The organism is Cyanobacteria bacterium FACHB-DQ100 (assembly GCA_014695195.1).
In the GTDB taxonomy this organism is placed as follows: domain Bacteria; phylum Cyanobacteriota; class Cyanobacteriia; order Leptolyngbyales; family Leptolyngbyaceae; genus Leptolyngbya.
In genome coordinates, this window is sequence record JACJNW010000026.1 from 57,672 (window position 1) to 115,342 (window position 57,671).

General features: G+C 46.5%; 33 protein-coding genes and 3 pseudogenes (1 of these 36 only partly in view). 13 read left to right on the top strand and 23 right to left on the bottom strand.

Annotated elements, in window-relative coordinates:
• The 8 genes from H6F51_10670 to H6F51_10705 all read right to left on the bottom strand — a co-directional run.
• Positions 1-155 carry the start of a hypothetical protein gene (locus H6F51_10670; GenBank protein ID MBD1822950.1) on the bottom strand. Its footprint begins 496 nt before the window's first position, so 155 of the gene's 651 nt are visible here — the first part of the coding sequence; its start codon is at positions 153-155; its stop codon lies beyond the left edge, outside the window.
• A gap of 81 nt (positions 156-236) precedes the next feature.
• A complete protein-coding gene (locus tag H6F51_10675; protein ID MBD1822951.1) occupies positions 237-1,934 on the bottom strand; it encodes a TrbI/VirB10 family protein in 1,698 nt (565 codons plus the stop codon).
• On the bottom strand, positions 1,931-2,701 hold the full coding sequence (locus tag H6F51_10680; protein MBD1822952.1) for a hypothetical protein: 771 nt from the start codon (positions 2,699-2,701) through the stop codon (positions 1,931-1,933). The genes H6F51_10675 and H6F51_10680 overlap by 4 nt, the downstream gene beginning before the upstream one ends.
• A gap of 24 nt (positions 2,702-2,725) precedes the next feature.
• Positions 2,726-3,826 (bottom strand): hypothetical protein, encoded by a 1,101-nt coding sequence (locus H6F51_10685; GenBank protein ID MBD1822953.1) that lies wholly within the window; start codon positions 3,824-3,826, stop codon positions 2,726-2,728.
• 2 nt (positions 3,827-3,828) lie between these two features.
• Positions 3,829-4,632 (bottom strand): hypothetical protein, encoded by an 804-nt coding sequence (locus H6F51_10690; GenBank protein MBD1822954.1) that lies wholly within the window; start codon positions 4,630-4,632, stop codon positions 3,829-3,831.
• Positions 4,633-4,649: 17 nt separating this feature from the next.
• A complete protein-coding gene (locus tag H6F51_10695) occupies positions 4,650-7,472 on the bottom strand; it encodes a hypothetical protein (protein ID MBD1822955.1) in 2,823 nt (940 codons plus the stop codon).
• The gene (locus H6F51_10700) at positions 7,447-7,773 is read right to left on the bottom strand and encodes a hypothetical protein (protein MBD1822956.1); all 327 of its coding nucleotides are present in this window, start codon (positions 7,771-7,773) and stop codon (positions 7,447-7,449) included. The genes H6F51_10695 and H6F51_10700 overlap by 26 nt, the downstream gene beginning before the upstream one ends.
• 6 nt (positions 7,774-7,779) lie before the next feature.
• Positions 7,780-8,382 (bottom strand): hypothetical protein, encoded by a 603-nt coding sequence (locus H6F51_10705; protein MBD1822957.1) that lies wholly within the window; start codon positions 8,380-8,382, stop codon positions 7,780-7,782.
• A gap of 726 nt (positions 8,383-9,108) precedes the next feature.
• Here H6F51_10705 and H6F51_10710 point away from each other — a divergent pair.
• Positions 9,109-9,672 (top strand): recombinase family protein, encoded by a 564-nt coding sequence (locus H6F51_10710; protein MBD1822958.1) that lies wholly within the window; start codon positions 9,109-9,111, stop codon positions 9,670-9,672.
• Between the two features lie 18 nt (positions 9,673-9,690).
• On the opposite strand, the gene H6F51_10715 is transcribed toward H6F51_10710, so the two are convergent.
• The 4 genes from H6F51_10715 to H6F51_10730 all read right to left on the bottom strand — a co-directional run bounded on the left by H6F51_10715 (position 9,691) and on the right by H6F51_10730 (position 13,851).
• Positions 9,691-9,984 carry a hypothetical protein gene (locus tag H6F51_10715; protein MBD1822959.1) on the bottom strand — a complete coding sequence of 98 codons (294 nt, stop codon included), beginning with the start codon at positions 9,982-9,984 and terminating at the stop codon, positions 9,691-9,693.
• A gap of 292 nt (positions 9,985-10,276) precedes the next feature.
• Positions 10,277-12,493, bottom strand: a complete 2,217-nt coding sequence (locus H6F51_10720) for an ATP-dependent RecD-like DNA helicase (GenBank protein ID MBD1822960.1) — start codon at positions 12,491-12,493, stop codon at positions 10,277-10,279.
• A gap of 301 nt (positions 12,494-12,794) precedes the next feature.
• A complete protein-coding gene (locus H6F51_10725; GenBank protein MBD1822961.1) occupies positions 12,795-13,421 on the bottom strand; it encodes a hypothetical protein in 627 nt (208 codons plus the stop codon).
• Between the two features lie 295 nt (positions 13,422-13,716).
• Complete coding sequence (locus tag H6F51_10730) at positions 13,717-13,851, bottom strand: ribbon-helix-helix protein, CopG family (protein ID MBD1822962.1); 135 nt, start codon at positions 13,849-13,851, stop codon at positions 13,717-13,719.
• A 55-nt stretch (positions 13,852-13,906) separates the two neighbouring features.
• On the opposite strand from H6F51_10730, the gene H6F51_10735 reads away from it, so the two are divergent.
• Positions 13,907-15,142: a transposase gene (locus tag H6F51_10735; protein ID MBD1822963.1), complete on the top strand. Its 1,236-nt coding sequence runs from the start codon at positions 13,907-13,909 to the stop codon at positions 15,140-15,142.
• A gap of 32 nt (positions 15,143-15,174) precedes the next feature.
• Here H6F51_10735 and H6F51_10740 read toward each other — a convergent pair whose 3' ends face one another.
• Both H6F51_10740 and H6F51_10745 read right to left on the bottom strand, forming a co-directional pair.
• Positions 15,175-15,537, bottom strand: a complete 363-nt coding sequence (locus H6F51_10740) for a hypothetical protein (GenBank protein MBD1822964.1) — start codon at positions 15,535-15,537, stop codon at positions 15,175-15,177.
• A 124-nt stretch (positions 15,538-15,661) separates the two neighbouring features.
• Positions 15,662-17,479: a hypothetical protein gene (locus H6F51_10745; protein MBD1822965.1), complete on the bottom strand. Its 1,818-nt coding sequence runs from the start codon at positions 17,477-17,479 to the stop codon at positions 15,662-15,664.
• An 882-nt stretch (positions 17,480-18,361) separates the two neighbouring features.
• Here H6F51_10745 and H6F51_10750 point away from each other — a divergent pair.
• From H6F51_10750 to H6F51_10770, 5 genes and pseudogenes are all read left to right on the top strand, one after another.
• Entirely contained in the window at positions 18,362-20,404 is a 2,043-nt protein-coding gene (locus H6F51_10750) for a helix-turn-helix transcriptional regulator (GenBank protein MBD1822966.1), read from the top strand.
• 858 nt (positions 20,405-21,262) lie between these two features.
• Positions 21,263-22,471, top strand: coding sequence for an IS200/IS605 family element transposase accessory protein TnpB (gene tnpB / locus H6F51_10755; protein MBD1822967.1), 1,209 nt, complete (start codon positions 21,263-21,265; stop codon positions 22,469-22,471).
• 165 nt (positions 22,472-22,636) lie between these two features.
• The gene (locus H6F51_10760; GenBank protein MBD1822968.1) at positions 22,637-23,317 is read left to right on the top strand and encodes a hypothetical protein; all 681 of its coding nucleotides are present in this window, start codon (positions 22,637-22,639) and stop codon (positions 23,315-23,317) included.
• Positions 23,318-24,015: 698 nt separating this feature from the next.
• Positions 24,016-24,198 (top strand): hypothetical protein, encoded by a 183-nt coding sequence (locus H6F51_10765; GenBank protein ID MBD1822969.1) that lies wholly within the window; start codon positions 24,016-24,018, stop codon positions 24,196-24,198.
• 145 nt (positions 24,199-24,343) lie between these two features.
• Positions 24,344-24,853 (top strand): annotated as a pseudogene (locus H6F51_10770) (N-6 DNA methylase).
• Positions 24,854-24,923: 70 nt separating this feature from the next.
• Here the strand turns inward: H6F51_10770 and H6F51_10775 are convergent.
• From H6F51_10775 to H6F51_10800, 6 genes and pseudogenes are all read right to left on the bottom strand, one after another.
• Positions 24,924-25,112, bottom strand: coding sequence for an IS6 family transposase (locus tag H6F51_10775; protein ID MBD1822970.1), 189 nt, complete (start codon positions 25,110-25,112; stop codon positions 24,924-24,926).
• 65 nt (positions 25,113-25,177) lie between these two features.
• Entirely contained in the window at positions 25,178-25,696 is a 519-nt protein-coding gene (locus tag H6F51_10780; protein ID MBD1822971.1) for a metallophosphoesterase family protein, read from the bottom strand.
• A gap of 107 nt (positions 25,697-25,803) precedes the next feature.
• Entirely contained in the window at positions 25,804-26,793 is a 990-nt protein-coding gene (locus tag H6F51_10785) for a ParB N-terminal domain-containing protein (GenBank protein ID MBD1822972.1), read from the bottom strand.
• Positions 26,786-27,478 (bottom strand): ParA family protein, encoded by a 693-nt coding sequence (locus H6F51_10790; protein MBD1822973.1) that lies wholly within the window; start codon positions 27,476-27,478, stop codon positions 26,786-26,788. The genes H6F51_10785 and H6F51_10790 overlap by 8 nt, the downstream gene beginning before the upstream one ends.
• A 287-nt stretch (positions 27,479-27,765) precedes the next feature.
• Positions 27,766-30,120, bottom strand: a pseudogene (locus tag H6F51_10795) (S9 family peptidase).
• Positions 30,121-30,485: 365 nt separating this feature from the next.
• On the bottom strand, positions 30,486-31,451 hold the full coding sequence (locus H6F51_10800; protein MBD1822974.1) for a tyrosine-type recombinase/integrase: 966 nt from the start codon (positions 31,449-31,451) through the stop codon (positions 30,486-30,488).
• 154 nt (positions 31,452-31,605) lie between these two features.
• Between H6F51_10800 and H6F51_10805 the strand changes: the two genes are divergently transcribed.
• Positions 31,606-32,304 carry a DUF4058 family protein gene (locus H6F51_10805; protein MBD1822975.1) on the top strand — a complete coding sequence of 233 codons (699 nt, stop codon included), beginning with the start codon at positions 31,606-31,608 and terminating at the stop codon, positions 32,302-32,304.
• 840 nt (positions 32,305-33,144) lie between these two features.
• On the opposite strand, the gene H6F51_10810 is transcribed toward H6F51_10805, so the two are convergent.
• On the bottom strand, positions 33,145-33,738 hold the full coding sequence (locus H6F51_10810) for a hypothetical protein (protein MBD1822976.1): 594 nt from the start codon (positions 33,736-33,738) through the stop codon (positions 33,145-33,147).
• Between the two features lie 402 nt (positions 33,739-34,140).
• Positions 34,141-34,845, bottom strand: coding sequence for a hypothetical protein (locus H6F51_10815; GenBank protein MBD1822977.1), 705 nt, complete (start codon positions 34,843-34,845; stop codon positions 34,141-34,143).
• A gap of 560 nt (positions 34,846-35,405) precedes the next feature.
• Between H6F51_10815 and H6F51_10820 the strand changes: the two genes are divergently transcribed.
• The gene (locus H6F51_10820) at positions 35,406-36,152 is read left to right on the top strand and encodes a helix-turn-helix transcriptional regulator (protein ID MBD1822978.1); all 747 of its coding nucleotides are present in this window, start codon (positions 35,406-35,408) and stop codon (positions 36,150-36,152) included.
• Here H6F51_10820 and H6F51_10825 read toward each other — a convergent pair.
• Positions 36,149-37,318 carry a helix-turn-helix transcriptional regulator gene (locus H6F51_10825; GenBank protein ID MBD1822979.1) on the bottom strand — a complete coding sequence of 390 codons (1,170 nt, stop codon included), beginning with the start codon at positions 37,316-37,318 and terminating at the stop codon, positions 36,149-36,151. The genes H6F51_10820 and H6F51_10825 overlap by 4 nt on opposite strands.
• A 289-nt stretch (positions 37,319-37,607) precedes the next feature.
• On the opposite strand from H6F51_10825, the gene H6F51_10830 reads away from it, so the two are divergent.
• From H6F51_10830 to H6F51_10845, 4 genes and pseudogenes are all read left to right on the top strand, one after another.
• Complete coding sequence (locus tag H6F51_10830; protein MBD1822980.1) at positions 37,608-38,843, top strand: hypothetical protein; 1,236 nt, start codon at positions 37,608-37,610, stop codon at positions 38,841-38,843.
• A 416-nt stretch (positions 38,844-39,259) separates the two neighbouring features.
• Positions 39,260-45,892: pseudogene (locus H6F51_10835) on the top strand (VCBS repeat-containing protein).
• A gap of 1,166 nt (positions 45,893-47,058) precedes the next feature.
• Entirely contained in the window at positions 47,059-57,126 is a 10,068-nt protein-coding gene (locus H6F51_10840) for a peptidoglycan-binding protein (GenBank protein MBD1822981.1), read from the top strand.
• 179 nt (positions 57,127-57,305) lie between these two features.
• The gene (locus tag H6F51_10845) at positions 57,306-57,464 is read left to right on the top strand and encodes a hypothetical protein (GenBank protein MBD1822982.1); all 159 of its coding nucleotides are present in this window, start codon (positions 57,306-57,308) and stop codon (positions 57,462-57,464) included.
• Positions 57,465-57,671: the final 207 nt, after the last annotated feature.

The following is a 57,671-nucleotide window of genomic DNA, read 5'->3' on the forward strand; positions in this document are numbered from 1 at the left end:
AGCCAAGCCTTGCGAATGGTTTCGCGAGTCGGACGAAAATCTAACGATACTCCATGACCTGCATGAAGCTCGATCGTGGTTAATGAGCTTTGCCGAGTTGTTGAAATAGCAGAATTAGTGCGATCGCTGCGTGTTTGCGCGTGAGCAGGTGACATTGTTCCTATGGCAAACATTGAAATGCCAACAGCTAAAAGTAAATGCTTCATATCGTGACGATAAATTTTGTGAGATGGTGATTAGTTCGGCAGTAGCATCGATTGATTCACAAACACTTGAACTGGGCTACCCGATGCAATAAAGAGAGAGTTGGGACGTTGCTCCATCTCTTTGATCGCTTGTTTATTGCGCTCTTCAATTGAGCCTAAAACGGCATCTGCTCCTCCTTCTAACCCCCCAGCCAGCGCATTTGGTTTAGGATTGCTTTCGGTAATGACCGTTGTACCGTTTCCGGTTTGAATTTGGCTATTAGAACGAGTAAACAACTGTGCCGATCGCCGCACTGCTCCTAGCAGAAATTGTCCTGCGTCCATTGCTGCAATTTCTTTACCTCGGTCTTCCAATTTTGCAATTAGTGGTTTGCCGTTCTCTCCACGTATCCGAATTGCACCAGTGGGTAAGATGAGTTCTTTTTGCAACCCGTTTTCATTCCACACAGCCGTTGTCGCTGAGAGTTGAACTTGACCAGCCCGCGAAAACTGATCGACTTGAGCTAGCAAATGCGCTCCACTGGGAATCGCTACTTGTCCTGTTGAGTCTTTAAGCGGCTGTGCGAGTACGATCGTAAACCGATCGGGGTTAGTCTTTCTAGTCGCTTCTGTGCTTCTAGAATTACTCAAAGTTACAGGAGTCGCTAAGATCCCTGGTGTACTCTCTCCTGCAATCAACGAGTGTTGCCGAACCTGTTCTTGTAGAATTGCTGCCTCAGCATCTTCTAAAATAGGATGCTCTGAGATTGGGTGTTGAGCTGTGACCTGAGATTCTGGTTGTGTTTCTATGATCGTTCTTCTTGGTGCTGTCTGTTCTTTTACTGGTTGGTCAGTTTGTTCAGTGTTGAGTTGATCGGATGTTCCTGCAATTTGATCCGTATCTATTGCCATTTCAGCATTTGCTTGTACGGCTGATGTCGGTGCGATTCGAGCAGTTGGAATCGATTGCAAGGAATCTTCAGAGTTTTCTTGAGCCACTTGTGATCTATCTTCGCTTAGGTTGCTATGAGAACTACTAGCATTCGACCATCTGCTATCAGATGAGTCTGAACGAGAAGAGCCATAGCTGCCTAATTGAGCAAGCTGTTGCCACTGCTGCATTGAATCATCAGGTTGATGGTCAGCTTTAGCCTGAATCGCTGGTTCTTTTGCTGCCATCGATCGCGCAACAGAAGGGTAGTTGCTCGTAGGCAAACTGACCGGAGCAGAAACTAATCTGGGTGGGCTGGCTTGGCTAACGATTCGAGGTGGCGCAGAGGCTATGGTGACGGGTTTGGGGGAATCAGTTGCATTGGCTGGCGGTTTAACCGGAATGCGAGGCAATTTCTCAGGCTTCCCGTTTTTTGCTAAACGATTCTGTAGGTTAGTTTGATCACCGATCGCTGCATTTGCCTTGAGCTTGCCATTTTCTTCCCGCAGTCTTGATAGTTCATCTGAAGGAGTTTCTGGCTGTGATACTGTTTCGCTCGTGGGTTGCGGTAAATTCTTCTGAGCTTGTTTGAATCGCCCGCCGCCTGCTAAAAATAGAGCAGCAAAGCCAAACACAGGGATGAGAAGCAATCCAATGAGGGCGAGTTTCGGAACAGGTTTCGTCCAAACAGGGCGGCTCGATCGTGCTAATTCAACCGGGAACTCCCCCTCATGTACTAATGGTTCTTCGACTGTGGGAGCTTGGGTAATTGCTTTCAAATCTTCAGTCGTAATCTTTTCGTGTGATTGTCCATTCATTTTGCTAAGTCCTCACGCTCTAGGGGGCGAATCTCTTGAATCTGTAAGCCGCTTTCCAACATCGAATACACCAAGCGCTGATAGTCAGTTGTGTTTTGTCCAAGCGGATTCTGTGGCGGTTCAACGGCTTTAACGTAAATCGTGCGATTAAACGGAATGGTTTGCCCTGCGGGATTTGCATCATCGAAAACAATGCGAGTTGCAATCATGTGAATCCGCCATTGTCCTTCTCCGGTTAATTCTGGGGCTGAGAAGTTCTGGGGAACGAGAACGGCGGCAACTTGTCCGCGAAACACGCCTTCAGGCACAATATCGGCTGCAAGTTTCTGTAAAAACGCATCTCGAAAATCAGGGGCTAAAAGAAAGGAAGCTTCCCAAGCACGGGTCGGAATCCGTCTGCGATCGCTACGCCGACTGGCTGAATCTGCCCCAACTTCTTTGCCTGCATCAATTTGTGCTTTGTTTTGTCCCGGTAGCTTGCCCCAAGTGAAGGTCATCGCTGCCCAGTTTGATACTGTACGCCGAATGACTTCGGGTTCACGGTATTGATAATCTGCGGAACGGGCTGTAAAAGCGTGTCCATCGACTTGCTGTACGAGCGTCGGTGGTTTTTGATTCGATAGCTTCGAGAATGAAACCGCTAACCAGAACGTAACGATCGCAAGAATGAAAACACTGATCGAGAGTCCTGCAAATGCCAGCGGCAGGATGTCTGTAGAATCCAGTTTAAATCGCTGACTTTTTCGCTTCAAATCAGAAATTTGCATAACTGTGTTGAATGAATGCGTGAATTATTTGATGGGCAGAGTTGAAGTACCGATCGCAATGATTCGAGAAACCCCACCAGAAACAGCGCGAAATACTGCCATGCCACCGCCACCCGCAAGAGCTAATGCTAAGACAGGCGATAAAACACCGATGAGTAAGAGAAATCCAATATCCGAGGAAGATTGAGCGTCAGCCGCAACAACTACGGTAGCAGCAAGTCCAACCACGACATTGTAGGAAAACTTAGCAAGTCCTAAGCTAAAGAAGCCGATTAACCATGCCCAAAGCGGACGACCTTGGAGCGGAATGACTGAGCCAGCTACAGCAATCGGTCCAATTAGTCCGGTTAATAGCATGGAGAGTTCAATCAAGTTCGCAAATGCCCATTGAAGTCCTTTGAGGACTTGTTGAGCAACCGCTTGACCTGCGGTAGCAATCAGTCCTTCTCGAATGAAATTGGTCAGTAAGCTTGGAGCCGTCAAAACTTTGCCTGCCGCATCTCGATTTTGATACTCTTGACTCAATCGTTCATCGATCGCGCGTAACCGTTCCCAAAGCCTTTGTACTCCGACCGTCATCCAGCCTTTTTGCTGATATTCCTGGGTCAATAGGGTTTCGGCTCGCTTACCCGCCTCGCGAAAGCAATCAATCTGTGCTTGTCCCTCTTTGGCTTCACATTCAGTGTACTGTTGCTGAATCAAAGCTTTTGCTTGTTGAGAAACAACGACATCATTGAGTGCTTCGAGCATTGAAACCTCACCGATTTGTACCTCTAGTACTTTTCGGGTTTGGTCATTGATGATGTTTCGGATTCCTAATGTCATTGATCCTAGCATAGCTCCGTTGTTAAAGAGCAATGCAAAAATAACAAATACCCAAATTACATCCGGTAGTGCTGGAAAGATGCCGCGTTCGATCGCATCTTTAACCCAACCAACAGCAAAAAATACGAAAGCACCGACAAGAATTGTGGCAGCAAAAGCATTAATGCCGTTGTACAGTCCATTCGCTCCATTGAAGATGTCTGTCCACCGAGCATCCCAGGCTCCTTGAACTTTCTCAACTTGGCTGATGCTATCTTCAATGATGGTCTTTGCTCCTGTCACTTGAGCCAAGGTGAACATAACTACCTCTTCGTCGAGTTGCTTTGAGTGCTGTACAGACCAGGAATGTAGAGTTCAGTGCGAGTTGCACCACCAATTTCTAACTGTCGTGCAACCCGCTCACGGCGATTCGATTCGTCGATGCCCTCGCTAGTGTTAGCGGCGAGTTGTGCGATCGCGCTATCAAGCTGCTGAATTTGCAACAATGCAGTGTGATTATCGGCAGTCAGTTGAGCTTGATTGATCACAATTCCTGCCAGTGCTGCATTGATCTCAGCATTGTTCTTCATGATATCTTGAGTCACTGTGAGAGATTTTGCTTGTTGAGCAAGCTTTTGGGTTTCCTGATATCCTTTCTGACTGGTTTCAACAATCTTTGAAATTCGATCGGCTTCTTTTTGAATCGTTGTTTTTCCTGTTTCTCCCAGCATCAACGCCGACATCGATCTCGCTAATTCTTGATCGTAGAGGTTCGCTAAATCTCGTTGACGCACAACTGGATTTGTGGTCAGCACACCAGGATTAATCTCTGTTTGCGTTGTCCGAACTTTGTAGGGATCGGGTGACTTAGAGCCGGTTGCTGATTCTAGCTCGTTCCATGCACCACCCATTGCAACTTTCATCATGGTTTCAAAGATGGGATCAAGCTCGTTGAATTGCTGCTGAATTCGAGCTAGAGGATTGAGATAGTTATTCAGTACCCACTGCTGCACTTCGTCGCCAATGCCTCCCGGCATGAAAGAAGCGGTAGCTACACCAGCGACCAGTAACGGAATGACTGTCCCTGTTCCAATGATGAATCGTCCAATAATTCGCGATTTTTTCATTTTCAATTTCCCTCCTATTACATCAATGTCATCGCTTTGTGTCCGTTGCTGATGTAGGTCAAATCATCGGTTGTAGTAGAAGTTGATGTGTCTTCTACCTGCCACTCCGAAGCGATTTTTTCGGAATTTGGCATGATCGTATCCATTGACCGACCTGCTCGAACCGCTTCGGCATAGAGTTTGGAGAAAGCGGAGTACCCATGAAACTTATTGTCATATTGAGCCAATACTCGATGCCTTGCCCGTTGTTCCTTTTGGTTGTTGGCGACTGCTGCTAATAACTCAAACGAGGGATGATGGCTACACTCGGTTAATCGAGCATCAGCATCTACAAGCCAGTGAGAGCATAGCCGTGCAGGGTCGGTTCGGAAAGATTCATCCGTGTTTCGCATTAATACATTGGGGTCATAGCCGAAAAAGCGTTGATACGAAGCAAGGGAGTTTGGCTGAATTGCGCCAACAATGCGAGTGTTAAGGTTTTGAAGAATTTGAGATCCAGCAACCGAATTCGCGATCGTATCTGGATCTTGTCCACTGATAATTGGACGAATCCCTGATTTCGCACCGTTGGCGCAAACCTGTCCAATAATTTGAGCAATGCCGTTGTATTTGAACAGAATTGGACTTTCATCAATTGCTAGGATACTATCTGTCACCTCCAACGCTTTTCTAAATGCCATTGATTGAGCCGATAGCGCTAACACTGCGGCTTCAATGTTGTCACCGACATTCCGCAGTGCAAACACAATGAATTTGGCATCGGTGCGAATCGTACTGGGCTGAGAGATCGCTTTCCCGACGCGACTGGTAAGCCAGCCTTTTAACTCTAGTAGAATGGTGGCGATCGCTTCAGAAACCATTTCAGACTCAATCTCTAGATCTAGATGCGTTACTAATCTGATAAAGTCAACGAGCGTTGGCATTTCAAGCCAAGCTTCGCTGCCAAATCCTCCTTCAAAGGCGGCACCGTATCGAGCTTGAATTTGCCCATCATTGAAGAAAGCCGCGATCGCTTGCCATAGAACGGTATGGACTCGCTTACCCAGTTGCCCCTCTGTCTCTGTTCCCATCACCATGATGTTGAGTGCTTTAACCAAGAACTCCTTGTAGTCATCGAGCCGTTCAGCCTGTTGCTTTTCGGGAAGATGACGAATATCTGGAATCTGAAATAAGTTGTTTGCCTCAGACCCGATATCAAAGTAAGCACCCTGGTCTCCGAAGAATCTCACCAAATCGGTGTAAGTGGTTGTTCCATCGGCTTTAGGATAGTCAAGCGAAATGACGTGCATTCCGTTAGCAATGCCGCAGGTAAAAATGTCAGACATTAAAACCGACTTACCACTGCGGGTTTCCCCCATGATGAAGATGCCTCGATGCTTAGTGATGAAGTCGATTAGAAGTGGCGCATTCCCTTCACGAGTAATGAACTCTATTCCGCGTGAATCGACAGGTCTAGTGCAGGCAAGGGGCATTAATCCAGGGGCTTCGTTCGTGAGATACAGTTGCTTACGATCGTCACCTAACAACCAATCATCCACAATTGGAAGGGAGCGTAACCATAACGACCAAGCAACCTCAGTTTCTCGGATGAAATCGCCCTGCGGAAAGGCATGCGTTAGCTTCTGGCAAGCTTCAGACAATGTATGTGGATCATTTCGGTAGATCAGTGCCATGACGGAAACCCAAATTGGCATTGCACCTTCATAAATTTTCTCCTGAGCTTCCACCCCCTTTTTCATTCGCATCTGTGAAAGAACATCAACGTTTTTAAGTTCAGCGGCTCGATGAGTGGCGGTGTAGTTCTGTTTTGTGAGCCGTTGCAAAGTGATTCGAGTCATCGTGCGATCTGCAGCCGCCAACTCACAGACAAATTCGCAGTCTGGAAACTGTGAAAACACTTTCCAAAGGTAGTAAAGCTGGTGTTCGGGTGAAGCAAAGCCAGGGGGTTTTGACTCTAGCGCGATCGCGCCCACATATTTGCCTTTCACCCATGCCCACTCTCGATCTGCCTTGGGATGGCTGGGTCTACCATTCTCCCCACGAATTAGCACACTCAGCGCGTGATAGGGTTCTCGAATCTCTTCTTGCAAACGAACGGTTCCCGCAGTTTCTTGAAGAATCAAGCATTGAGGCAAAGGCAATGCTTGTCGAGTATTGAAGTCACTCCAGATATAGTTCCAAAGACTCCAAGCGGTCATCGGGACTCCATGCAATCCCATACGGGTATTGATTTGCTGCTCCCAATACAAATAGCCATCGGTGAAAGCTTGAGTTAAAAGCTCCAAATAATGTGCCTTCTCCTTCGACTCCTTCATGCCCTTGAGCGTTTCGTATTGATTGACAAGCCATGCCAAGAGCTTTTCGGTACGATCTTTACTGGTTCCTCGTCCTGGCTCGATCGTGTAAGTGGCAAATAGATAGATTTGCTTCGGTTGTCGTTCACCTCGCAAGGTTAGCTCTCGTGTTGATCTTTGCTGTGCAAGTAGCAGGAACTGGGTTTCTAAACTTTCAGTCGAGTTGATCAGTTGCTCTAGCTCTTGTTGGCGATCGATATCATTGGCAAACGATCGCAGATGAATGCGGAGTCGATCGCCTGGACGTAGCCCCTTCAATCCTTCTTCCAGTCGAGCCAGAACGCTCTCTGCTTGACCATTGGCAAGTAGAGTATGAATTCCTTCAACTTGGAAACCGAATATGAATGAATATTTGCGCCCTTTTTTAAGCAAATATGCGCCGACGTTTCGACCTCGCAGTTCTAGACTACAGATGAATTCGAGATGGGATTCATTTTCAAAAGGCTTGAAATGATAGTGCTTAGTGCTGACCCGTTTCTTCGTCATGTTCTTGCTCTAAACAACTGGTGTAGTGAACATAGCCTCGATTCCAGTCGGGGGGTGAGACAAACTTATTCGTAAATCTCCAGGTTCTTTCGCCAACCACAAGCCACCAGGTACTCAACCCCCAGGTGCTGACCAGCAGAAACCATAGAAATCCAAGTGAAAGCACAACCCGAACCAGAAAATAAGAAACAACTAAGACCACCAGCGAAGGTGCTAACAATGCTGCTGGAATGGGACCTAGACTCGGTTGCTTTCCTAAGCTCTGATTAACGGAGCGAAAGTGCTGATTACCTTCAGTCATAACGCTTTACCCCCTTGCCGCTGTACCACCGCCGAAGAACATGGCGCTGAGTCCTTCTACAACCACAACGGCAGCGACGACAATAAAGGCGTTTTGCATTAAAGGTTGCCACTGTTCACCCCGTTGTGCTTGGTAAACAGCAAATAGGACAAAGCCAACCGCCGTCACCCAAACCACAATTCTGAGTAAGCCGAATAGAAACGTGATAATACCGCTATCGATATACTGTCCAAAGATGGTGTTAGCTTGCTGTTCAGCAGAATTGAACAGTTGAGCCGATGCCGGATCAGAGCTAAGCGTAATACCTGCAAAGCACAAGGCAGCAGCGATCGCGCCTAGCATTCTCCAGCCTCCACAGCGACGGAACCAAGGCTGCGAGGTGAGAAGTGGAACCCATTCGACAAATCGAACGACTAAAGCCGCTAGAGCAACCATGAACCAAATAGAAACTGGGAAGTGAGTGATGATGAGCAAAGTGGTTAAACCCAAACAGGTGACGAACGGAATGAATGGGCTGAATCGGTTTTTTCGGCTCAAATGAAGTGGTTCCTGCGGATTTGCGCTGTACAACAATCGAGCCAAGTGAGACTGGAACGAGGGGAATGCCATCGTTTTGACTCCTGATATGAAAGAAACACTAAAGCTTTGTCGCGAAGTTACCAAACAAGACTTCGTGCATGAGAGTGAAGATGAATTTGGTGTGCTGCCCTGATCGAATTTGCAAGTCTTCTGAAATTCGAGACAAAAGTATCTTAAGCGGATCGTTCAAGCTCTCGACAAAGTTTAAAAGTTGAAATGGTACAGGGCTACTGTGTTTATTGAGAAAGGGTTGACGAACATTAGGTGGGGAGATTACGGATCAGGGAATTTATATTCTTCTTCGGCTTGAATTCGTCTATGTGAATGAGAATTTGCAGTGCACGAGAACCAAAATCGAGAGATAAAAGCCCGATATCGTAAGCTTTCTAACTCCTTGACTATAAATTCTTACGATCACGCAAAGCGATGGATAGCTCGTATGCTACTGAATTTAATCTCTATATAGCTAAGTGATTCTCTTCTACGTAGTTGTGATTGATGAAACCAATCACTAAGGAGCTATATTTCTGAATCAGTGAATTTCTTAAGATTATTTTTATATTGAAATTCGCCGTTCTTTTTAGTATTTCTGTCTCTCAAAAAGGGGAGCTTTTGAGAATCAATATTTCAATCGCTTTCTAGTTCCTAGAGTTTTGAAGGTGGGTTTCACAACTACTATCAAAATGATAATTCTAGTTTTCCGGTTAGCGATTTTAATTACGGAAGAATGTTAAAGAAGATTACAAATCATGGTGCATGTTGATTGGCTACAGACGAATATCGCCTGATGACCAAACGCTAGACCCGCAAACTGACACTCTGAATCAGGCAGGGTGCGATCTCATTTTCACGGACATCACCACTGAGCCAGGAGCAAAACAGCCCCGACTCGAGGAAGCGATCGCTTATGCCCGTCCCGGTGATGTCCTCGTCGTGTGGCGATTGGATCGAGTTGGCAAGCCGCTCAAGCAGCTATTCGAGTGGATGATTGAATTGCACGATCTCGGGATCACGTTCAGAAGCTTGGAAGAGAATTTAGACACGCAGCGCTACGATGCGGCAGAAATGCTGCGGATACTGCGAGTGTTAGTCAACTCCGAGCAGCAGGTCGTGACCGAGAAGACGCAAATTGGTCTAAAGCGTGCGAGAGCCAAAGGGAAAAAAGGAGGACGCAAGCGCTCCCTCACGCCGCAACAAATTCGGATTGGTCAGACGTTGGCAGCCGATCCCACACAAACCGTTGAAGATGTGTGCCGAACCTTGAAAATCTCGCAGTCAACGTACTACCGCTACATTCATCCAGAACGGCAACAGGAATAACTATTTTCAGCTTGATTCTTAATCAGACTCGGCTTGAGGAAGATCTAAAACGATCGTGGCTTGTCGATCAATTAAGGCTTGCAGCATCGAGAGTTGTTGTTCGAGTTCAACGATCCAGTTTCGTCGCTGGATTCTCGCCAGCCAATCGCGATATTTTTCACTGCCAATCTTCCCCAAGCCTTGATGCTTTACTTCCGGGTTGGTGCTAGTGAGTTTGTAATATTCATAGATTTTGCCGCCTTTGTTCTGAAAGTTGGGGCTGATCCAGACATTTGCGGGAGCGACAGCGCCGGAGTTTCTGATTTGGGTCATGAGAGCCAGCAGGCGTTCCCGTTCGGCAAGTAGATGTTCACTCACTGTTTCTTGTCGGTCTGAGCTTACACAGACAAGAATACAAGCGAGATTTCTTGTCGATCGAACTGTTCACCGACAAGAAGCAAGTAATTTATGCTGATGCTCAAGCGGGACAAAATGTTTTGGGCTTGCGCTCATCTTGGCTTTTTGTCGATCACCGAACGAAGCGACAAGAGAGTGCAGGACCAATCTTCTGGCTCACTTTCTGGTAGTGCTATTTCATCAAGGATGAAGAGTAATGGCACTACCCTCACGACTCACTCATCTCAGTGACCTCTGCGTGTTCCTGCAACCGCTGACTCAAGAGTGTATACCGCCGTTGATCACGACATTGAGTGACCGCATAACGCAGTGCTTGCGATTGTCCCACCAAAATCGCCAGTTGTCTCGCGCGAGTCAGCGTCGTATAAAGCCACGGACGACTCAGCATCACCGCGTTTTGCATGAACAGAGGCACGATCGTCACTGGGAATTCAGAGCCTTGTGCCTTGTGTCCAGTAATACTGTATGCCAATGTCATCTGGTCCCATTCGCTACGGTGATAGTCCACCCAATGGTCCTCGAACTGAACACCTAACACCTGTGCTTCAGCATCATAGGTTTCAATCACCCCTAATTCGCCGTTCATCACTTCGCGCTCATAGTCATTCTCAAGCTGAATGACACGATCACCCACTCTAAACTTCAGTTCCTCAGACTGCACTTCTAGCATTTGACACTTTGACGGATTCAAGAGGTCTTGCATCATCGTGTTGATCGCTTTTGTGCCAATTTCGCCTTTGATCATCGGACAGAGAATCTGCACATCGTTAAACGCATCCCACCCGAGTTGAGGAAGCGTTGCACAAATCAGCTGACGAATACAATCGATGCCATGCTGCGGAGAGTGGGACGGCACCCAAATGCAGTCCGATTGTATCGATGCGGAAAGGCGCTCCATCTCCAAAAGTTCACCTCGGTTGATGGCATGCGCCTGACGAATAATTGCAGAACTTTGAGCTTGTCGCCACACTTGAGTTAACCGCACCACCGGCACTTGTTCTGACGCAATCAACTCTCGAAGGACTGCTCCGGGTCCCACACTGGGGAGTTGATCGACATCGCCAACGATGAGGAGCTGAGACTGAATGGAAACAGCTTTAATTAGTGCGTGAGCTAAAAACAAATCTGCCATCGAAAACTCATCGACGACAACACAGTCTGCAGGAATGGGTCGCGTTTCATCCCGCCCAAAGTAGCCGCTTCTTGGTTCGTATTCAAGCACTCGGTGCAGCGTGGAAGCTTCTCGCCCACTCAACTCCGACAGTCTTCGTGCAGCTCGTCCGGTCGGAGACGCTAGAGCAACTCGCTTTCCCATCGCTTCCCACAGTTCGACGATCGCACGAACTGTGTGAGATTTGCCCACGCCTGGACCTCCAGTGAGAATCACCACTCGCTCTGATGCTGCCAGTATCACCGCTTCGCGTTGTTCGATCGATAATGGCAGATCTGAAGCTTCACAATACTGCTCCATCCACGTTTGTACAAAGTCGCCGTCCACGCTCGTAGAGTGATCCAGCCGCAGTTTGAGCCGGGACGCAATCACCGTTTCTGCCCGGTAGAAAGCAGGTAGATAATAGCCCAACCGCCCTGGATACTTGCGGCTTTCTTCAACTCGTAATTCCTCAGCCGCAACGAGCCATCCAAGCTGCTGTTCGATTAAATCTGGCTGTGGGCGATAGTCGGGACGGGCAAGGAGCCGCACCGCTCGTTCGACAATCGCGGCATGCGGCAAAAAACAATGTCCTTCGCGTCCGGCTTCTCGCAATCCGTGCAGAATCGCGCTGCGGTAGCGATACTCAGAGTCAGGGGCAATGCCTAATTGAGTGGCAATGCCATCCGCCGAGTGAAACCCGATGCCGCGAATCTCGGCAGCAAGCTGAAACGGATTGTTGGAAACAATCGAGATCGCGTCTTCGCCATAGTGCTTCAGCACTCGAATTGCTTGACTTTTCCCAATGCCGTAAGTTTGCAGAAACATCATGACGGTATGAATCTGCCGCTGTCCCATCCAGGCAGAGCGAATCTGCGACAGTTTCGCTTGAGCAATCCCTTTCACTTCGATCAGTCGCCCAATTTCTGTATCGAGAATCGTAAGTGTGTCGAGTCCGAAGCGCTCCACAATCCGTTTCGCCATCGCAGGACCAATGCCGCGAATCATGCCGCTACCTAAGTAGACCTCGATGCCTGCGATCGTATTGGGAATGTCTTCGCGATATTGCTCCACTTGAAACTGAGAACCATACCGGGGATGAGTCCGCCAAGTGCCCTTGAGAATGAGCGATTGTCCCTGGTTGAGTGCAGCAAAGTTACCCACGATCGTCACCGTTTCCTCAGCTGTTGTTTGAAATCGCGCTACCGTAAATCCAGTTTCGGCGGATGTAAAGACGATTGTCTCAATGCTACCAACGAGTTCTTTAGTATCCATGCTCAAGCGCAAGCAACCTGTAGCCGATCTTGCCACATTTGACAGCGTCTAGGGCAAACCGTTTTCACATAGAACTGGTTTTAAAGCAAAGGGACGAGCGATCGCGCTTATGTCAATCGTAGTCGCGGCAATAAGAATCAATAAGGCTGTCTTAACCGAAGCGTAAACAGAGTGATGCAGAAGTTGATGCGATATGCACAAGAATTAGGAAGACGCTTGCTAACAATCAAGCGTCTTGCCTCTGAAGGTGACAATTGTAGTGCTTCTTTGGCTGCCACTCTTGATCCACAAAACTCAACAATCAATCGCTCTCGTTCTCTATCTGTTGCAAGTTCGTGAGTAACTGAACGGCTTCGCTATACGTTACTTGTGCTGTCGTTTTTTGCAAGTGGTGCATCACGAACCATTTGTACTGAGGCAATGACCAGCCAAGGCGGACGGTTTCGCGGAAGATCGATCGCATGATTGCTTCTTGTTCAAGAGTGTATTCAGGAGTGCGATCAGGATAAAAAGCAGGCGGTTGACCTGAAGCAGACCGCTGAAATAACTGTGCCGGAAACTTTATTACCATCTCTGATAGTTGAATCGGAGCAGCATTCCAGTAGTCATTGGGACGAAGATACCAATCGGCTTCACTTAGATCAAATGCTGGAGGTGGTGAGGTGTAAAAGATCGCCTGCTGTCCCTGTTGTTCAGGCGGAATGTATTCGACAGCGGCAGCACGGTCAAGCCAGTATTTCTCGTCCTGAGTGAGCGATCGCGGCTTGAATCCAGTCGGCAATTTGAGATCGAGTAATCCTGCCTGCCAAAGCTGGCTGCGAGTTTCAAGATCAAGCTGCGGCATTCCTTCCCAAGTTTGACGATTTCTTGCTTGATTCGTTGTCCGATTGGCGGTGGATTTGACACCGAACCCTTTCGCATCAGCCATGTCGAGTTAGAGAATGAGTGTTGCCTCAATTGTCGCACCTCTTACTTCAATTGAAAGTTTTCTTATGTAAGTCAGATCGATTCTTATGTACGAAAGATGAGTTTCAATGGTAAATTTGTACATAAGAAATAAGCACTTTACATAAGAATTTTCTCGAGCGCGTTGAGCTTTATCAGCAGCAGCCTCACGCCATAATCCCCGATTTGGCGTGAGAAGATTGCGTGTGAGTTGAGGAGTGCTGTTCGACCGATGCCGAGTGCAATGAGGCAAGGGAAATCAGCAACGACGAAACGAACTATCTCTCAGGCAATGAACGAATAAACTCCCGTAGGACATCCGTGATGGATCTCCCTGTTTTCTGGCAGTAAGAATCGAGCTTGTCTTTCTCACTTTTTGGTAGTCGAAACTGAATTGTTTCTTTACTGGTCATGATTGCAGCGTATGGATATATGCACTACAATAGTATCACAGCAATTATTTCTCCAATGCGAACCGCTCATCAGTACCGATTGCGATTGACGAAACAACAGCAAGCCACGATTGACCAATGGCTTGAACTCGCGCGTCGTCAATATAACTATCGGTTGGCAGAGCGGTTCAACTGGTATGAACAAAATCGCTGCGATGTGAATGCGTGTCCACTCATCTGCCATCTGCCAGAGTTGAAAGATAGCCCCAATTTCTATTCTCAGAAGCGAGATTTAGTCAACTCGAAAAAACTGTTTCCTGAATATAAAGAGATTCCCTCTCATACGCTGCAAGACGTGATTGCGCGGGTAGAAAAGACGTTCGACCGATGGCTAAAAGGGGATTGCAACGGCAAGAAATCAGGAAAGCCAAGATTTAAGGGAGTAGGGCGATTTCGTTCGATTGTATTTCCAGATCCGGTTAAGTCAGAACATATCGAGTCACGATTCATCCAGCTTCCCAAGCTTGGCAAGTTAAAGATGATTTTGCACCGTCCAATACCCGATGGCTTTAAGGTCAAAACGGCTGCAATCATCAAGAAAGTGGACGGCTATTACATCACGCTGTCGCTTCAAGATTCATCTGTCCCCGTTCTCACGTCGGATGCCCCAGCACTGGAAAATACTATCGGGATTGATGTCGGTCTGAAGTCGTTTCTGGTGGATGATTTGGGAGATAAAGTCCAAATTCCTCAACACTACCGAAAAGCAGAGAAGCGTCTGAAGCGGTTGCAGCGTTCATTGTCTCGTACAAAGAAAGGCTCTAATCGTCGCAAGAAAGCGATTAAACGAGTTGGTAAGGCTCATCTGAAAGTTGCGAATCAGCGCAAAGATTTCCACTATAAAACCGCTAAAAAGCTTTTATCTCAAGGAAAGCATGCTGCACATGAAAAGCTGAATATCAAAGGTCTAGCCAAATCTCGATTGGCGAAATCAGTAAACGATGCTGGATGGGGTCAATTCCTGCAAATTCTCTCAATCAAGGCTGAAAGAGCCGGATTGCTTGCAATTGCGGTGAATCCAAATGGCACAAGTCAAGGCTGCTCAAATTGCGGTCACAAGGTCAAAAAAGAACTGTCCGACCGATGGCATTCGTGCTCGTCTTGCGGTTGTGAACTTGACCGCGACCACAATGCAGCAATAAACATCAAACACAGAGCGGTAGGGCATTCCGTTCTTAAAGCTCATTTAACGTCCGAAGCAATAGCTGGAGTCAATGAGAAGCCTACGCTGTACTGTACTCAGTCAGCGTAGGAGCATGTCACATTAAGTAATCAGAATCTCCACTAAATCTGTCTAAATCGCTTGCCGACATACCGACTCTTCAGCTTGCCATTCTCGCGCCAGTAAGCATACCAATACGGTCCATGTAACTCTCCATCGATTCCTGCACACTTACATCCTGCTTTCCCACACCGAACTAGCTCCAACTGATACAGTCGCGCGGCTCCGCCGATACCGTTAGGATCGTCGCTCCGCTGTGTTTCAATCACTTCGCGTCCTTTTGCAGTAACCGCTTCTGAATGCACTGATTGTTGCTCAAGCGATCGTACAATGTCACCTAATTCGGCATAAAGCTGTTTTGCCTGCGCCAGAGTGAGATGTCCGAATGCAGTCCGAAGTTTATCGACGTCAGGGCGCTTAGCCATCACTTTTGAACAAGGAGAGTAAATTGTCAACGCAACAAAAAGACATTTCGGTTGTAATTGAGCAGTCGATCAGCACAGAAGCCAACCCGTAGGAAAATTGGGACAGCGTGAGCATTTAGTTCTCCTAATTGCGATTCATCTCAGTGGAAGCGGTGTGACTGAGCCAATTGAGCCACTGTCGCAGTTCTAAATCACTCAGCATCGTGAGACAGGTTTCGCTGAAGTGCTGCCAGAGCATCCAATCGATTTGCTCAACCGACCAGCCTAATCGGGCAGTTTGCAATTCGATCTCGGCAAATAACAATGAGCGCTCCGATTGACTAACAAATGGGGAGAATTGCACTTGAGGCGCTCGCAGTTCATCCACTCGTTTCCATGCCATCGCTTCGGCAATCAGAATGGGATCACCAGAGTTAAGATATCGCTGCATTTGCTCAGCTCCTGTCTGACTCGACAAACTGGATTGAAGCTGATGCTCGATCGCGAGTTGAATTGCTTCTTCACACGCTTCTTGCTGTGCTTGAGCTTCAAGTGAATCCTCAATGTTGTTACTTACCGGGTTAGGGCAAGAACCTTGATTAACAGAAGAATTACCGCCTGTAGTCGCACAAACCTGAAGTTCAGAATCGCTAGAATCATTGCTAGAAACAGAATTACCGCCTTCGCCCTGTAATAAGCTTGTAATATTCTGAGAGCTTTTCTCTGGCTCTAATTGCTGTAGATTACCTAGAGAATCGCTCATGAGAAATTGAGGATGCCAAAGATCTCGATGACGATACAACGATCCTCCCCCGATTCGATATTGAAGTAATGCTTTGAATCTTTGTGTTGATTGACTGGGAAGAATTCCTTTTTCTAAGAGATCAGAGATCGCACTTCTAATCCGATCTCGTGCTGATTCTGATTGTTGTTGGTTCCAAGACGGAGCTTGATCGATTGCGCTTTCTAATTCTTCAGACTTTGCCTTAAACTTTCCTTTCTGATCCCCGTAATGAAAATAGTGACTTGATTGAATGCACCTTGCCCATTCTTCGGCTCGATATTCAATTTCATGCTGGTGACGGCAAAACTCCTCATATCCCGGCAGTGACTTCGCGGTTTCAACAATCTCTTCAACTAGAGCACTTCCGACTAACGGTTGACCACCGGAGAGAACGTGATGAAAAATGTACGCTCTCATCGTAATGCGCCCCAACAAGCGATTGGTTTGACCACAGCCAGTCCAACCGAGTTCGATTTCTGCATTCAGATCATTGATAAACTTCTCCGCTTTACCAGAGACTCGAAACAATCGTCGTTTTGCTTGCTTGAGAATTCGCTTGAGCAGTTGAGTGTCAAGTGAATTCCGGCGTTGAGCAAAGTGCCAATATTCAACAAAAGTCTGCTGTGTGCTCCAAATGGGCTGAAATTCCGCGTTCAACAAATACGACCCGACTTGCAGCGGCAGGCGGTGAGCATTGAACAGGCTTGGTGTTCCGTTCGCAACATAAGGCTTAGGGTTCGGAAAGGTTTCGAGCTGTCCGGGAACGATCTTGAAGCCAGAGTTTTCGAGCAGAGTCGCGACGGCAATCGCTAATTGCCAACTACTGTGAGCTTGCGGAAATGGAAAATAGAGATGTAATCCTCCGCTGTAGCTAGATGTGCAGACGATGGATTCGACTAACCCAAGCGGTTCTAATGCAGCAGCGATTCGACCAATTGCGAACGGGTCACGTTTCGGATGGTATGGGCTGCCAGCATCGATATCAATCAGACAGTACTGTGTTTCTGCACCGAAGCGAACACCATAGAGATATCCGCCCTGACGAATGAGACGATCTCCTAAAGGATGGCGAGACTCAGTTTGCCAGTTGACTTCTGCGCCAACACAAGGAAGTTCTGCCCAAATATAATCGTAACGATGTGGAAAAAGCGCGAGAAACTCATCAGTCCACTCACGCACGCTTTCAAGCGCGAAATGTTTTGTTGCCATAGCCCAGTAGTGAGTGAGTGTGAAGTCACCAAAAGCGATGTACTAAACACACTCGGTCGAAGATACTAGAATCCGATCTGTATAACACGAGCAGAATTCGGCTTTCGGCTTGTCAACAGTCTCGATCGCGCAACCCTTCTTAGTTTGTCAACATTGGCTGCAATCCTAACCCACCGTTGAGTTTGGGAAATGGTAGGTCAATCGATCCTAGAATCTACATTTGCGATCGCTAAAAATTACGTCTTATGATCCTAGAGCAGCGAAATATGGCTTATTACAAGTTCGTCATTGAATTCTAGAACTTCTGTCAACATTGGCAACAACTTGCAGTAGATGTAGCTTCAGTACGTTGGTCAAATGATTCTAGAATTTCAGTCAACACTGTCAACACTGTGAAAAATGCTCATAGTCAAGCACGCCATTAATTTTTTCAACAAATCGTCATTTGGCTGCATATTCTAATCGTTCTGCGCTTTGGTCAAGCGATTCTAGAACTTGAGTCAACATTGTCAACAAAACTGAAATTGCTAAGTTTTATGAAGAATTTGTTCAACAAGTGACTGGTTATAGCGCGAGCGTGTTGACAGTAATTGGCTTCACTCAAGGTAAATCAAGGTTTAAGGCAAAATAATCTTCACCCTCAGGTCATCGCATTCTAGAAAGTTAGTCATGTGATTCTAGAAATGTTGTCAACGGCAACTCTAACGCCTCAGTTGAGTAAAGCATTGTCCTGCCTTTAGCTCAGAATTTGTAGACTGACAGGACCGTTGTTGACAAGATGGTTTTGTTGACAGCGCGAATGTCATAATCCTGTGCTGTGGTCTCTACAGGTATACTGATTCGAGTTCTCAAATGCTATTGGCAAATCGAATCATGCTGGTGAGCGCAGTGAAGCAAAGAAACACTAAATCGTCTCAATCTAAGTCAGCAAGACCGGACAAGGACGGTTCTGCTTTGCAATCTGTGTCAGAACAAGAGCTTCATAAAGACATTCCGCAGGGTTCCGTCTCAGGAGAAATAGAGGATGTAACAAATGATGCTCATAGCATGATTTCATCTGAGCGAGTGCATCAGTATGCGGAAAAATTGCGTTCTGGTAAGTCCTTCTTAAACCTGATTTTGGTTCACGTTGCAACGGGGATTAATCAGTACCGATTGCGACAACTTCGGTCGCAAGTAAAAGGCGACTCAGAACTTATCAATCTCTACAATGAAACCGAAAAAATTGGCGCATTGCAAAAGCAATCCATTACTCGGTTGGAGAAGCTATTCAAATCTGTTTTGAAGCAAGCCTCGTTTTGGGAGCAAACAGCGCATTGGATTACGGTTCGACTTGAGCAATGGGCAGTAGAGTCACGAATGCCAGTGGACTGCTCGATTCCGGGCGTTTTATCTGTAGAAGCTGATTCAGCACTACCGGAAGAAGAGGCTTGGCGTGAATCAGTCGTGATTAGTGCCTGTGCCTTTTATACTGCTAGCGAATGGCTTAGACATTTAGATTGGTCGTCGTTCTCGATCGAAGACCTTGAGAAACTATTGGGAATTCGATCTCCTGACACTTCAATAACTGATCCCACACTCTTCAAGAACCATGAAATTGAACGAGTTGCCACAGGTTACCCCATTTTGACTGGCGCACAAGCACTGATTAATAATCAATGGGAAGACGGGGAATATCCATACTGGAAGAAACTGGTCGGTGAAGGGTTCATTCAGCACAACATCGTGCGTCAAAGTCCATCGAACCAACAGATAGAATTAGTGCCAGGCAAAGCAGCCTGGGAAATTATTCAGCAGTTTGGACCAGAAGCAGCCTATGTCCTTCTCATTTTCTCTTCCTATGCGACTGACTCAGAGAAACCCTGGGAGCAGCAAATTCGATTAAAAGGAACAGACTTGATCCGTTTGTTTGGATGGGACAAGCGAACAGACATCACACTAGGGCAAAAGCTAAAAAAAATTGGCAACTTGGTAGAGTTGGTTTGTAGCTTATCGGTGTTGATTAACAACATCAATGTTGGAGCGAATCGATATAACGTAGCTAGGGGCGCGATGTGGCTGCTTGAAGAATTGGAATATTCAGGGCAACTTGCACTTACCGTCGATGCCAAGAATCCTAGCGCTCTGAGCTACGAAGCGGGCGATCCAGATGAGCTGTATATTAAAGTTCGCCCTGGCAGTTGGACGGAGAAGTTTCTGAACTCTAGGGATTTGAGTGGAAAGAATGCCCTTTGCCAGTATGGGTATTTGGCGAAGAGTACACTACAAATCAATCCATATCGTCAACGGCTAGCGTCTAAGCTGGCAATCTTTCTAACAATCATGAGCCGGATTCGGCAAGATGGACGGTACGAAGTTGGAACACTGTTGGAGCGCTTAGAACCAAAAGAGTTGATGACAGTCGTTCAGCAGAGTAAACAGCGCCGGAGTGCATTGATTGCACAATGGGACAACGCGCTTCTAACGCTACACGAATTAGGCTGGCAGATTGAATTTGACAATGAGACTTACCCTGAGTGTATTCGCCCAGAATGGAGTTTGACAGATGAGTCTGAGCCGACGCGAACTCGCCCTCGGAATTGGTTAACGCTTTGGCTCAAAGCGATCGTGATTATTAAGCCTACCGTTCTGATTCAGGAGAAGTTAGGCTCAGTTCGAGCGTCCAATTCTCAACGCACTGCGGACTTGCCAACTGCTTCAGACAATCTATTAGAACGAATTCCAGAGCTTACAGGTGCGGAACTTGCGATCGCACTAGATGCAAAAGGATGGTCTAAAGCAAAATTGGCAAAAGAGTTGGGAGTCGATCGCTCTCTGATTACCCGCTGGATTAAAGGTGAGCGCGTTATCCAGCCAAAACATCAAACACAAATTCGAGTTCTGCTGGAATTATGAGCTTTTCAAAGAAATCTACTGATTTCTTTTTAGGGTGCATTAGCTTCTTGAACTCTCAATATATCCAGAGTTATGCACCCTAAATCGTTCGAGCAAATTTGTTTTTTAGGGGACATTCTCCTTGCTGGAGCAACAATTTCACTCTTAATCGCACCCTAAATTAAAACTTTAATATGTCTCGAAAAAGGCGCAAACAGGATAACCCTACCGTAGAAAGCATCCTTCAAGACTGCTACTCACTTGGCTTGTAAGAAATGAAGTACTTGCGCGAGGCATAGACGTATTGATCACTGAAGAAGCGCAACGCTTGACAGCAGAGCCTGATGAGTGGGACGTGAAGCGAGAAGAGAAAGTCCTAAAAACGGGGGCACGCGGCTCTAGAGGAAGTATTGAATTGAAAATGATCAACAATTGTGGTCCTTATGCTTATTTGCGGTTTCGGTCAGGGGATACCCATCATTCCTTCTATTTAGGAAAAGTAAAGGCTAGATGAAAGCTTGCGATCGATTTAGGGTGCATATAATTCACTATTGACGTAATTTACGGCGCAATGCACCCTAAAAGCAAATGAATACATCTCCTTACGATCGCTGTCGTTAAATGATCTCTAAGAGGCTGCAATCGAAAGAAAAAACAAGAATCACAGCGCTTTAGCTAATTCGGCGGGAAGCCCCGCGCTCTCCCGAAGGGGAGCGTCGGGATGAGAGCCAGGGCGTTGACGAGTTGATGCTTTGAACAATGTGCAGCGTAGCTGTACGAGGACTTGGCATCGATGAGGAACCGCCAATCTCCCAAAAACGAAGCGAACACAGGTACTCAAACTACATTAGAGTGATTATCAATCCACTCTAATTATTCATGCTGAAAGCGGTCAAAGTCCGAATCTATCCAACTGATGCCCAGCAAGTTCATCTTGCTCAGGCGTTCGGGTGTTGCAGATGGGTTTGGAATCAGTCACTTGCCATCATGTCTCAAACGTACAAACAGACAGGACGTGGTGTTTCAGCAATGGATATGAAGAAGCTGCTTCCCGTTTGGAAGAAAGAGTATGAGTGGCTTTCTGAGTGCTATTCCCAATGTTTGCAGCAATCTGTTTTGAACTTGGGGACGGCGTTCGGCAACTTCTTTGATGGTCGGACAGGTTATCCCACCTTTAAAAATCGGTATGGTCGGCAGTCGATTCAGTATCCAGCAAATGTCAAAATTCTGGGCGAGTCTGAGATTAAATTCCCTGGCAAGCTTGGAACGATGAAAGCAAAGATTCATCGGGATTGTGTTGGAAAACTCAAGACTGTTACCGTGTCGAAAATGCCGGATGGTCGGTACTATGCGTCATTGCTGTTTGACGATAGGACAACCAAGCAAGAATCAAGCAGTGAGGGTAAAGCCGTTGGGATTGACTTGGGATTGATTGATTTTGCCGTGACTTCTGACGGCTCTAAATTCAACAATCCGAAACATCTCAAGAAGCATGAGTGCAACCTGAAACGGAAGCAAAGAAAGCTTGCTCGTAAAAGAGACAAGACGACCAATAAACGGCGTAAAGCTAAGCTTGCACTCGCGAAAGTGCATAGCAAAATCTCAAGAGTGAGAGAAGACTTCCTGCACAAGCTATCCCGCAAGATAGTGAACGAAAACCAAGTGATTGTGGTGGAAGATCTAGCAGTGAAAAACATGGTCAAGAATCACAACCTAGCCAAATCTATCAGCGATGCGGGTTGGGGGATGTTTCAGACCATGCTGAAGTACAAAGCAGAGCAAGACGGTAAGATCTACCTCGAAATCAGTCGATTCTTCCCGTCCTCACATCTCTGCAATGCAACGCTGCTACCGATTCCAAAGATGGATCTCTCAGTCCGCTCATTCCTCTGTCCGCATTGCAAGGTGCATCATGACAGAGATGTGAATGCGGCAATTAATATCAGAAATGAAGGCTTGCGGATTTTGGCGTTGGGAACCAGCGCTTCTGCCCTTGGAGGCAATGTAAGACCAAAGCGGTATGGGCGCAAGTCTACGACCGCAGAGGCAATTGCTGATGAATTGGGAAGCCAGCTCCGTACCGCCTAGCGGTCGGTGTCTGGTAGTTCACCAAACGTTAAAATCGAATGCAGTTGAGCGGCTTCCCCATGCGACAATAGTAAATAGTACACTTGAATATTCAGAAACTATGGCTTAGAAGTGAGTTCTTCTAGTCAACCAGTAGCTTCCCAATCCTCAATTGCAAAACTTCGAGTGACTCATCCTTCATTGCCTGATAAACTTTCTGGTGCGCTGACGATCGCGCAGAAAAAAGTCTCACAAGTCTGCCACTCTTTTAATCGCATCGCGTTTGAGTCATGTTATGAAGGGAGCCGAGACGGGCATAACCTCCCAGCGACTCCTGGTTTATACGCCTTCAAGCATCGAGACGGACGAGTGCTGTATGTTGGCAAGAGTACGAACATTCGGAAACGCTTTAAAGCACGACACGAAGTGTTTGTCGATCTATTTTTTGCAGGCTATGCTGCATCTGATGTGCGGATTGCGGTCGTTTCCATTTCTGGAAATTATCTGCCATTATTAGAAGTAATAGAAGCTCTCGTCATTTTCACGTTAAGACCAGAGTTTAATCGGAAAGTCTACTCGCTTGCGGAGATGGCAGCTATGGTGGCAGTGCGATCGTTTACAATTCCTGCGGATGTTGAATTGACGGATCTGCTCGATACTCAGGTCGTGTCGGCGATTCGCGACTACGGAGTTGCCAATGGGTTGACCCCGAACCAGGTAGTCGAGTTGGCGCTGGCACAGTTTCTCGATTTTGAGGCAGTGACACTAGATGGGTACGAACATCTTCAGACCTATGCAGATTTGAAAAATGAGATTGCAATGCTGCAAGCAGAACTGCGAGGGCTGAAGCAGAACGGGGAAATGTAGATTTATATCGAGTGCGATCGCGGCTTCTGAGAGCGGACCGATAGTGAGTCGCTGCCTCAAATAGTCTTATGTATGACCTCAATATTCCGATTCGTACACAAGAAAAACTGGAGCATTAGCAGACTTCGTGTAGGTTCTAGCTGTACGTTTAGGCTGAAATTCGCAACTTTAGAATATGAAGCTTGAGATGGAGTGAGCGATCAAACGGTGCAGTGTAATCTGCTGCAAAATAGTTCTAGCTGCTTTAAAACAGCAATCAGCTAGAACTATGTTAAATGCGTCAAGCAAATTCACCTTGAATCTTGCGGCTGTAAAGCAGAAGAAAGCTGAAACAAAGGATTTATAGCAATCCTAGATTTCTTATGTACAAGCCGATATTGTGCTGTACATAAGAAAAGAGCTAACAAACTGGGCGCGATTGGGGACTGCGATCGTTCTACAATAATCAAATGCTTCTTATGTACACTCGTCAATTTGTATTACATAAGAACCTAACGAGTGTACATAAGAAGCATTTTTTGTACATAAGATTTATGTCGCAGCATCTATCCCTCTCTCAAATTCGCGCAGCTTTCTGCAAGCTTACATTAAAGCAGGCAAAGAAATTGCAGCGTGAATTTGAGAAGGTGATTCAGGAGTTAGAGGAGCAAACAGAGACAATTGCGCCAGCCTCTTGAAAGGGGCGGGAAGTGATTGAGGTGCAGTGGATTGATAATCGGCTCTATCAGTTAGAACAAGTGCGCTGTGGAAAGGCAAAGTGCAAGTGTGCAGGCGCGAATGGAGAACTGCACGGACCATACTGGTATGTCTACTGGCGCGAAGATGGAAAGCTAAAAAGCCGCTATGTTGGTAAAAATCTTGCTTCCACGCTCTCACGCTGAAACCCGTTTCAGTTTCATCGCCGCCTCGGATTTCTACCAAGCTAAAGAGGCGCATCCGCTTTTATTCGCCTTTGTACTAAAGATTATGGCGCGGGCGAGAGTGAGTATTAAATGTCAAGACCATTTCCGGGTCGCGACAGTGACAGGGACTTGTGGCTTTTTGGTGAACGCCTATGAGTACATTCTGGAGAAGTATACGAGTCCGGAGATTTTGTATGACGAGAAGGGCTATCAGCATTTAGTGGGAGATCGCTTGTCGGATGAGGAGCGGCAGTTTTTGCAGACAAAAGCATTTACGGCTTATGACAATGATTCGGGCATGACGATGCTGCGAATTGGCTCGATGAATTTGATGCTGCACGGAATTCAGCGACCGCGATTTTTTTATAAGGATACGCTCTCTAAAGGGTTTGACGATGAGCGATCGCTGGATGTGGTGCTGATGAATCCGCCGTTTAAGGGCAAGATGGACGAGTCGGATATTCATGAGAAGCTGCCCTCGAAGGTGAAGAAAACAGAGTTGCTGTTTCTGCATCTGATTTTGCGGGTGCTGGAAATGGGGGGACGGTGTGCGGTGATTGTGCCCGATGGGGTGCTGTTTGGGTCGAGTCGGGCGCATGTGGAGCTTCGGAAAAAGATTATTGAAGAGAATCGCTTTGATCTCGATGTACGTTTCGTCCACCCTCCCTGAATCGTTGGTTAGATTTAAGAAGGGACGAATGCGTTTATCCAGTTCTGGAGCAAATTTCAAAACGAGCGCGATTAATCGTGGAATGATCCACGGCGACACCTCGCTCCGCCATCATCTCCTCTAAATCTCGGTAGCTCAAAGAGTAACGACAGTACCAGCGCACATTCAGCAAGATGATTTCAGGCAAGAAGTGGTGCCATTTGAACAGGGAGTCAGTCGCCATTGAGAGCAAAGCTAGAGAAAATTGGGTCTTCACACCCTACCATTTTTGCAACACAACCATGCTGCTTAACTAGAAGCGCGAATACCAGTATTCTCACTTTCCAACAGATAGATAATTTCCGCGTGAACGGTTGTCTCCTGAACGACTAAACGGGCGACAGAGACTGGCAACTTAAATCGTCTTGGTCCTGCGCTTCCTGGATTTATGAACAGCACTCCTTCCCGAACTTCGACGCTGGGCTTGTGCGAGTGCCCGCTAATGACAACGCGAATGTTCTCAAATTTTGGTTCTAGCTTGAGATTCTTGAGGATGTGGATTAAGTGAATTGAAACTTGATCAATAGCAATTGTCTTTGATTCTGGAATAGTCTGTGCCCATGCTTCAGTGTCATTATTACCGCGTATCGCAACCACCGGAGCAATAGTACCGAGTTCTTCCAGGATTTCTGGCTTACCAATATCTCCCGCATGGAGAATGAGAGCGGAATTTATCAGTGCTTCGACTGCCTCCGGACGCAGCAAGCCATGCGTGTCAGAAATCACGCCAATTTGAGTGCCTGTTTGCTTCCGCCTACGCTTCACCATACCAAGGAAATTTTGATTCAGTCAGGGACTTAGCTCCAGTAAACTTTGGGCTAATTGTAGCGCTCATCTCAAGACAGTAATTCCCCTATGATGCACATCAATTTCCACTAAGATTCCAGTAGTGACTCTAACTCCTTCAGCAGTCTTTCCGCTTTAGCGCGCGATCGTCCTGTTAACGCTGTTTTTGACAGACGCTGCAACACAGACTTGATGCGGCTCGAAAATTCTAATTCTTCTTGATCTGCTCGTTTTGGGTCATGCTGTTCTCGCCAATCTTTGACGGTTTCGGCGATTTGCTCACGCGACCACTCTCCCGCGATTGCTTGTTCGAGCAGCTTATCCCGCGTCTTTTCATCGGTGATACGGGAGAACAATCGTGCTTTTGAGCCTTCAATTTTTCCTTGTATAATCGCGGTTTGAATTGAAGGGGAAAGTTTTAATAAGGGCAAAAAATTCGCTCGGAATCCTTCGGGGCTATAGCGTCCTAAGCGCTCAAATTTGCGCTCTACGATCGACCAGTGCATCTCAAGCTGATCGAGTGGAATCGAGGCGAGAACGCTATCAGTTCGGGGAGGACGATGCGTTCCATCTGGTTGACGGTTACGAGAATTCCAGTTGAATAGGGCGATGATTTGTTCACGGGGAAGAGATAACTCAAGCTCTAGCGATCGCAGGATGCCATGAACTGTTTCTAAGTCATTGAAATCCCGTCGTTTCAAATTCTCTTCAAGTTCAAGATCCAGCGCTTCGCCTTCGTCTACCTCAAAAATTAAGGCATCTACCCATTCAATCTTGGCTTGCTGTGCCGCGAGATAACGAGTTCCTCCCGCAATCAGCTTGTAACGTCCCTGCTGAGTAGGACGTACCCAGAGGACTCCTCGAAAGCCAGATTTGCGAAATGTCCTGACAAAAGACTGAATCAGAATTTCATCGTGTGATTGACGAACGCGATCACTCACTTCGATGTCAGAAACCCGCAGTCGGACAACGGATTCACTGCGATTTGATTCAGATTTTGGAGCAGGCAGGTTGTCGAGGTCTGCTGTGGGCATCATTGAACCAATATTTTGCAGTGCTGCTGCAAGCCGATTAGCCATTCAGAATCTCCTCTAGCAATTGTTGAATATCTGTCCATGCTTTTTCTGCGGTTTTTCCTCGGAGCTGCCCGACGGATACGCCACGACCAAACGCTTCATCATAAATTGCGTAATCGCGAATCACTGATTCAAACACCGGAATGCCTTGCGCTCTCAGCCCCTTTTTAAAGCTAGAAAGCGTTTCCTCCCGATTGTTCGGATGCACTCGGTTTAATACCACACGATGCTTTTTACTGCCTACCGAATCTAAGAGTTTTACTGTAGATCCAGTCACGCGCAGTTCGTCTTGCTTGGTCGAACTGGGGATCAAGATTAAAGTTGACCGCTGCACAATCTCTTCGAGATCAATGGGCTCAGGTCTGGCTTTGGTATCAACGAAGAAGTGACGACAGTTGCCCGTTTGCCCAACGGATGCAGTTTCGCTCATGACTCGTAAGGGAACCGTTTCGCTATAAGCAATTGATCTTGCTCCAACGAGGGTACTCCGGTTTGGATCACCATCAATCAAGATAGTCTCGATACCTCGCTGTGCGAGAGCATACGACAGATTAACCGCGATTGTCGTTTTTCCAACACCGCCTTTTTGATTGAGGATCGATACCAAGAGTGGTGTGATTGTCGCTTGAGTAGCAGGTGAACTGGCTGAAGCTTTTGTTTTCTTCCGAGACGTGGTTGAGGCAGGCATAGGATTAGTTGGAAAACAGCAATGCTTAAATTCTGTTGAAGCGCGGTCTTTTTGCTCTTGCTGTCGAAGGTTTCTGGTTTACAGCAGAACAGTTACCGCTCAAGTCTTTCCAATAGATGATACTGGCAAAGCGCGAAATTCGATCCAGTCCTTTGCAAATTTTTCCGAACTTGTAAAGTGCGAATACCGGTATTCGCACTCGAGATTCTTGTCATTCAGTTCTTCGTGACGATTTCGGATTAGGTTTCTACACCTAATAAGTAAGTCAAAACAAGTTTCTTGTTCGCTCAATCTCGCGCTTTCAAATACAAATTACACCACCGCACCATCTCCCAAAGCGTATGTCCGATTCCTTCTTTTGATCGATATCCATGATCCTCAAACGGCAATTGCACCCACCGCACCGTTGCGCCTAGTCCCTTCAGTGCTTCAAATAGCCGCTCAGTTTGTATTGGATAAGTTCCGGGATTACTATCGTGCTCACCATGAATCAGGAGTAAAGGTACTTCAATTTGCGCGGCATAGGTAAAGGGAGCCATACGTTGATAAGTTTCAGTTGCCTCCCAAAAGTTGCGCTGCTCACCCTGAAAGCCAAAAGGTGTGAGTGTACGGTTATAAGCTCCACTACGGGCAATTCCCATTTTGAATAGCCGTGTATGAGCGAGTAAATTTGCGGTGGTAAACGCACCGTAAGAATGTCCCCCAATTCCGATGCAATCGCGGGTCGCCACTCCTCGACTGACGACATAGTCGATCGCCGCTTCTGCACCTGCAATTAACTGCTCGACATAAGTATCGTTCGGCTCAGCATTCCCTTCTCCGATAATCGGTAACTTCGGATCGTTTAGCACGGCGTATCCTTGCGTTAGCAGGAATAGCACCGATGCCCGACTTGGACAACTAAAATTGTTGTCTGAAGTGGTAATCTGCCCTGCGGTTTCCCGACTTTTGAATTCTGCGGGATACACCCAAAAGACGATCGGTAACGGTCCATCGCGCTGAAGATCATAGCCTGCGGGCAGATAGAGCTTGGCTGAAAGATCAACTCCGTCTGATCGCTGATACTGCACCAATTCTTTTTGAACGCCCGCGAACTGAGGAGCTGGATCAGGATAATCGGTTAACGCCGCAACCCGTCGATCGCGGTAGAGAAAATAATTCGGTGGCTCTGTTTTTGATTGCCGCCGCGTGATAAAGCTTTGAGCATCTGCATCTAACACCGCTAGAACACTTTCGAGATAAGGATCTTGACATTGCCAAAGTCGTTTGGTAGTTCCAGTTGAAAGCGTCATGCGATCGAGAAATGGATAAACACCTTGCGGTGAAGCACCTTGACCACTGAGATAGATGCTTTGATGATCTGGTGTAAACAGTAGGATCTGCCGATCAAATTTGCCGAGTGTCATCAACGGCAAGCCCTCATCCTGATATTTATCTTCAAAGCTACGATCGACGAGCAGCATTGGGGGTTGAGATTGATCCGGAGCAATTCGCCACAATCGAATGCGTCGAGAATCATACTCCTGCTCCCAAGCCAATGCCACATCTTCTCGACCCCATCGAATGCGGTGGTACCGATACTGCGATCGCCAAATCTCTCGCGGCGCTCCTGTGAACGGAGCTTCTAACGTCATCCAAGCATCACGATGAAAGACATCGCGTGTCGGATCTCCGCCGTCTAATGCTTTAAGCCAAAAGAGTGTTGCAGGACGATCGCTGCGCCAACTGATACCTCTAAGTCCGGGTCGAACCGCATCGAATTTGATCGATCGCTGATCATCTAAAGGCAAATCTGCCAGCTCTCGCAGTATCTTTCCGGCTGCATCGAAGATTTGAATCTTTTTTGGAAATCGTGTTGCTGGAACCTGGTAAGAAAACGGCTGATGCAGCGTCGTCAGGAGAATATATCGCCCATCTGGAGAAGGTCTTGCTTCATCAATTAAAACTCGGAGGAACCAGCAGTTCTCGTTCTCCGGTCAAGTGAACGCGCTCCAAGGCTGATGTGAGATAGTACTCAAACAACGCTTCATCATGAGCATTCGTGAGCAGATTGGTGTAAGTCCGGGCAGGTGTCTTTCGTCCTAAATTTTCTTCGATTCTGGGTGCAGTTGGAACGATTGAAGGCTGTGGCGGCTCCAGACGATCAGCCGGAACTACCTTGCACAAAAACGCTTCGTTCGATTGCCATCAATATGGCGTTCCATACGTTGCATTCAAAATTGGCTGTGTCACTTGCCAGGGTTTTCCAGTGGCGAGATCCATTGCCCAAAGTTCCAACCCATCCGATCGCTTCAGCGTGAAGGCAATCTTCTGTCCATCTGGCGACCAAGTGATGTAATTAATTCGAGCATCTTCTGGTAACTCTACCCCTTGCTGAATTCCCGTTGTCAGCGACTTGATCCACATTCTGCGGTAAGAACTTTGACGAGCTGGACTATACGTTTTTGAATCAATCCGAAATCCTACGATCGCAATTCCCAACTCAGCTAATTCGGAGATCGAACACAATTCTAGTTGCTCTAATTCCACTAGCCACTGTCGTGTCGGGGAGATTAGTACGATCGGATTTGGGGCGTAGCGAGAATCTGAGCAATAGGTTCGGGTGGCGTTTGCCAAGTGGAGAGGGCAGCAGAGATATTCATTCGGTGAGGAAGAAATTAAGTCGATCTTCTGATTAACGCACGAAGTAGCTTTGCTTAATTTTAGAGCGCCTGATGCTCAGGCTGGCTCAAAAGTTATCGATCATCTGCTGAAGCATCTGTAAAGAAATGGTTTGCACTTCAGTTGGCTCAGAGCGACACGCTCACGGCACATTCTCAGTGCATGAGGTTTGCGCTCTCATTCAAGGTCGAATTCACTCGCGAAGCAAAGGGATTATGAGAGGGATGAAAGCCTCGATCGTCGTTATTACTTGGAAAACTTTAAAGCGATCAGCGGTCTGAGAACAACTTGAAAAGATGCCTGATGTCAACTCCCAAACACAATCACACTTTATCTTTGCAGTTGGTCAGTTCTCAAACTTATAAAACTCGCTCTCTGCTGCTGCTTGTTCCGCTGCCTTGGTGTATCTACGGAAATTGATCGGATTCTTCTGGCGCATAATCGTCATGATGTGGTGCGGGTTCATGCCCATCAAGACGTGATTCGTCGCAAAGGTATGTCTTCCTTGGTGCGACGTGAAATTAATTCCTGTTCGTTCACGCAACTTGTCTACAAGGGTACGAATGCCGCCATACGTCAGCCGTGCTCCTGCATTTTGCGACGAATAGGAGACGAACATCGGACTGTCAGGACTCATCGCTTGTCCCTGCGCTTTGCACCATTCGAGATAGCGATCGATTACTTCTCTTGCTTCTCGATTGAGCGGAACAGTTCCTTTGCTGTCGGCTTTTGCTTTGCGAATTCGTAATCGTGTTCCGTCGTAGTCTTCCTGGTTGAGATTGCACACCTCGCTTGCTCGCAGTCCATGCAACAAGAGCAACAGAATTGCAAGATTGCGTTCTGGCAATGTGGTTTCTGAGAGGGCGGCTGCCAGAATTTCCTCAACTGCTTGATCCGGCAGACTTCTTGCTTCTGGCTCTGGCAGCTTGGGTAACTCGATTTCGAGCGTGGGGTCAAATTCAAGGTAGCGTGATCGTGTCATCCAACCAAAGAAGTTTTTCAGCGTGCCTAAGATTCGTCGCACACTTGCATCAGATAGCACTCGCTGACCGCTCTTCTCGCGCAGCAGATGCTCTTTGAACTGAGCCACTAGACGCGGACTGACCATCGCCCAGGGTGCGTTTGTCCAATCGGTGAAGGCTTTCAAATCCTGACGATAGGCTCGCTTGCTGTTGGGGGCGATCGACTTCGCCATCAAAAACTCCTCAATGCGAGATTCCCTTAAATCGGTTGCAGGCGGAGGAGCCTGTGTGGGTGCTTGAGCCAGCGCAGTACGAACAATCAAGATAGGATCAGGAACAGATTCTGGCATAGCGAATTGAGCTTTAGGGGCAATTTAGAGAGCGACCGCATTCAGATACTGAAAAAATAATAGTGGCTATCGGTCTGATTCGGCACTGTTCGGTAGAAGTCTGAAACGGTTCAATTGGGTTATCTTAGAAAGACGCTTTTCTCAACTCCAGCTAATGAGCTTGCTCGATCACTTTCGTCCTCCGCTCAGCACCAGACGGCACTGGCACAGCTTTCACAATGCCTGGTCTACCTACTTGGCTGAAGCCTTGAACGAAATGTTGCCAGAGGGCTATTTTGCGGAACCAAGCGCCCAGTTTGGCATCGAGATCGATGTCGCAACCTTCAGTGAAAAAATTCCAGTTCATTCGACTCGTCAGCCTGAAATCAGCCGATGGGTTCCTGAAGCACCTACCGCTACGTTACCGTTTCAACCCACCACTGATGTTGTGGAAGTGCAAGTATTTAGTATCGAAGCAGGACCCACTTTGGTCGGGGCAATTGAACTCGTCAGTCCTGCAAACAAAGACCGTCCTGCCGCACGCGATGCATTTATATCCAAATGCCAAACGTATTTGCAACAGGGAATTGGATTGATTGTGGTGGATGTCGTCACAACACTGAATGCCAACCTGCATAACGAATTGATGGAGCGATTGCGGCTAGAAGTTGAGCTGTTAGACACTGGTCTGTATACGATCGCCTATCGAGTGGCAGAAGCAGACAACACATTTCACCTGGAGTTCTGGCAAGAAACCCTGAGAATTGGCGCGGATCTACCGATTCTGCCGCTGTTTCTCAAAGGTGGATTATGTTTGCCGATCGATCTGGATCACACGTATCAAGCGACCTGCGATCGACAACGGATTGCATAAGGCTTTAAGCCTGACATTGGCACTGCCTGCTCATTGGTCAGCTGATGCTTTAAATTCCAATAATTGCTGCAACCCAGACAGGAAGCAAATTTTAGAGCGCTTACGCCTGATTAAGGCAAGTCAAAAAAGCGGCGCGAAATCCTTAAAGCCCTTGGTTCATCAGCCTTTTGCTGGTTTTACATCTCTTAGACCAAGTGAAATTCAGCGATCGTGTCACTGTAAGCATAACCTGAGCCATTTTGAAAGCATAACTTGAGCCAGCGTTCAACATCGAAACGATGATTTGAGTGAACCCCAACGTTAGAACTGGTGTATGACGAAAGTGTTCCAGAAGTGGCGCTCCAAGTCTAGCTGCTCTAGAGCAGTATTGTCACATTTAGATGTCACAATCACTGTATGAACGCCTTAGAGATACACATTAGCTTTCTCTGTCGTTTTCAGAATCCTCACCCTGAGCGGGTTTCAGAAGTTAAAGATTTTAGGACTGTTACGCTCAGAGAAGCCCTGATCTTTGCTATATTCGCATTTCATAGGATGATGTCGAAATAGATTGAGATCCAGATCTATTTCGTTGCCTACGGCTCACGCAAAGCGTGCCCGAACCCTATCATCCGCTTTGCTCAAATGCACCCAAATGTCTCGAGCATAAAATCACTGCCGCGTCGTTCTAGTCGGTAGCCACCGAATCGCAAGCCGAGCCACACTTCAATCCACGATGAATTAATCGACTGCTGAATCATTTGTAAAGAGACTGTCTCCACACCAGCCATCCTTACTTATCTAGGATTACCTTGACGCGAACTCGATCTGTATTGACGCAGCATGCCCTTCTGTGTCTCATCACTTTGGCCATTCGCAGGTACCACTATTTTTTCGTCCTGCTAGTAGATCTGAAGAGTCCTCAACGACTATAACTTGTCCAAATCCGCCATAAGTTTCCATCATCTCAGGGCTACTCACCCAACAGAGATGAGTATTATTAAGACGATATATCTCTGCCCGACTTGCAAGTCTGTAGAACCCATTCAGCCAACTGCATTCTCCCTGATACACACGCCCGCGCATAAATGCTCTATCCCGAACAACTTGAACTTGTCCAAATCCGCCAAACGTCTCCATTTGCGAGGGATTTTGAACATGACAAACTGTTTGAGGCTTGCGTGAAGGTTTGGGATTTGGCTCAATATCAATATCCCAGTAATGATCGTCTACAAGATAAACCTCTGGACGACCATCGACTCTGTAAAAGCGATAAGGTGATTCTGCTTGAGCAGGAGGTGTAAATAAAGGAGCTAACCCTAACATCAGCAGTGAACCACCCGCCAAAGGGAGGATGAGCCTCAAGGAACCTAAGCACGTATCCCTGAATTGAACCGGAAAACAATCTCCTAAAGAAATCACTGTACTTACCGAACCTGAAAGTTTGTCTTTCATCGTTTATCGTCTCCACTAACCTGCGTGAACTAATTTAGTCGGGATCAAGCTCTTACTTCTGAACCTAGTCTTGTCCAAGCCTAACAGTAGATTTTGCCAATTATTACTGATAACAACAGGCTTCAAGAGAGCGTGAGTTACCGTAAGCATCTAATTTCAAGCAGGTGATTGTATCCAAGACGGGCTGATATTGCCCGTATAAGGACATGCAGATCTTTCAGGAGTTCAACCTCCCCCAGCAGAGCTTGTAAGACTGATGCGAGAGACATTTCTTTTACACTCTCTGGCCTCCCCGGTCGTTGAACTCTACTGAAGCTTATTGCCGCTTTGTAACGTATCAGATGGCTCCGTCCTAAGCAGCACAGGTTGAACGCAATATTCCCCCTGTGGTTTTGTTAGACCTTATAGTTGTGATGTATCTCGAAGTTGTGCCTGATAAGTTTCACGCCAACGCACGATCTCGTTGTAAACATCCATGTGGTTCGCGCCTGAAGAAATTCTTTGAGCAATTTCGAGTAGGGGAGATGGATTGATAATGGCGCTAATGTCTTTATGTCTTGCCCAAGCTGCGGCATTCAATAAGGCTTCACGTGCATATCTGCGGGAGTTTGGATCGGGAATGGAAGATTGTCCTTCCGCGATCGCAAGATTCAAAGAAAAGTCAAACACTGCGCCGTAGCGTGGATAACGGTAAACACGAGAACGATAGTCTTGAGTGACTGAATTGACACGAGAATAGAAGCCACCAAAGTTTGAGTTGTATAGGCCGCCATGAGTTGGGGTGGTTTCGGAAATCAGCGCATCAAGACGAGAATCAGGGCCAACAGATAGACCCAAATTGGAGAGCCGCTGACTGTGTAACTTTGCTTCCGCAAGCCCTTGGTGAGCGTATTCAATAATTTTTCCATTCAAGGTTCGACCGGGGGGAGGAACGATCGAAGCTTGAAACAGGCTGACTCCTAAACGATTTGCTAACGAGAACGTAGTTTCAGCCTGAGCAAGTGCAAAGGCAACGTTCCCTGTAATGAACGGCAAAATACTACCAAGTACAAGGCTGCGAACAATGAGCGGCAAAATTGTTTTTCGGACACGAAGTGAGATAGACATAAAAACCTCTCAAAAGTAGCGTAATTCAACTGAGCAATGCTGCACTAAGTCATTAATTGCAAATTAAAATTGGAGCTACAATACGCCTTTTTCCGTATGCGATCGTGAAGAAATCGCAACATTGCTCGGATTGAAAGTTCTAGCGGTTGTAGATTTCTAGAAATAGCCCCCGACCAGAAGATGCCATGCTGACAAATGCAGACCTAAAAAGCATCCTTAATGTTCTACAGGCGCTAATGATTCCCTGTGATGTTGAGGCTTTTTCAACTTAGGTGATCAGCACACTACCGCAGCTTGTTCGATCAGAATTTACCTGCTGGGTTCCCACAAATTTCTCAAAACGTAAACTTCTCTGGGTGACCTCATCCGGCGATCCTGCTGCGGAAAGGATTCTTGAAGTTGGGAATCGTCATTTTGAAGAACATCCTTTTGGTTCGTACTATTTCCAAACGGGTGATGCTGGAGCACATACATTGTCAGATTTTCTGAATCAGAACCAACTTCAGCGTTTAGAGGGGTTGTATCAAAAGACTTTACGCCCTCTGGGGCTAGAAGACCAAATGGTGACTGTTCTACCCAATGCTTCAGGGAGCAGCCATGCGGCTTCGTTGAACCATCGGGAAGAGGATATTGTGATTGCACTCCACCGCTCAAAAAGAGATTTTACGGAGCGCGATCACTTAGTTCTCAACTTGATGCGTCCTCATTTGATTCAGGCTTACCGCAATGCTCGGGCACTTGCCCAGTCTCAGCAGGAACTAGCGCAGCTAAACCAAGTATTAGAACAGAGCGGGACCATTATTTTGACCAATGATTTACAAGTTGAGCGAATGACTCATAGAGCCTGGGAATTATTACGGCACTATTTCCAAGTTTCATCCTGCTCCACTCCTCATCTACCCGAAAATTTGTTGCGGTGGGTACAGCACCAACGATGTCAGCAAACTGAGTTAGATAAAATTCCTTCGCCCTGTTTGCCTCTGCGATTAGACCGAGCAGAAAAACGGCTCGTTGTGCGATTGATTCCTGATCCACTGAACGAGAGATACCTGCTACTGCTGCAAGAAGAACGGTTACAACCCTTTTCAGCAGGGTTACTAGAGCTTCTAGGCTTGACCAAACGCGAAGCCGAAGTCTTGTTTTGGGTTGCTAAAGACCAGAGCAATCGGGAAATTGCGCGATTGCTAGGATGTAGCGAAAAAACAGTTCAAAAGCATCTAGAGCATATCTATCAGAAGCTTGGTGTTCAAACTCGCGCGGGTGCGATTGTCGCTGCTCTAAGTCAACTGGGAATTCTCAATCACTAATGGAGTAAGCCAAGACGCTGCAAAGCTTGGAGGACTGCAGCCGTACGAGTTTGAACACCGAGCTTGGTATAAACATGCTCGATGTGTTTTTTCAGCGTTCCCGCCTGAATTCCTAAGAGCCTTGCAATCTCTGAGTTCTGCTTATCCTGAATCAGCCAATACAGCACTTCAGCTTCTCGCTGCGTGAGTCCTAGCGCCTCTAAGGATTGAGCGGAAAACGGTAGAAGCGCTTCTTCATCGACAGTTAATAAGTATGGTTCGTCAAGCAAAGCGCTTTTTGCTAATCCGTCAGGAGGTGTGATCGTCTGATCAACAAGCCGAACGATTAAACGACGATCGGACTGCTCAATGTACAACGGCAAGCAGGGCTGTAGTATGTCGCTGGTTGTAGCACGAAGCGCAATTTGATGTTTAATCCAGCGCTCTAAGGTATCTGATAGGCGACCCTTTTGATGCGATGAAGTTAGATCATACTGTTTGAGAAGCAACCAAGCTCGATCAGTCAGCCATCGAACTTGACCCCCTTCGTTTAACCCAATTAGTCCCAGCTGCTCGATCGTCTGCCTGAATGCTGTCAGCTCTTGCTGAGTTTGTGTGAGGGCAGTCGCATTTTGATATGCTTGGAGCAAGTGAGGATGCAGCAGATTGAGAACCGTTCGATCTCGCTCGGAAAAAGAGCGATCGCTGCGATGCAAGTTAAGTACAATCAATTTAGGTTGCTTCAGATGTCTTGGAATGGCTGTAATGTTAGGGACAGCTAGAGCGATCGCAAACTGATCTTCCATTCCCAAAGGCTGTAGAAACTGTTCGTACATTCCAGATAGCCGATGCAGTTCGCTTTCGCTTAAAAAATCCGAAATTTTGTAAGCTCCGCCGTCCTGGGTTTGCAGATAGTGTGTGACCAAAGGGTTTTCATGAAAGTGGCGCTGCGCGGTTGCTTCAATTTGCGAATGCCCCAATTGAAGACCGTTGTCAAAGGATGACGCTAGGGTTGAAACAGAACCAATGTGCAGGTTGACCTCAGCGTAAGCAGAAATTTCACTCGGAACAATTTCAGCTAAATGAAATAGCACCTGTTGGGGAAATTCCTCCAACTGACAGGGTGCTAGAAGTGACTGGCAAAACCTGAGCATCCCTCGGAGATCGCGCTGCGTTAAGTGGTGCATCTCTTTCTTCCATTCATTGCGCTTTCTAGATTTCTAAACTACAGCAGTCTTCTCAGTCTTCACGAGTTTTGTTGCCATTTCTTCATGATTCAATACGCCGATCTCCGTATTGAATCGACAACCATGATCGCGCATAACTGAAGTTACGGCAGTTGATTTCTCCCTGCAAGAATTGCATAAACGCAATCGCTCACTCCTACAAGTCATCAAGCCAACGATTTCACAGCGTTTTGCTATCGGCTCATCGCTGCGTTCGTCCTGGAAAGCCTAATCAATTGGAGAACTTGAAATGATGCGATGTCTACTCTTTCTTCTTTCGGTTCCGCTAGCAAGTGTTCTTGTCGCCACGGGATTTACGAACACTGCCCAAGCAAGCCCTTCTAAATCGTCTAATTCGCCTGTACAAGTAAGCCAGTGGCAACAGATTCCAGGTGGAGTGCAACAAATTCCAGGGGGTGTCAAGCTAGACCCCAACCGATTTAGTCTTGCAGCAGACTTAGTGCTAGAAAAGCTAGATGTTCAGGATTTAGGCGGCGATCGTTTTCAACTCACTGCAACACTCCGCAATGGGAGGACAACCGGAACCGGACAGACCTATCCGGGCGGCGGACGGTTGGTGATTGAGCGAACTAGCGGCAGTACTGTCTTAACAAGTCCCAATGATGCTTTTGTTGCCTTGCCCGGTGGAGCAACGACATTAGCATCACAACCCATTCCCGCGATCGAATATGGTCAAACGATTACTTTGACCGCAACGACTCAAGGGCGTGCCATTTTCTCTGCCAGCGCTGTTCCCGATGGCTACCGCCCGGATGTAGCAAATCCACCGCTGCCTGAGCAGAACCCGAACAATAATCGCAAAGAAGTAAACACTTTGATTGCTCGCAAGCATCCAATTTCCAGTAAAACTCTTAGCTTTCTCACCAGCAGTTTTCTCAGTAAAGTGCAAATTCGGCTTGATCGAGACAACTCCTATGTAAAAATCCCCGGATTGGGTGAACGGCGCTGGCAGCTTCCCGAAAAACAGCAATCTATTTCTATAGGCTTCTTGAAGCCTAAGGTAAGCTACTACGTGCATGACATTAATTCAGAGAATCTTGGGATGAGCATCGACCAAGGATCGCTTGTGCTATCTTTAGCGTTTGAAACGAATGGCGACGAGATTATTGTTACCGATCCGGTGCCGGATATTAATGCTGGCTCAATTACTGCTCAAATCAAACTCCCTTTGACTTATGATTCTAAGTTGCAGTATCTAAGCTATGGTACGCCCCAGATCAATGTCAACGTCGCAAATCTCTCGTTTAAGCGCTTTGGTTTTCTGCTCAATTCATTGCTGCCAGACGTTAACCAAAGTGCTAGTGAATCAGTTCAGCAATTGTTCAACGACCCTAAGCTAAAGCGGCAGTTGGAGTATCAAATCAATCGGCAACTCCGCGAAGCTTTTGTCAAGGGCGGTCGAATTGTGAATGTTTCGTTCAGTTCAGATGAAATTCTCTTAGAAGTCGAATCTAGTACAAAGTAACATTTCTAGGATAAGCCTGCGATCGCTGATCCTCAAAATTAAGAATGCTACAGATGTCTTTGCTTGTTAGGAGCAACCTGTTTTGATGCATCAAGTAGGGGATCTAGCCAGAATCTAGCCCTTGGGTTCTGAATCGCATTCTTTTGTTACAACTTCTTCACACCTCAGTACGGTAAACGACGTATTGCGGACTAATTCTCAATATGGCATCAAAGAGAAAGGTGATTCCTGGAACGTTAATGAATCATGAGGCAATGGAACTGTAGCGGAATTTCTACTCAAATGAGTCCGAAGAGTTTGCACGATTGCTAATTGATAGATTACCCGTCTGGGTACCTGCACTCCTATTAAACCGTATGAGATGATTCAAACGGTTGTTTAAAGACTGCCCTTATCTCCTTGCAGGAGCTTAGGTTATGCCAAGTAGCCCCCTTCGGAACGCGAATCAGCAAACTGATGAGCCAGACAAAAGTTATTTCTCTCCTCCACCGACAGTCTCGCTGCCCAAGGGAGGTGGAGCCATTAAAGGGATGGGTGAGAAGTTTGCTGCCAATCCGGTTACAGGGACAGGTTCGATGTCTGTACCGATCGCCACCAGTCCCGGTCGTTCTGGATTCGGTCCACAGCTGTCGCTTTCCTACGACTCCGGGGCGGGCAATGGAATTTTTGGGATGGGCTGGAGTCTCTCCCTACCATCCATTACGCGCAAAACCGATAAGGGGTTACCGCGCTACCAGGACAGTGAAGCGTCGGATGTCTTTATTCTTTCGGGTGCAGAAGATTTAGTGCCCGTGCTGAAGAAAGATGGCACGGTAGATGAAACGGTACGAGATGGGTATCAGATCCGTAAGTACCGTCCTCGCCTTGAAGGGTTGTTTGCCAGAATTGAACGCTGGACGAAGGTAGATTCGGGAGAAACTCACTGGCAGTCTATCTCAAAAGACAACATTACAACGCTGTATGGCAAGACGGACAAGAGCCGCATCGCTGATCCTGCTAATCCAACCCATGTTTTTAGCTGGTTGATTTGCGAGAGCTATGACGATAAAGGCAATGCCATTTTTTATCGGTACAAATCAGAAGACTCAGACAATTCAATTGGGATTAATATTTCCCAAGCTCATGAGCGCAATCGAACGCCAAGGAGTCGAGCCGCAAATCGCTACCTGAAGCGGATTCACTACGGCAATCTAACCCCTCAACAGCCCAATGAAGACCTCGATCAGCGACAAGATTGGCTGTTTGAGATGGTGTTTGACTATGGGGAACACGATCGCACCAATCCCATTCCTAAAGAACCCGATCAATGGAAGGTTGAAACGCTTCGTCATGATCCATTCTCTTCCTACCGATCAGGCTTTGAGGTGCGGACTTACCGACTCTGTCAGCGGGTGTTAATGTTTCATCATTTTCCAGATGAAGCAGGGGTAGGGTGGGATTGCTTAGTGAGATCGACTGACTTTACCTATTCCTATGAACAAAACCCAAGAGACGTTCGCAATCCCGCCTATTCATTCTTGAAATCGGTCACGCAAACAGGATACAAACGAGATTCATCTGGGGGATATGTTGTCAAATCCTTGCCTCCATTGGAGTTCACCTATAGCGAAGCTCAAATTGACGAAACGGTACGTGAAGTTGATCCTGTTAGTTTGGAGAATCTGCCGCAAGGATTGGATGGTGCTCGCTATCAGTGGATCGATCTCGATGGAGAAGGCTTATCGGGTATTTTGACTGAGCAGGGGAATGGATGGCTCTACAAGCGCAATCTCAGTCCCGTTAATACTGTTCAAATCAATGGCAAGGAACACATTGAAGCACAGTTTGCTCCGGTTGAACTTGTTGCCAGTAAGCCAGCTAGTGGTCTGGAAAATGGTGCTCAGTTTCTCGACTTGGCAGGGGATGGTCAACCTGATGTCGTAGTTCTACAGGGAACAGTCACAGGCTTCTATGAACGCACAAAGGATGAACGATGGGAGTCATTTATTCCCTTCAAGTCGCTACCCGTACTAGACTGGGATAATCCAAATTTGAAGTTTATTGATTTAGATGGTGACGGACATACAGACATTCTGATTACAGAAGACGATTGTTTTGTCTGGCATCCCTCGCTGGCAGAAGACGGGTTTGGAGTCGCAGAGCGATCGCCCCAGTCTTGGGATGAAGAGAAGGGGCCACGAGTCGTTTTTGCGGATGGCACCCAATCTATCTACCTGGCAGATATGTCAGGAGATGGGTTGACCGATATTGTGCGGATTCGGAATGGAGAGGTGTGTTACTGGGCAAATCTGGGGTACGGGCGGTTTGGTGCCAAGGTGACGATGGATAATGCCCCCTGGTTTGATGCACCCGATATTTTTAATCAACGTCGAATTTTGCTAGCAGATGTCGACGGGTCTGGAACAACAGACATTCTGTACTTAAGTGGAGACGGCGTACAGGTTCACTTCAATCAGTCGGGTAACAGTTGGTCTGCGAAACGAGTATTGAAGAGCTTTCCTGCGATCGACAATGCTGTTTCGGTCACAACTCTTGACTTATTAGGTAATGGAACTGCGTGCCTGGTATGGTCTTCGCCTTTGCCCGGTCATGCTCAGCGAGTGATGCGGTATATCGATTTGATGGGAGGGCAGAAGCCTCATCTATTGGTCAAGACCGTTAACAACATGGGTGCAGAAACAGTAGTGCAGTATGCGCCTTCCACTAAGTTTTACCTGCAAGATCGGTTAATGGGTAAACCCTGGATTACAAAACTGCCCTTTCCAGTGCATGTTGTGGAGCGAGTAGAGACGCGGGATTATATTTCTGGCAATCGGTTTGTGACTCGCTATGCTTACCACCACGGTTATTTCGATGGCGAAGAGCGGGAGTTCCGTGGCTTTGGCATGGTGGAGCAGTGGGACACTGAGGATTATGGAGTGTTCCAGCCAGAAGGCAGCGCGTTCGTGCTGGAGAAGCCTTTGCATGTTCCCCCCATACTGACGAAGACCTGGTTTCATACAGGAGCTTATCTGGATCGCGATCGCATCTCTAACTTCTTTGCTCAGCAGGAGTATTATCGAGAGCCACAGTATCAGGTTCCTATCGGAGCAACAGAGGAAAATAGGCAGCGGATTGAGGCGTTATTTCAAAGATCCTTGCTGCCAGACACTGTTCTGCCTGAAGCGTTGACCGTAGAGGAAGAAAGAGAAGCTTGTCGATCTCTCAAGGGTAGTGTCTTGCGGCAGGAGGTTTATGCCTTAGATAACTCTGAAAAAAGCAAGCATCCCTACAGCGTGACTGAAAGCAATTACGCAATTCGGTTACTACAGCCTAAACAAGATAAGCAACACGCTGTTTTCTTCACCCATCCCCTAGAAAGTATTGCGTACCACTACGAACGTAATCCTGATGATCCGCGTGTAGCACATCAGATGACGCTGAAAGTGGATGATTTTGGCAACGTGCTGAAGAGCGTAGCGATCGTCTATCCCCGCCGTAAACCCGCCTTTTCAGAGCAAGGCAAAACCCTGCTCACCTACACAGAAAATCGGGTAACGAATAAACCAGATCAAACAGATTGGTATCGAATTGGTGTTCCAATCGAGACGCGCACTTATGAAATCACGGGATTAGCAGTAACGGGTTTGCCTGTGTTTGCGCCTTTTCAATTGAACTTTATTCGCGAACAAATTCAGGCAGCGACAGAAATTCCCTACGAAGCCTCAGCCACGACGGGCATTCAGAAACGGGTGATTGAGCAGGTGCGATCGCGCTATCGTCCAAACAGTCAGGCAAATACCCTCGATCCAACTTGCCTACCTCTAGGTGAGGTTGAGTCGCTGGCATTGCCCTGTGAAAGCTTCAAGCTGGCGTTTACTCCCGGATTGCTAATCCAGGTGTATGGAAGCAAGATTGAGGCGGCTGACTTGCGATCGCTTCTAGCCTCACAGCAGCCCGATGGCGGTGGGTACGTGGAGCAGGATGACGGATGGTGGATTCGGTCTGGACGACAGGCATTTAATCCAGAAAAATTCTATGCGGTGACGCGGTTAAAAGACCCGTTTGGACAGGAGTTTCAGATGGAGTATGACCCGTATACTCTACTGATGCAGCGAACGGAAGATCCCTTGAAGAATGTTATTCAGATAGAGAATGATTACCGAGTGTTGCAACCGCGACAGTTAACCGACCCAAATGGCAATCGTGCTCAAGTCATTTTCGATGCGTTGGGCATGGTTGTGGGAACAGCCGTGATGGGAAAAGTCTTGGAGAAGAAAGGTGATAACCTAACAGGCTTTGTCGCGGACTTAGAGCAAGCGGCGATCTCCAATCACCTTAACAATCCGCTGACGAATCCCCACGACATTTTGGTAAACGCGTCAACTCGGTTGGTGTATGACCTGGAGCGATATCGTCGCACTCGACGGGTTTTACCGGATGGTTCAGAAACTGGGCAGCCGACGGTGGTCTATACGTTAGCACGAGAAACCCATGTAGCAGATCTAGCCATTGGGGAACAGACCAAAGTTCAGCACAGTTTTCTCTACTCCGATGGATTTGGGCGCGAGATTCAAACCAAAATTCAAGCAGAGCCGGGATTAGCCCCAAGGCGAGATGCGGATGGAGTGTTGAGGTGCAGCGAAAACCTGCAAGAGACTAACCCTCGATGGGTTGGCACCGGACGCACGATTTTTAATAACAAGGGCAAACCAGTTAAACAATACGAGCCGTTCTTCAGTCCAACTCACCTCTACGAGAATGAGAAAGATTTGGTTGAGTGTGGTGTCACACCGATCATTCACTACGATCCATTAGGAAGGGTCGTTCGCACTGATTTACCCAATGGCACGTTCTCGAAGGTCGAGTTTGATGCGTGGTATCAGGAAACCTGGGATGAGAATGATACGGTGCTGGAGAGCCAGTGGCATCGCGATCGCCAATCTCCTACGTTTGCAGGTACAGAACCGGAGAAAGTCGCAGAACGCCGTGCTGCAAAGCTTACTGAAACTCATGCAAAAACGCCGAGTATTGCTCATCTCGATACGTTAGGACGACCCTTTCTGACGATCGCCGATAACGGCACAGCGGGAAAATACCGAACTCATGTGACGCTGGATATTGAGGGGAATCAGCGACTCGTGACCGATGCTCGCAACAATCGAGTATTGGAGCAGAAGTTTGATCTGCTGGGGCATGTGGTTTACTCGCGCAGTATGGATGCGGGCGATCGCTGGATGCTCAATAATGTGGCGGGTAAGCCGATTCGGAGTTGGGATAGTCGAGGGTTTACTCGCAGGTCTACCTATGACCGACTACAGCGCCCATTAGCGCTGTTTGTTAAAGATGAGCGGGGTGAGAGGTTAGCAGAAGCAATCACGTACGGCGAATCTCAAGGAGATGCAAAAAACCATCGAGGCACGGTTTACCAAATGTTTGATGGGGCAGGAGTGGTAATCAATACTGAATATGACTTTAAGGGAAACTTACTCAGCAGTAAACGCGAATTACTGAAGGATTACAGAAATTCTGTGAACTGGTTAGAGAATCCTGCATGGGAGGAGGAATTTACCAGCCATACTCGATTTGATGCCTTGAATCGTCCTATATCTCTGACGGCTCCTGATAACAGCACTGTATATCCGATTTACAACGAAGCAAATTTATTGAATCAAGTGAGGATAAAACTGCGTGGAGCATCGGTAGAGACGCTGTTTATTAAGAATATTGATTACAACGAAAAGGGACAGCGGACTCTCATTGAATACAGCATTGATGATTCCACGAATCCTGCTAATAGCATCCAAACAACCTATCAATACGATCGCCAAACTTTCCGCCTTAAAGTCCTTAAGACAACGCGAAAAGCCGATAATAACCGACTGCAATACTTGAGCTACACCTATGATCCGGTGGGAAATATTACTGAAATTCGAGATGATGCTCAGCAAACGATTTTCTTTGGAGGTGAAGTAGTTTCTCCCAGCACCCAGTATGAGTACGATGCTCTGTACCGACTGATTCGCGCAGATGGACGAGAACACAGCGGACAAACGAGCAATAACCGCCCAGAGCATCGCCCAGAGTTAAAGCCCCACTATGACTTCAATGATGCTACTCGCATGAATCTGGCTCATCCTAATGACGGGCTGGCGATGCGGAATTACCACCAGGAATACCAGTACGATGCGGTGGGTAATATTCTGGCAATGATTCATCGGGCAAAGGATAACGACTGGACACGTCATTATGACTATGAAAAGACGAACAATCGCTTACGAGTCACAAGTTTGCCCGGTGATCCAGATGATCTCACGACAGTGCCATCTCGCTACACCTACGATGCCCACGGCAATATGGCAAAAATGCCCCATCTCAACAACATGACATGGGATTTCAAAGACCAACTGCAACAGGTTGATTTAGGGGGCGGTGGTAAGGCTTATTACATTTACGATGCCAGTGGTCAGCGAGTGCGGAAGGTGCATGAACACAATGGCTCAACTGTAGAGGAACGCATTTATTTAGGCGGCTTTGAGATTTACCGTAAGCGTAATAGCAGTGGCTCAAAGCTAGAGCGGGAAACGTTACACATTATGGATGACCAGCGACGCATTGCGCTGGTAGAGACGAAGACGTTTGAAGTCAAAGATGATGGTAGTGGTGGACGGATTGACTCCCCCAAACCTGTGATCCGCTATCAACTAGAGAACCATCTCGGCTCTGCCAGCTTGGAAGTCGATCAAGCTGGACAGGTGATTTCCTATGAAGAGTACTATCCCTACGGTAGCACGTCATATCAGGCAGGACGCAGTGTAGCAGAAGTGAGCTTGAAACGATATCGCTACACCGGAAAAGAGCGAGATGAGGAAACGGGGCTTTACTATCACGGAGCAAGATATTATGCGTCGTGGTTGGGGAGGTGGACAAGTGCTGATCCTGCTGGAATGGTTGATGGTTCAAATCTGTATCAGTATGCTCGCAGTAATCCAATTTCTTTTACTGATCCCAAAGGTACTGATTCTTACAACACTGTACAGAGAATGGAAAATGGATCGCTTTTAGTTGTAGTTACAGAGGATTCAGGGAAAAGCCACCTTGAGCTTTGGAAGCAAGTCAAGTGTAATGAAGACTTGCTTCTTAAACCTGACGCGTATGCGAGGGAGCGAATAGGAGATGGGGCTGTAGTGGGGATTTATCCCAATGGTCGTATTCAGACAGATGGTGAGCATAGACGGGAGCTAATGGTAGAAACCTTGCCGCTTATGACCTCCGGTGTGGCAGCAGCAGCATTACCTCTTCTCACGGATGACCCTGATAAAAAACTCGCACTCGCTCAAGCTGGGGCGAATGCAGGAAGTATTGCAGAAGGTGTTGCTGGATTTGGCAACCGGATAAAAGCACCTGATACAACAAAGTCAAGACCCAAAACAGTGGAAATTGCACCAGGAGGGAGCAAGCCCCCAGTACCAGGGGGAGGCAAAGGTAAACCACCAACACCAGTACCAGCAGGGGGAGGAGGCAAACCAGCAGCAGTAGGAGGATCAGGCAAGCTAGCACCAGCAGGGGGAGGAGGTGAACCACCAAAGGGGAAAGGCTCACCAGTACCCCCCTTTCCAATGGTGGACGCTGCTGAAGTAAAGCCCGGAACGTGGAGTGATCGAAAAGCCTTAAACTATGTCAGTAATAATTATTATGTATGGGGTATTCCAGATTCTCCTAAAGCATTAGTTGGAATTGCACGATACGATGCTCAGGGCAATGTTTATTTGAAGGTCTTCAAGGGTAGTGATCTTCGCACAGTTGTTGCTGAAGGAAGTATTGGCCAAGTTTCACTTGCAGGATTACCTGGTAAGTTTGGCGATGCGGCCTTTGGTACAGCTATTGAAGCTCGTGTTAATGAACTAATCACAAAAGCTACAGGTCAGACACATATAGCTAAGCAGGGTAATGCTAATGGTGCTGATTTCGTACCTAAGATACCTCCTGAAATACTCAGGAAGCCACCTGCTAATGATAATAATTGATTTGAAAAAGCAAACTTCTTATAGGAGCTAGTAGGTGGGAAATATTCATCTTTACTGTAGAAACAGGGTTGTGCTAAAACAATTTTTCTCTTTACACATTTCATTGCTTATTTAAAGCCTCCAATTAGGAATTGACTACGAAAACTAATCTTCATGCTCCGTGTCAAGCAAATTAATTTGTTTCATTCATGCATCTGGAAAATCCCACTATGCGCCTCATCACATCTCCCCTCCGCTACGATAATCAAGGCTCAGACGTTGCTAATTTGCAAGCAGGTCTGCGGTTGCTGCTCAACAGACAAATGATTCAAATTTCAGATGGTGAGCGACAATCGTTAGAAGCTGCTTTAGCCTACGAAACTCAGCAGCAAGTTTATGGCGATGCCACCGCAGGGCTAATCACCATCTTCCAGCGGCAATTTCAACTTCCTGTCACGGGGGAAGTCGATCACGCAACAGCAGAGCGACTCAACCAGATATTGAGCCAGCTAGGAGCTTTGGAGCCAGATCGCTTTGTGGTGAGGGGTGTGGTGCGGCAGTCTAATGGTGATTCCTTTGAAGGTATTGTGCGTGCCTTCACTCGGGATATAAATACAGGAAATGAAACTGCACTTGTCCAAACAATTAGCAATGCCGATGGCTACTATGAAATCATTTACACTGCCGATCAATTCCGGCACTCTCCCAGTGAAGTTGGTGGCCCAAACCTGATTGTACGTGCCTACAACTATCAGGGACAAATTCTGGCAACCTCTCCCCTCAAAATCAATGCCGAGCAAGAAGAGACGATCGACCTCACCATCACCGTGTGGGAACAACCTACTCCTACCGAAGAAGCACTAATCGTCAAAGGCTCCATTCGACTGGCAGACGATAGCCCTTTCGCAGGTGTAGAAGTACAGGCATTTGACAAAGATTTGCGGCGTCTGGAGCGATTGGGGCAGACCACTACCAACCAAACTGGTGATTATGAAATCACCTATACCCGTAGCCAATTCAGCCGAGTGGAAAAACAAAGTGCTGATTTGGTGATTAAAGTCATTGGACCTATCTCTGAAAGCACACCTCGTCGCACCCTTGCCACTTCACCCACCCTATTTAACGCTCCCCCCGTTGCCGTTATTGACCTGACTATTTCCGCTGATATTGTTAGCATTCCTTCAGAGTATGAACGCTTCCTTGCAGAACTCTACCCTTTGCTAGGGCAAATTTCCCTCGGCGAACTGCGAGAAGATGATGAAGACAACCCAGAAGCAGAGAAATTCCAGGACATCACATTCCTTGCAAGGGAAACAGGAATTAATTTTGATTACTTAGTCTTTCTAAATACAGCCTTCCAATTTAGCAATAGCACCAATCTCGATCCAGCATTCTTCTACGGATTGTTTCGGCAAAACTTACCCGCCGATTTACCTGCTTTACTGGTGTTGAATGCAGTAGCACAACGCCGCGCTCTTGAAATGTCCTTCGACGACAACATTATTCCAGCTTGGCTCCGTTCTCAACTCGATCAAGCCCTCGATCGCCTCCGACAGCTACTCATTGAACAAACATTAGAACAACCTGAAGACCCGCAAAAAGTAACATTAGGGGCTTTACTCAATACCTCTCCAATTCTGCTTTCCAGAGAGCTTCAAACAATATTTTTAATTACTTATCTACAACACGAAGGCTCTGATGAAACCTTCTGGGAAGCATTACAACAGCGACAAGAGTTTCAACAACCAGGCTTGATTGCCGACTTACAATTTACTCTGCAACTAGGACTACTGACTCAAAATCATTTACCCTTAGTCCAAGAATTGCAACAACTCCGGCAGCAAGGCTTCTTACAATCTCCAAAAGACCTAGTCAAGCTCAATGTTGAAAATTGGCAGGAATTGATTACTCGACAAACCAATACCGGTATTGTTGGCGTTCCTGCCGATATTACAGGCGAAACCAATGAGGAAAAAGTCCGAAATTATGCCCAACGGCTCACAGACACTGTTGAGGCGGTCTTCCCAACTGCCACGATCGCCCACAAACTAGAACTACAACAAGGTGGATTTCCTCCAACTGAGCTTATCCTATTTTTTAGACGAAATCCGACCTTTGAGTTTAGCAATACTCATGTTGATACCTACTTACAAGAACATGCAGAAACCGCACTGGCAGGACTAGACAACCCTGACGGAGTTGCTGAGCAACTCAGAGGAATGCAGCGGGTCTTCAACTTAACCCCTCGCCATACCGAAATGCAGGTATTGCTCTCAAACGGGTTACACTCAGCCCAAAGCATTGCTAGCTTTGGGAAAGATGTATTCGTTCAACAATACGGCGATCGTTTAGGTGGAGCCAGTAAGGCGGAAGTCATTTACGCCAAAGCAGAACACACGGCTGCAATGGCAACGGCAATTCTTGCTAAATATGCCACTGGTTTCAATGAGCTTAGAACAGCTGTTACGCCTGGACCATTAACCAATGCAGATGACCTACCCAACTGGGCATCTTTATTTGGTTCTCTTGATTTCTGCGCCTGCGAACACTGCCGCTCAGTCTACAGCCCTGCTGCCTATCTGGTTGATTTATTGGAGTTTTTGAAGAAGCAATCTCACCCTGTAGATGACAAAACTGCTAAAGACGTGTTACTCGCCCACAGTCGCCGCAGTGACATTGGTCATCTTGAACTGTCATGCGAAAACACTAACACGGTTCTACCCTACATCGATCTGGTAAATGAAATACTGGAAAATGCGATCGCGCCTCGAGCTACCAGCGCACCACCTCTGCAAACCCGTGGCACAACTGAAGAGCTAAGCATTAATCCAGAATATGTCAATGAAGAAGCATACAAAATTCTGGCGAAGGAAACCACTGTTTACCCCTGGAATTTACCGTCCGATCGTTGGCTCGAAGAAGCCCGTATCTACTTGGAAAAATTGGGTATTCGTCGTCATGAGTTGATGGAAGCTTTCCAGAAACCAGCAATCCCACCCAATCCACCCAGTTCTACCGGAACTCCTGCCAGCCCAACGAATGAAGCGATCGCACTGGAGTATTTAGGTCTAACTCCTGTTGAACAAAAAATTATTACGAATGTCTCCTCTGCTCCTCTTTGGCAATTATGGGGGTATGAATCAAACCCTAGCACTGGCTTATTGACAAATCTCGCCAAAGTACGAGTTTTCTTGCAAAAGTCCAACTTAAGCTATCAGGAACTGAGTGAACTGCTGGAAACTCGCTTTATTAATCCCGATCGCACAGTTCCAACCCTAAAAATTCAGCCTGAAACAACCTGTGAGATCGACAAGATGGAATTTACAGGTTTAACCGAAGCCCTGTTGAATCGCATCCATCGCTTTGTCCGCCTCCACCGCAAACTAGATTGGACGATGGTAGACTTAGACAAGACCATTACGGCTCTGAAATCCGGAGAGTTAACAAATTCATTCTTGTCTCACCTATCCCACATACAAAAAATTAAGAAAGTTCTAAATCTTCCTTTAGAGAGGGTGCTTACCTTGTGGGGAACGATTGATCGAGACGGAAAAAACTCCCTCTACAATAAGTTATTTCTGAATAAAGCTGTTTTCAATCCTGTTGACTCTAGCTTTGACCTCAGTCGTTCAACGTCACCTAGACCAAAACTATCTGAACATAAACCTCCTGTTCTAGCAGCCCTGCGAATTAACGAAGCAGATTTCGATCGCCTCAGAACTGCAATTCCCGTATCCGATGAAATCACGCTAGAAAACTTGTCTGCGCTCTATCGTTATACGGTTCTGGCAAGGGCCCTCAAACTTCCCATTGAGGATTTTCTGAGCCTGAGAATCTTGCTCAACATTAATCCGTTTGACACAGCACATCCAGAAGATACCTTACTCTTCATTGAGCAGGTTCATAACATCCGAGCATCGGGCTTTTCCGTCTCAGAACTCAACTACCTGTACCGCCATTTACCTGAACCCTCTCCAGTTGCTCCTTCCCTAGAAACGATCGTAAATCTGGTCAAAACTCTGCTGAATGGTCTCAACAAAATTATCAGTGATACTGCACCAGTACCCAACCCCGACCTAGATCTTCTGCAAAGACATCTAACAACCCTGCTAGACAGCAACAAGGCAACAGTGGCGATCGCTTTTCTAAACAGTGTGTCTGCTGATACTCCAGACAATCGCACATTCATCAACTTGCATTTTGGTCTATTTCTACCAACCCCTGATTACACAAAACTGGTAACTAATACTTCTTTAAGTGATGAGCAGAGGACAGCATTCAGAAGTCAAGCAACTGAGTACGTGTTGAATAACTTGTTGGTTTACCTACGAGATTCACTCAGCCGCACTTTAGTGAAACAAACGTTGAGCGAACAGCTCCAGTTAGATAAAACGATTACAGAGTTACTGTTGGAGAAATTATTAAAATCACAAGCGGATTCTAGAATTAGCGCGATCGCAGATTTCCTATCCATTACAAGTGCAGGTCTAGCCGCTAACTACTTCAAAACGCCAGATCTTACAGGGTCTCCTGCAAAGAGAATTGATCCAATTCTCGATTTTAACTGGGGACAGGGTTCTCCAGCGCCAACCATTCCAGCCAAAACCTTTAGTGTGCGCTGGGAAGGTAAGCTTCTAGCACAACATAATGAAACTTACACCTTCTATATTCGCACCAACAATGGTATTCGGCTATGGATAGATGGTCGAGAGTTACTGAAAAAACCGGATTTTGACCCCTGGTCAAATCGAACTTTGACAGAGTTGAGCGACACGATCGCTTTCAATGCTGGGCAACTTTACGACCTCAAGCTAGAGTACACGAACAGTTCTCCCAATGCTCTAATTCAACTGAGCTGGAGTAGCTCTTCAACGCCAAAGGCAATCGTTCCTCAAAGCAATTTCTATACCAATAATATTTACACTCACCTCCATCAAACCTATCTCCGTCTTCATAAATCAGCGTTGTTGATTAATCGATTCAAGTTAACTGCAAGGGAAATTGATTATCTCTCAAATCACGGCACTGATTTTGCAGAGTTTAATCTAAATCAGCTACCTCTAAGCACAACAGCGTTTAAACCCAGTTTCTACCAGCAATGGCAGCGATTAAATGACTTTGTCAGACTTCGAGATAGCCTATCAGGTGCTGAAACTAGCTTACTCGATGTATTTGCTGCTACCTCATTAGCAGAGGCTCAAACAACACTCGCTTTGGCAACAGGATGGGACAGGCAAGCGATTGAATATTTAACAAACCAGTTCAACTTCACGGCAAACAACTTTAAGAACGAGATTAGTCTACTAAAACTCCAACACTGCTTGAATTGGAGCCAACGTTTAGATGTACCTACTAAACAGTTATTTGATTGGAGCCAGCAGACTCCTGATTTTGATCAAGTACAAGCTATCAAAGGTGCATTAAAAGCCAAATATGACAATGACGTATGGATTGCGATCTCTAAACCACTGCAAAATACTTTACGAGAAAAGCGGCGAGATGTATTAGTTTCTTATCTGCTGGCACACCCCAGTCTTATTGGTAAGACCAACCTGGATGATGTGAATGATCTTTATGCCTATTTCCTGATTGATCCGGAGATGAGCGCCTGTCAGATGACCTCCCGCATTAAGCAGGCAATTAGTTCTGTACAGTTATTTGTACAACGCTGCCTCCTAGGGCTGGAGAAACAGGTTTCACTGCGCCAGGAAGCATCTCAACAGTGGAAGTGGATGAAGAACCATCCCGTTTGGGTACCCGGTCGACAAGTCTGGCTTTACCCAGAAAACTTGATCGAACCAGAATTACGGGATGGTAAATCCCCGTTCTTCAAAGATTTGGAAGGCGAATTACTACAAAATGAGGTCACCTCAGATACTGTTGAAACGGCATTTCGTAGCTATTTAGAAAAGCTCGATGGTGTTGCTCGCCTCGAAATCTGTGGAATGTATGCCCAAATTGAAGAAGGCACCAACATACTGCACGTTTTTGGCCGCACGATCGGTGCCGACCCTCGGTTCTACTATTACCGTCGCTGGGTCGATAGCGCTTATTGGACTCCTTGGGAAAGAATTGATGTAGATATTCAGGGAGATCACTTGATTCCAGTTGTCTATGAACGACGACTACGCCTATTTTGGGCAATCTTCACTGAACAAGCCCAGACTGAATCGCCTAATGCTAAGTATTGGGAGATTCAACTGGCATGGAGCGAGTACAAAAATGGCAAGTGGTCAACCAAGCAGGTACTACCTAAAAGCCTCACTTCTAGAATTTCTTCCAAGCTCGAATATCTTCAAAAGGAAGACTTTACCTTCTCCGCGCAAGTGTATGACAACTCGCTAACTATTTGGTGCTTTGAAAATAAAATATTAGGTGGAGGAGGGGAGTTTGGCAAGCAAGGTTTTGGTTTATTTAAGTTTATAGGCTGTTATGGTGAAATCGTTGCTGAGGGTATCAACTACGATTTATCCCATATAGCAGTAGTTGAAAAGTTGTTTAACTTACTACTTCCAACTTCTGCTACTGGTAGTGACCATAGCAATATGTGGATTGAGGAGAAAGGAAATAAAAATAATAGGCTAAGTTTTAAGGGTTATACCAGTCCTCTTCTCAGAAGCTACCCAACAAAAGAGCCTCCCTATGAAAAGAGCTATGAATACACTTTAGGAGTAACTCCTGGCACATTTCGTTTACTCTTTCCACACCAGTACAGCCCATTCGAGCTGTTCATAGATAGTTTACTGGATAAGATAAATAAAGCCCAACCTAATTTAATGCCTCCACGTCAGGCATTTACCCCCTTCTTCTATCAAGACCAGGGTAGAACTTTCTTTGTTACCTCGAAGATTGTTGAAGTTTCCCCAACAAAAACTTTAAAACCGAATTTAGATTTAGGACGATTTCAACAAAATCGTAGCTTTTTGCGTGGAGACGAAATTCTTGCCCTTACTCCTAGTGGACTCGCTAATGGAAGCACGATCGCTCCAATTGGGATTGCAAACTCTGAAATAGTATCTTCTCACGGTAGCATAAGCATGGTAGGAAGCCGCCAACCAGCCCAAATTCCAAACTACCTACTCAGATATTTGTTTGAAACCTTTTATCATCCCTATGTTTGTACATTCATTAAAGAACTGAATCGACACGGTATTGAAGGCCTGCTAAATCCGAATAAGGATTTGATGAAGCCTGCGGCTCAACAACTTCGTCGTCAACGCATTCAACAGGAGTACTTTAACAACACTTATAAGCCGTCGGATGTCGTTAGCGTTCCCTATCCTAAAGATGACATTGATTTCTCCTATAACGGAGCGTATTCCCTCTACAATTGGGAGCTATTTTTCCATGCACCTTTACTGATTGCCGATCGCTTGATGAAGAATCAGCGATTTGAGGAAGCCCAGAAATGGTTCCATTACATCTTTGACCCAACCATTGGCTTTGATCCAAACCCTAATTCGGAAGAAAGTAAACTGGAGCGATTCTGGAAAATAAAACCTTTTTATGACAATCCCAATGCTAAACAGCAGCTTAAAGGTTTACTCTCGCTATTGGACTACAAAGGTACAGATCCAAAACGACTTGACGAGAAACAAGCGCTTGAGATGCAGATTAACCAATGGAGACAAAATCCTTTTAATCCTCATCTAATTGCTCGTTTGCGGATTTCAGCCTATCAGAAAACTGTTGTCATGAAATATATTGACAACTTAATTGCATGGGCCGATCAACTATTTCGCCAAGACACCATTGAATCTATCAATGAAGCAACTCAGCTCTATATCCTTGCTGCAGAAATTTTAGGGCCTCGCCCTCAAAGTATTAAACCGAAACAAACCGTTGCTCCAAAAAGCTACACTCAGCTTGAACGAGATCTAGACGCTATCTCAAGAACTGTAGTTCAGGTAGAAAATCTACTACCTCCTAGCGATACTGTAACTATTCCTTCTCCAAGTGGCACACCTAAGCTAACACTGCCTCCGCTGCTCTATTTTTGTATTCCAAAGAACGATAAGTTATTGGGCTATTGGGATACAGTCGGCGATCGCCTATTTAAGATTCGCCATTGTATGAACATTGAAGGCGTAGTGCGAGAATTGCCCTTGTTTGAACCACCCATTGATCCAGCACTGCTAGTACAGGCAGTCGCAAAGGGACTGGACTTAAGTCGTGTACTGAACGACATCAATACTCCTACACCGCATTATCGTTTCACCTACATGCTGCAAAAAGCGTTGGAGCTATGTAACGACCTCAAGTCATTAGGCGCAGCATTACTTTCGGCTCTTGAGAAGAAAGACACCGAAGAGTTAGCAGCAATCCGTGCGAATCAAGAAACAGCTCTTCTCAACTTGATTACCGAGATTAAGAAGAAGCAGAAAGAAGAAGCAACTATAGCCAGAGAAGGATTAGTCAAAACTCATAGAGTGACTGAAGTCCGCTATCGTTATTATCAGGAACTCCTTGACCTTAAACCACATAGTCTTACTCCTGGTTCTCGGCAAGAAATTCCTGTAGTAGAAGGAGCCAATGGTTCAAAGCAAGCAACTGAGCAGGAGAATGAGAATCTCAGACGCTCTCGACTTGCTCAGGATCGTCAAGAAAATGCTGCTAGTTTCGAGCTTTTGGCAAGCATAGCTCATGCAATACCTAACATCTCAAAAGGCATAGGTGTAGCAGTATCATTTGGAGGTTCCTTTCTTGGAGCAGTAACAAATTCGTTTGCCAAACGTGCAAATCATTGGGCAGGTCAACACACTTACGAAGCAACTAGAGCGGCTACCCTAGCTTCCAAGGATAGGAGAAGGCAGGAGTGGATACTACAAAACAATGTAGTAGCTAAGGAATTAGAGCAAATTGACAAGCAAATTGCAGCTGCTGATATTCGTATTGCAATCTCAGAGAATGAATTAAAAAATCACGAGAAACAAATTGAAAATGCTCAGCAAATTACAACTTTTCTACGCTCCAAATACACCAATGAGGAGCTTTATAGCTGGATGACTAGAGAAGTCTCAACAATTTATTTCCAGTGCTATCAAATGGCTTATGATTTGGCTAAAAAAACAGAAAAAGCCTATCGTTTTGAACGTGGGTTAACGACCTCAAACTTCATTCAGTTCGGCTACTGGGATAGCTTGAGGAAAGGACTGCTAGCTGGCGATCGCCTCTATCTTGCTCTCAAACAAATGGAGCGGGCATACCTTGATCAAAATAAGCGCGAGTATGAAATTAGCAAGAACATCTCGCTAGTTCTCCACGATCCGCTAGCTTTAATCGCCTTGAAGGAAACCGGACAATGCATTGTTGAATTACCGGAAACCTTATTTGATGCTGACTATCCTGGTCACTATATGCGTCGTATCAAATCTGTTAGCTTAACGATTCCTTGTGTCACTGGACCTTACACCAGCGTTAACTGTACTCTCACTTTACTGGCTAACAAAACCCGCATTAAGAGTGTTCCAACCAAGCCTTATCAGGAAGATTTAGAAAATGACGACGATCGCTTTGTAACTAACTTTGCTGCCATGCAGTCGATCGCTACCAGTACTGCCCAAAACGATAGCGGCATGTTCGAGCTAAGCTTCCGCGACGAGCGTTACTTGCCGTTTGAGGGTGCAGGTGCCGTCTCTCGATGGCGAATTGATATGCCTCAAGACTGCAATGCATTTGACTTTAATACCATTTCAGATGTCATCATCAGGCTCAACTACACAGCACGAGAAGGTGGAGCAATATTAAAAGATGAAGCGAAAAAAGCCTTAAAGCAAGAAATTGAGAATGTAACGAATTCTCGCCTTGTTCGCCTGTTTAGCTTGAAACACGAATTTCCAGCAGACTGGCACCGATTCCTGCGCCCTACTGCTCCTGCCGCTAATCAGCCCGTCGCTCATAGCATGAATATCAGGTTAGACCAAGAGCGTTTTCCATTCCATTTACGAGGACAGAAGCTTTTTCTAAACAGCGCCGTATTGTTCTTAAAAGTCAAGGAAGACTTCTCATACAGTACTCCCAAACTCAAGATTTATCTAAATAATGATGCAGGAAATGAGTTTACTTTAGATGGAAGCCCCGTAACTGGTCTACCCTATGCGAAACCGAAGATTGCTCCGTCTTCCATTCCAACTTCGCTTGCTTTGAACATTCGAGAAGGTGACCTTCCAACGTCTACCGATTCTAGTTCTACTTGGTGGCAGAGATTAGAGATTAACGGTGTAAACCGCAGCAGATTAAAACCGGAGGCGATCGAGGACATTTGGATTATTTTCTATTACTCGATAGCTGGAAGTTGATAGTTTCTGAGGATGTATTTAACGACCTTGTCAGGTTAACCGGAACGTAGAATAATTAAACCGCTTTAACCGGATCACGCCTTCTCATATGCTCCCGTCATTGCTTCCCTAGCGAAATCTCCAGCTACTGTGTCTGGCTATAATACAGCTTCCTATCGGGCTACCGGGACATCGAGAAGATGAGGCTTCATCGGGGCATCAAGGTGACGTATGAATCGATGCGAGAATGGTTCCAGAAGTTTGGACAAAAATCCGCCAATCATCTGTATCGTAAACGCCCTTACATTGTAGCCAAATGGCATTTAGATAAAGTGGTCGTTACCATCGAAGCACAGTAATTTCAATAATCGCTGCAACCCACACAGGAAAAGAATTTTGGGGATCTTACGCCTGAATAGAGCAAGTTGAAGAAGAGGTGGCAACACTCTTAAAGCCCTTAACTCATAAGCCTTTTGCCAATTCTACGCTTCATAGACCAAAGCGGAATTCAGCGATCGTCGTTCAAGTTTCGAGATCAACTACAAATAATAACCATTATCTGTAGT

What these genes read in the sequence shown, in the direction of transcription:
- H6F51_10675 (MBD1822951.1), bottom strand. Translation starts at nt 1,934, where the DNA reads ATGAATGGACAATCACACGAAAAGATTACGACTGAAGATTTGAAAGCA.
- H6F51_10680 (MBD1822952.1), bottom strand. Translation starts at nt 2,701, where the DNA reads ATGCAAATTTCTGATTTGAAGCGAAAAAGTCAGCGATTTAAACTGGAT.
- H6F51_10685 (MBD1822953.1), bottom strand. Translation starts at nt 3,826, where the DNA reads ATGTTCACCTTGGCTCAAGTGACAGGAGCAAAGACCATCATTGAAGAT.
- H6F51_10690 (MBD1822954.1), bottom strand. Translation starts at nt 4,632, where the DNA reads ATGAAAAAATCGCGAATTATTGGACGATTCATCATTGGAACAGGGACA.
- H6F51_10695 (MBD1822955.1), bottom strand. Translation starts at nt 7,472, where the DNA reads ATGACGAAGAAACGGGTCAGCACTAAGCACTATCATTTCAAGCCTTTT.
- H6F51_10700 (MBD1822956.1), bottom strand. Translation starts at nt 7,773, where the DNA reads ATGACTGAAGGTAATCAGCACTTTCGCTCCGTTAATCAGAGCTTAGGA.
- H6F51_10705 (MBD1822957.1), bottom strand. Translation starts at nt 8,382, where the DNA reads ATGGCATTCCCCTCGTTCCAGTCTCACTTGGCTCGATTGTTGTACAGC.
- H6F51_10710 (MBD1822958.1), top strand. Translation starts at nt 9,109, where the DNA reads ATGTTGATTGGCTACAGACGAATATCGCCTGATGACCAAACGCTAGAC.
- H6F51_10715 (MBD1822959.1), bottom strand. Translation starts at nt 9,984, where the DNA reads ATGACCCAAATCAGAAACTCCGGCGCTGTCGCTCCCGCAAATGTCTGG.
- H6F51_10720 (MBD1822960.1), bottom strand. Translation starts at nt 12,493, where the DNA reads ATGGATACTAAAGAACTCGTTGGTAGCATTGAGACAATCGTCTTTACA.
- H6F51_10725 (MBD1822961.1), bottom strand. Translation starts at nt 13,421, where the DNA reads ATGGCTGATGCGAAAGGGTTCGGTGTCAAATCCACCGCCAATCGGACA.
- H6F51_10730 (MBD1822962.1), bottom strand. Translation starts at nt 13,851, where the DNA reads ATGACCAGTAAAGAAACAATTCAGTTTCGACTACCAAAAAGTGAGAAA.
- H6F51_10735 (MBD1822963.1), top strand. Translation starts at nt 13,907, where the DNA reads ATGCGAACCGCTCATCAGTACCGATTGCGATTGACGAAACAACAGCAA.
- H6F51_10740 (MBD1822964.1), bottom strand. Translation starts at nt 15,537, where the DNA reads ATGGCTAAGCGCCCTGACGTCGATAAACTTCGGACTGCATTCGGACAT.
- H6F51_10750 (MBD1822966.1), top strand. Translation starts at nt 18,362, where the DNA reads ATGCTATTGGCAAATCGAATCATGCTGGTGAGCGCAGTGAAGCAAAGA.
- tnpB (MBD1822967.1), top strand. Translation starts at nt 21,263, where the DNA reads ATGCTGAAAGCGGTCAAAGTCCGAATCTATCCAACTGATGCCCAGCAA.
- H6F51_10775 (MBD1822970.1), bottom strand. Translation starts at nt 25,112, where the DNA reads ATGGCGACTGACTCCCTGTTCAAATGGCACCACTTCTTGCCTGAAATC.
- H6F51_10780 (MBD1822971.1), bottom strand. Translation starts at nt 25,696, where the DNA reads ATGGTGAAGCGTAGGCGGAAGCAAACAGGCACTCAAATTGGCGTGATT.
- H6F51_10785 (MBD1822972.1), bottom strand. Translation starts at nt 26,793, where the DNA reads ATGGCTAATCGGCTTGCAGCAGCACTGCAAAATATTGGTTCAATGATG.
- H6F51_10790 (MBD1822973.1), bottom strand. Translation starts at nt 27,478, where the DNA reads ATGCCTGCCTCAACCACGTCTCGGAAGAAAACAAAAGCTTCAGCCAGT.
- H6F51_10800 (MBD1822974.1), bottom strand. Translation starts at nt 31,451, where the DNA reads ATGCCAGAATCTGTTCCTGATCCTATCTTGATTGTTCGTACTGCGCTG.
- H6F51_10805 (MBD1822975.1), top strand. Translation starts at nt 31,606, where the DNA reads ATGAGCTTGCTCGATCACTTTCGTCCTCCGCTCAGCACCAGACGGCAC.
- H6F51_10810 (MBD1822976.1), bottom strand. Translation starts at nt 33,738, where the DNA reads ATGAAAGACAAACTTTCAGGTTCGGTAAGTACAGTGATTTCTTTAGGA.
- H6F51_10815 (MBD1822977.1), bottom strand. Translation starts at nt 34,845, where the DNA reads ATGTCTATCTCACTTCGTGTCCGAAAAACAATTTTGCCGCTCATTGTT.
- H6F51_10820 (MBD1822978.1), top strand. Translation starts at nt 35,406, where the DNA reads ATGGTGACTGTTCTACCCAATGCTTCAGGGAGCAGCCATGCGGCTTCG.
- H6F51_10825 (MBD1822979.1), bottom strand. Translation starts at nt 37,318, where the DNA reads ATGCACCACTTAACGCAGCGCGATCTCCGAGGGATGCTCAGGTTTTGC.
- H6F51_10830 (MBD1822980.1), top strand. Translation starts at nt 37,608, where the DNA reads ATGATGCGATGTCTACTCTTTCTTCTTTCGGTTCCGCTAGCAAGTGTT.
- H6F51_10840 (MBD1822981.1), top strand. Translation starts at nt 47,059, where the DNA reads ATGCGCCTCATCACATCTCCCCTCCGCTACGATAATCAAGGCTCAGAC.
- H6F51_10845 (MBD1822982.1), top strand. Translation starts at nt 57,306, where the DNA reads ATGAGGCTTCATCGGGGCATCAAGGTGACGTATGAATCGATGCGAGAA.